General features: G+C 48.3%; 49 protein-coding genes (2 of these 49 running past the window's edge). 13 read left to right on the forward strand and 36 right to left on the reverse strand.

Annotated features, from left to right (window positions below):
* The 12 genes from AB4114_RS24660 to AB4114_RS24715 form a co-directional block, all read right to left on the reverse strand.
* A protein-coding gene (locus AB4114_RS24660; protein WP_441990827.1) for a DUF1835 domain-containing protein crosses the window boundary here: on the reverse strand, nt 1-86 show its start. Its footprint begins 925 nt before the window's first position; 86 of the gene's 1,011 nt are visible here — the first part of the coding sequence; the start codon lies at nt 84-86; the stop codon falls past the left edge of the window.
* 27 nt (nt 87-113) lie between these two features.
* On the reverse strand, nt 114-2,135 hold the full coding sequence (gene ligA / locus AB4114_RS24665; RefSeq protein WP_441990828.1) for an NAD-dependent DNA ligase LigA: 2,022 nt from the start codon (nt 2,133-2,135) through the stop codon (nt 114-116).
* A gap of 70 nt (nt 2,136-2,205) precedes the next feature.
* A complete protein-coding gene (gene pcrA, locus AB4114_RS24670) occupies nt 2,206-4,593 on the reverse strand; it encodes a DNA helicase PcrA (RefSeq protein ID WP_441990829.1) in 2,388 nt (795 codons plus the stop codon).
* The gene (locus AB4114_RS24675) at nt 4,583-5,284 is read right to left on the reverse strand and encodes a heptaprenylglyceryl phosphate synthase (protein ID WP_441990830.1); all 702 of its coding nucleotides are present in this window, start codon (nt 5,282-5,284) and stop codon (nt 4,583-4,585) included. The genes pcrA and AB4114_RS24675 overlap by 11 nt, the downstream gene beginning before the upstream one ends.
* 177 nt (nt 5,285-5,461) lie before the next feature.
* Nucleotides 5,462-5,929, reverse strand: coding sequence for a hypothetical protein (locus AB4114_RS24680; RefSeq protein ID WP_441990831.1), 468 nt, complete (start codon nt 5,927-5,929; stop codon nt 5,462-5,464).
* A 188-nt stretch (nt 5,930-6,117) separates the two neighbouring features.
* Nucleotides 6,118-7,044, reverse strand: coding sequence for a spore coat protein (locus tag AB4114_RS24685; RefSeq protein WP_441990832.1), 927 nt, complete (start codon nt 7,042-7,044; stop codon nt 6,118-6,120).
* Between the two features lie 28 nt (nt 7,045-7,072).
* Nucleotides 7,073-7,297 (reverse strand): hypothetical protein, encoded by a 225-nt coding sequence (locus AB4114_RS24690; protein ID WP_441990833.1) that lies wholly within the window; start codon nt 7,295-7,297, stop codon nt 7,073-7,075.
* 116 nt (nt 7,298-7,413) lie between these two features.
* Nucleotides 7,414-8,346, reverse strand: coding sequence for a DUF4340 domain-containing protein (locus AB4114_RS24695; protein WP_441990834.1), 933 nt, complete (start codon nt 8,344-8,346; stop codon nt 7,414-7,416).
* The gene (locus AB4114_RS24700; protein WP_441990835.1) at nt 8,343-9,731 is read right to left on the reverse strand and encodes a GldG family protein; all 1,389 of its coding nucleotides are present in this window, start codon (nt 9,729-9,731) and stop codon (nt 8,343-8,345) included. The genes AB4114_RS24695 and AB4114_RS24700 overlap by 4 nt, the downstream gene beginning before the upstream one ends.
* Nucleotides 9,732-9,736: 5 nt before the next feature.
* Nucleotides 9,737-10,453, reverse strand: coding sequence for an ABC transporter permease subunit (locus tag AB4114_RS24705; RefSeq protein ID WP_171633200.1), 717 nt, complete (start codon nt 10,451-10,453; stop codon nt 9,737-9,739).
* Complete coding sequence (locus AB4114_RS24710) at nt 10,446-11,540, reverse strand: ABC transporter ATP-binding protein (protein ID WP_441990836.1); 1,095 nt, start codon at nt 11,538-11,540, stop codon at nt 10,446-10,448. The genes AB4114_RS24705 and AB4114_RS24710 overlap by 8 nt, the downstream gene beginning before the upstream one ends.
* A gap of 341 nt (nt 11,541-11,881) precedes the next feature.
* Nucleotides 11,882-12,367 (reverse strand): hypothetical protein, encoded by a 486-nt coding sequence (locus AB4114_RS24715; protein ID WP_441990837.1) that lies wholly within the window; start codon nt 12,365-12,367, stop codon nt 11,882-11,884.
* Between AB4114_RS24715 and AB4114_RS24720 the strand changes: the two genes are divergently transcribed.
* Nucleotides 12,356-12,571 (forward strand): hypothetical protein, encoded by a 216-nt coding sequence (locus tag AB4114_RS24720; RefSeq protein ID WP_441990838.1) that lies wholly within the window; start codon nt 12,356-12,358, stop codon nt 12,569-12,571. The two genes, AB4114_RS24715 and AB4114_RS24720, sit on opposite strands and share 12 nt — an antisense overlap.
* A 433-nt stretch (nt 12,572-13,004) precedes the next feature.
* Here the strand turns inward: AB4114_RS24720 and AB4114_RS24725 are convergent, their stop codons facing one another.
* On the reverse strand, nt 13,005-15,557 hold the full coding sequence (locus AB4114_RS24725; protein ID WP_441990839.1) for a DUF3656 domain-containing U32 family peptidase: 2,553 nt from the start codon (nt 15,555-15,557) through the stop codon (nt 13,005-13,007).
* Nucleotides 15,558-15,784: 227 nt separating this feature from the next.
* Here AB4114_RS24725 and AB4114_RS24730 point away from each other — a divergent pair, with 227 nt between their 5' ends.
* The 6 genes from AB4114_RS24730 (at nt 15,785) to AB4114_RS24755 (ending at nt 23,826) form a co-directional block, all read left to right on the forward strand.
* Nucleotides 15,785-19,051, forward strand: coding sequence for an FG-GAP repeat domain-containing protein (locus AB4114_RS24730; RefSeq protein WP_441990840.1), 3,267 nt, complete (start codon nt 15,785-15,787; stop codon nt 19,049-19,051).
* Nucleotides 19,052-19,101: 50 nt separating this feature from the next.
* Nucleotides 19,102-19,353: an acyl carrier protein gene (locus AB4114_RS24735; RefSeq protein ID WP_065854648.1), complete on the forward strand. Its 252-nt coding sequence runs from the start codon at nt 19,102-19,104 to the stop codon at nt 19,351-19,353.
* Between the two features lie 7 nt (nt 19,354-19,360).
* The gene (locus AB4114_RS24740) at nt 19,361-20,560 is read left to right on the forward strand and encodes a hypothetical protein (protein ID WP_441990841.1); all 1,200 of its coding nucleotides are present in this window, start codon (nt 19,361-19,363) and stop codon (nt 20,558-20,560) included.
* 182 nt (nt 20,561-20,742) lie between these two features.
* Complete coding sequence (locus AB4114_RS24745) at nt 20,743-21,561, forward strand: hypothetical protein (protein ID WP_441990842.1); 819 nt, start codon at nt 20,743-20,745, stop codon at nt 21,559-21,561.
* Between the two features lie 90 nt (nt 21,562-21,651).
* Nucleotides 21,652-22,806 (forward strand): MBOAT family O-acyltransferase, encoded by a 1,155-nt coding sequence (locus tag AB4114_RS24750; protein WP_441990843.1) that lies wholly within the window; start codon nt 21,652-21,654, stop codon nt 22,804-22,806.
* A gap of 51 nt (nt 22,807-22,857) precedes the next feature.
* On the forward strand, nt 22,858-23,826 hold the full coding sequence (locus AB4114_RS24755) for a sugar phosphate isomerase/epimerase family protein (protein ID WP_441990844.1): 969 nt from the start codon (nt 22,858-22,860) through the stop codon (nt 23,824-23,826).
* A gap of 82 nt (nt 23,827-23,908) precedes the next feature.
* Here the strand turns inward: AB4114_RS24755 and AB4114_RS24760 are convergent, their stop codons facing one another.
* The 4 genes from AB4114_RS24760 to uvrB all read right to left on the reverse strand — a co-directional run bounded on the left by AB4114_RS24760 (nt 23,909) and on the right by uvrB (nt 29,735).
* Nucleotides 23,909-24,112: a hypothetical protein gene (locus AB4114_RS24760; protein WP_056611440.1), complete on the reverse strand. Its 204-nt coding sequence runs from the start codon at nt 24,110-24,112 to the stop codon at nt 23,909-23,911.
* 290 nt (nt 24,113-24,402) lie between these two features.
* On the reverse strand, nt 24,403-24,555 hold the full coding sequence (locus AB4114_RS24765) for a hypothetical protein (protein WP_441990845.1): 153 nt from the start codon (nt 24,553-24,555) through the stop codon (nt 24,403-24,405).
* 261 nt (nt 24,556-24,816) lie between these two features.
* Nucleotides 24,817-27,699: an excinuclease ABC subunit UvrA gene (uvrA, locus tag AB4114_RS24770; RefSeq protein WP_441990846.1), complete on the reverse strand. Its 2,883-nt coding sequence runs from the start codon at nt 27,697-27,699 to the stop codon at nt 24,817-24,819.
* Between the two features lie 38 nt (nt 27,700-27,737).
* Entirely contained in the window at nt 27,738-29,735 is a 1,998-nt protein-coding gene (gene uvrB / locus AB4114_RS24775) for an excinuclease ABC subunit UvrB (protein WP_441990847.1), read from the reverse strand.
* Nucleotides 29,736-30,005: 270 nt separating this feature from the next.
* Between uvrB and AB4114_RS24780 the strand changes: the two genes are divergently transcribed.
* Together AB4114_RS24780 and AB4114_RS24785 are read left to right on the forward strand one after the other, a co-directional pair.
* Nucleotides 30,006-30,797 (forward strand): flagellar motor protein, encoded by a 792-nt coding sequence (locus AB4114_RS24780; protein WP_441990848.1) that lies wholly within the window; start codon nt 30,006-30,008, stop codon nt 30,795-30,797.
* Nucleotides 30,781-31,602 carry a flagellar motor protein MotB gene (locus tag AB4114_RS24785; protein WP_441990849.1) on the forward strand — a complete coding sequence of 274 codons (822 nt, stop codon included), beginning with the start codon at nt 30,781-30,783 and terminating at the stop codon, nt 31,600-31,602. Before AB4114_RS24780 ends, AB4114_RS24785 begins: the two co-directional genes overlap by 17 nt.
* Before the next feature lie 442 nt (nt 31,603-32,044).
* On the opposite strand, the gene AB4114_RS24790 is transcribed toward AB4114_RS24785, so the two are convergent.
* From AB4114_RS24790 to ftsE, 5 genes are all read right to left on the reverse strand, one after another.
* A complete protein-coding gene (locus tag AB4114_RS24790; protein ID WP_441990850.1) occupies nt 32,045-33,328 on the reverse strand; it encodes a PDZ domain-containing protein in 1,284 nt (427 codons plus the stop codon).
* Nucleotides 33,329-33,448: 120 nt separating this feature from the next.
* Nucleotides 33,449-34,912 (reverse strand): S41 family peptidase, encoded by a 1,464-nt coding sequence (locus AB4114_RS24795; RefSeq protein ID WP_441990851.1) that lies wholly within the window; start codon nt 34,910-34,912, stop codon nt 33,449-33,451.
* A 205-nt stretch (nt 34,913-35,117) separates the two neighbouring features.
* On the reverse strand, nt 35,118-36,311 hold the full coding sequence (locus AB4114_RS24800; protein ID WP_441990852.1) for a murein hydrolase activator EnvC family protein: 1,194 nt from the start codon (nt 36,309-36,311) through the stop codon (nt 35,118-35,120).
* 180 nt (nt 36,312-36,491) lie between these two features.
* Entirely contained in the window at nt 36,492-37,409 is a 918-nt protein-coding gene (ftsX, locus tag AB4114_RS24805) for a permease-like cell division protein FtsX (protein WP_441990853.1), read from the reverse strand.
* Nucleotides 37,399-38,085 (reverse strand): cell division ATP-binding protein FtsE, encoded by a 687-nt coding sequence (gene ftsE, locus AB4114_RS24810; protein ID WP_056611468.1) that lies wholly within the window; start codon nt 38,083-38,085, stop codon nt 37,399-37,401. Before ftsE ends, ftsX begins: the two co-directional genes overlap by 11 nt.
* Nucleotides 38,086-38,302: 217 nt before the next feature.
* On the opposite strand from ftsE, the gene AB4114_RS24815 reads away from it, so the two are divergent.
* The 4 genes from AB4114_RS24815 (at nt 38,303) to AB4114_RS24830 (ending at nt 42,387) form a co-directional block, all read left to right on the forward strand.
* Nucleotides 38,303-39,736, forward strand: a complete 1,434-nt coding sequence (locus AB4114_RS24815) for a VanW family protein (protein WP_441990854.1) — start codon at nt 38,303-38,305, stop codon at nt 39,734-39,736.
* 113 nt (nt 39,737-39,849) lie between these two features.
* Nucleotides 39,850-40,635, forward strand: coding sequence for a DUF1700 domain-containing protein (locus tag AB4114_RS24820; RefSeq protein WP_441990855.1), 786 nt, complete (start codon nt 39,850-39,852; stop codon nt 40,633-40,635).
* A gap of 3 nt (nt 40,636-40,638) precedes the next feature.
* Nucleotides 40,639-41,529, forward strand: coding sequence for a DUF4097 family beta strand repeat-containing protein (locus AB4114_RS24825; protein ID WP_441990856.1), 891 nt, complete (start codon nt 40,639-40,641; stop codon nt 41,527-41,529).
* Between the two features lie 225 nt (nt 41,530-41,754).
* On the forward strand, nt 41,755-42,387 hold the full coding sequence (locus AB4114_RS24830; protein ID WP_441990857.1) for a DUF975 family protein: 633 nt from the start codon (nt 41,755-41,757) through the stop codon (nt 42,385-42,387).
* Nucleotides 42,388-42,486: 99 nt separating this feature from the next.
* Here AB4114_RS24830 and AB4114_RS24835 read toward each other — a convergent pair whose 3' ends face one another.
* The 14 genes from AB4114_RS24835 to secA all read right to left on the reverse strand — a co-directional run.
* Nucleotides 42,487-42,849 (reverse strand): response regulator, encoded by a 363-nt coding sequence (locus AB4114_RS24835; RefSeq protein WP_441990858.1) that lies wholly within the window; start codon nt 42,847-42,849, stop codon nt 42,487-42,489.
* A complete protein-coding gene (locus AB4114_RS24840) occupies nt 42,842-44,599 on the reverse strand; it encodes an ATP-binding response regulator (RefSeq protein WP_441990859.1) in 1,758 nt (585 codons plus the stop codon). The genes AB4114_RS24835 and AB4114_RS24840 overlap by 8 nt, the downstream gene beginning before the upstream one ends.
* A complete protein-coding gene (locus AB4114_RS24845) occupies nt 44,600-45,145 on the reverse strand; it encodes a heme NO-binding domain-containing protein (RefSeq protein WP_441990860.1) in 546 nt (181 codons plus the stop codon). It abuts the gene before it with no gap.
* 19 nt (nt 45,146-45,164) lie between these two features.
* On the reverse strand, nt 45,165-46,208 hold the full coding sequence (locus tag AB4114_RS24850; protein WP_441990861.1) for an HD-GYP domain-containing protein: 1,044 nt from the start codon (nt 46,206-46,208) through the stop codon (nt 45,165-45,167).
* 438 nt (nt 46,209-46,646) lie between these two features.
* A complete protein-coding gene (gene argH, locus AB4114_RS24855) occupies nt 46,647-48,062 on the reverse strand; it encodes an argininosuccinate lyase (RefSeq protein WP_441990862.1) in 1,416 nt (471 codons plus the stop codon).
* A 105-nt stretch (nt 48,063-48,167) separates the two neighbouring features.
* Complete coding sequence (locus AB4114_RS24860) at nt 48,168-49,406, reverse strand: argininosuccinate synthase (protein WP_441990863.1); 1,239 nt, start codon at nt 49,404-49,406, stop codon at nt 48,168-48,170.
* A 39-nt stretch (nt 49,407-49,445) separates the two neighbouring features.
* Nucleotides 49,446-50,405 carry an ornithine carbamoyltransferase gene (gene argF, locus AB4114_RS24865; RefSeq protein ID WP_441990864.1) on the reverse strand — a complete coding sequence of 320 codons (960 nt, stop codon included), beginning with the start codon at nt 50,403-50,405 and terminating at the stop codon, nt 49,446-49,448.
* 30 nt (nt 50,406-50,435) lie between these two features.
* Nucleotides 50,436-51,632: an acetylornithine transaminase gene (locus AB4114_RS24870; protein WP_441990865.1), complete on the reverse strand. Its 1,197-nt coding sequence runs from the start codon at nt 51,630-51,632 to the stop codon at nt 50,436-50,438.
* 55 nt (nt 51,633-51,687) lie between these two features.
* Complete coding sequence (gene argB, locus AB4114_RS24875; protein WP_441990907.1) at nt 51,688-52,458, reverse strand: acetylglutamate kinase; 771 nt, start codon at nt 52,456-52,458, stop codon at nt 51,688-51,690.
* 74 nt (nt 52,459-52,532) lie between these two features.
* Nucleotides 52,533-53,759, reverse strand: a complete 1,227-nt coding sequence (gene argJ / locus AB4114_RS24880; RefSeq protein ID WP_441990866.1) for a bifunctional glutamate N-acetyltransferase/amino-acid acetyltransferase ArgJ — start codon at nt 53,757-53,759, stop codon at nt 52,533-52,535.
* 31 nt (nt 53,760-53,790) lie between these two features.
* Nucleotides 53,791-54,840, reverse strand: coding sequence for an N-acetyl-gamma-glutamyl-phosphate reductase (argC, locus tag AB4114_RS24885; RefSeq protein WP_441990867.1), 1,050 nt, complete (start codon nt 54,838-54,840; stop codon nt 53,791-53,793).
* 443 nt (nt 54,841-55,283) lie between these two features.
* A complete protein-coding gene (locus tag AB4114_RS24890; protein ID WP_441990908.1) occupies nt 55,284-56,126 on the reverse strand; it encodes a YitT family protein in 843 nt (280 codons plus the stop codon).
* Between the two features lie 157 nt (nt 56,127-56,283).
* A protein-coding gene (prfB, locus tag AB4114_RS24895) for a peptide chain release factor 2 (protein ID WP_441990868.1) occupies nt 56,284-57,397 on the reverse strand; the annotation gives its coding sequence in 2 pieces (ribosomal slippage) (nt 56,284-57,324 and nt 57,326-57,397; 1,113 coding nt in all).
* Between the two features lie 54 nt (nt 57,398-57,451).
* Nucleotides 57,452-57,671, reverse strand: the 3' portion of a protein-coding gene (gene secA, locus AB4114_RS24900) for a preprotein translocase subunit SecA (protein ID WP_441990869.1). Its footprint extends 2,300 nt past the window's final position; the window shows 220 of its 2,520 coding nt (coding positions 2,301-2,520); the start codon falls outside the window, past its right edge; the stop codon is at nt 57,452-57,454.

A 57,671-nucleotide genomic window follows, 5' to 3' on the forward strand; every position in this document is an offset into this window, starting at 1 on the left:
ACCAAAATCTCTCCTTGGATACCGGATGCTCGAAGCTTATCGCCGAATGCGTCTCCGTTGACGATATGTAGGGTCGTTACAGGCATGGCGCTGTCACCTCTCTTCTATATAGATTAAGCTTCACCTAGCAGTTGCAAAAGCTCCTGTTCATCTTCAATGATTCGGATACCCAGCTCTTGCGCTTTCGTTAGCTTACTACCTGCGCTTTCGCCTGCGATTACGATGTCGGTCTTTTTGGAGACACTGCCGGTGATTTTAGCACCTCTGGCTTCGAGCTTCTTCGCACATTCGTCCCGTCCCATCGAGGAAAGTGTTCCTGTGAGGACGATTGTTTTGCCGAAGAACGGGTTATCTTCGCTGGCCACGATGACCGGGGCTTCCTCTGCAACAGGGCTCACACCTGCGGCTAGCATCCGCTCAATGCTGGATACCATCACAGGGTCACGGAAGAACGAGTGAATGCTCTCCGCTACGATACCGCCCACGTCTGGAAGCGTAATAAGCTCCTCTGTTGTTGCTTCCATGATGCGCGAAAGGCTGCGATAGTGATCGGCGAGCACTTTCGTAGTGGTTTTGCCCGAGTTCGGGATGCCCAGTGCATACAGGAAAGACGCGAGATCGCGGGACTTGCTCTTATCGAGGGCGCCGAGAAGGTTACGCGCCTTCTTCTCACCAAAGCGATCAAGCTTCACCAGATCGTCGAATTGCAAGGTGTACAGATCCGCAGGATCGCGGACATCCAGCTCTTGATGCAGCTGTGAAGCGGTCATCTCGCTGAAAAATTCAATGTCCATCGCATCCCGCGAAGCAAAATGCGCCATACGGCCCACGAGCTGCGGACTGCAGCCGAGACGGTTGAGGCAGAAGAGATGCGCACCGCGCATCTCCAGCTCACTGCCGCAGGACGGGCAATGCGTCGGAGATACGATCTCCTCGCCGTCATTCTCCTCGGTTACTTTACCGAGAATCTCTGGAATGACGTCATTCGAACGGCGAATGTAGACGAGGCTGCCGAKGGCGTGTTTGAGGTTTTTGCGCTCAATGTCCCCGACATTGTTGAGCGTACAGTTCTGCACCGTCACGCCTGCGAGATCGACGGCTTCTACGCGGGCTAGTGGTGTGATTTTACCCGTGCGGCCGACTTCCCAAGAAACACTTTGCAAGATTGTCGTCGCTTCTTCGGCTTCGAACTTATAAGCAATCGCCCAACGCGGGAATTTATCCGTATAGCCGAATACCTCTCGCGTGCGCATATCCGTCAGCTTCACGACGCTTCCATCTATGAGGAAGTCAAAGCTGGACCGCTCTTCAGCGATGCGTTCGAGCTCGCTACTTACCTCTTCGATGGTCGAGAAGTACCGTGTACGGTTACTGATTTTGAACAGGTTATCCCGCAAGAATTGAACCATCTCCGCATGATTTTCAAATTGAAGGTCACTCGAGTAGCCCACATTATAGAAGAAAGCGTTCAGTTTACGCTCTGCGGTTAGCTTAGGGTTCTGATTACGCAGGGCACCTGCTGCGGCATTCCGAGCGTTTTTGAGCGGCTCTGCGGCCGTCTGATTGTAAGCTTCTAGGACAGACAGGAACATGACGCCTTCGCCTTGCACTTCAATCGTCCCTTGATCATAAGGAATCTCGAGCGGGATTGATTTGATCGTTTTGACTTGGGCCAAAATGCCCTCGCCAACGGTACCATTCCCCCGTGTTGAGGCTTGTACTAACTGACCTTGTTCATAGGTAAGGTTTAACGTAAGCCCATCAAACTTCAGCTCGACCACATAAGTCGGGTCTGGCAGAGGCGTTTCAGGGTTCTTGCTATTGTAATCCGCAATCAGCTTAAGTACACGTGTATGCCAGGTTGCCAAATCGGTTGCGTTTTGAGCCTTATCCAGGCTCCAAAGACGTGCTAAATGACGATGTGGTTCAAAGCCTTTGAGCAGATCTCCACCTACCCGATGGGTAGGGGAAGCAGGCAGGGTAACCCCTGTTTCCTGCTCCAGCGTGGACAATTTATCGTAAAGAGCATCCCATTCTGCGTCAGAAATCGTAGGTTGATCCAAMGTATAGTAGTTATGGTTATGCTTGTTGATTTCTTGGATGAGGGTTTTCATTGCCGCGAGTTTATCGGTCATGGCGGACTTCCTCTCTCAATGGGAATATTGGCGGACAGGGCAAGGTTGGACGAGATAAGGCAGAGCGCTCCTACACTTTCGTGATCGGAGCGAACTTCGCGAGCAGGCGCTTCAAGCCAACAGGCGCCGGGAAAGCAATTTGCAGCTCGGTGTCATCACCCGAGCCCTTCACGGACACGACGGTGCCGACGCCCCACTTGCCATGCGACACGCGGTCGCTGGCCTTGTAGTCCGGCACCGCGCCGCCTGCGGCAGGCTGCGGAGCCCGGAACGCGGCCGGTCGGGGCGCGGCCGCGGGGCTTGGCGCAGCAGTCCCGCCAGCGGCAGTGCTAGTGCTAGGCCGTCCCCCGAAGGAGGACGGCGTGCCCCAGGCAGACGAGCCAGTGGTCGTGCCGCGGCTTGATGCAGCGGCGCTGCCGCTGCTGCCCCAAGACGAGGTGCCGCCGGAACGGCCGCCTCGGGAGAAGCCGCCGCTGGATCCGCCAGCGGAGACGGTTTCCAGGAGTTCCTTCGGAATCTCCTGAAGGAATCGCGACGGCGCATTCGCGGCGGTACGGCCGAAGAGCGTGCGCATGCGCGCGCACGTGAGGAACAGCTCTTGCTCGGCGCGCGTAATGCCCACATAGGCCAGACGGCGCTCCTCTTCAAGCTCTTCGTTGTCGGCGAACGCACGGCTGTGCGGGAAGACGCCTTCTTCCATCCCGATGATGAACACGACGGGGAACTCCAGTCCTTTGGCGCTGTGCATCGTCATGAGGACGACAGCGTCCTGCTCTTCTTCGGGCTTGTCTTTATCTAGTGTATCGATATCCGCGATCAACGCTAGGTCGGTAAGGAAGGAAATGAGCGATTTATCCTCATTGCGCTTCTCAAAGTCCATGGTCACGGACAGGAACTCTTCAATATTTTCGAGACGAGCCTTGGATTCGATGGTATTCTCGCGTTGCATTTCTAAACGGTACTGAGACATTTCAAGGATTTTCTCGGTAAGCTCGGTTACGGATAGGTACTCCACCATGCGATTGAGGTTATCAACCATTTCGCGGAAATCTGCGAGGGCATGCTTGGCCTTCGTGTTGATCTCTAGAGAATCAACTTCCTCCAACATGGCAAATAGAGAAATCCCTCTACGTCCAGCCATTTCCGCCACTTTATCCAACGTCGTACCGCCAACGCCCCTTTTCGGCACGTTTACGATTCGGTTCAGAGAGATATCATCGTTCGGATTGGAGATCAATCTTAAGTATGCCAAAATATCCTTAATCTCTTTCCGATCATAGAACTTGACCCCGCCGACGATGGTGTAGGCGATATCGGATTTAATTAGAATTTCCTCGATGACCCGGGACTGAGCGTTCGTACGGTACAAGATTGCGTGATGGCCGAAGTTCTTCCCGTTCGATTTATTCTTATTGATTTCATTCGTAACGAAGTAACCCTCTTCATACTCGGTATCAGCCTGATACAGCTTAATCGGTACGCCGCCCTCTTTATCCGTCCAGAGGTTTTTCGGCTTACGACCTGTATTGTTCGCAATAACTTTGTTCGCAGCCTGCAATATATTCGAGGTTGAACGATAGTTCTGCTCCAAGAGAATAGCCGTTGCATCCGGGTAATCCTGTTCAAAATTAAGGATATTGCTAATATCCGCTCCACGCCAACGGTAGATGGACTGGTCACTGTCCCCCACAACGCAAATGCGTTTATGTTTGGACGCGATCATTTGGCATAACATATACTGCGCTCTGTTCGTATCCTGATACTCATCGACATGAATATATTGAAATTTGTTTTGATAAAATTCCAGCACCTCTGGAACTTCTTTAAACAAATGGATCGTCGCCATAATCAAATCATCGAAATCTAAGGAGTTATTAGCTCTTAGCTTCTTCTGGTAAAGGGTATAAATTTTCGAGGTCAGCCCGTCGAAGTAGTCACCGATTTTGTCTTCAAATTGTTTAGGAGAGATAAGTTCATTTTTGGCTGTGGAGATGGCCGCTTGAAATGTTTTGGGCTCGTGTTTCTTCGTATCAATGTTGAGCTCTTTGCAGCAGGTTTTGATAACCGACAGTTGGTCACCTGAATCTAGTATCGTAAAGTTCGAGGAAAAGCCGATCCGATTGATGTCCTTGCGCAACATTCGCACACACATCGAGTGAAACGTGGAGACCCAAATATCACTTCCACTGCCACCCACCAGTTTACTAACACGATCTTGCATCTCACGTGCTGCTTTGTTCGTAAAGGTTAGGGCTAGAATGTTCCACGGTGCCGCTTTGCGTGTACCAATCAGGTATGCGATCCGATGCGTGAGCACGCGCGTCTTACCGCTTCCCGCTCCAGCCATAATTAATAGAGGGCCGTCTACGGCTTCTACAGCTTTGCGCTGTTGGGGGTTTAACTTTTTGACTGCTTCTAAAATATTGACAGTTTCATTCACGTTAGAGTTACCTTCCATTTCTATCAAAGTTCACATGCACGGTCTGGAGCGCCTGCTCCAAGTCACTATATATAATGTTGCCGACCACAATGGTATCTGCCGCTTCGGCTGCTAGTTGCGCTTTCTCTAGGGAGTCGATCCCGCCACCATACAATAAACGGGCATTCTCGAGCACCTGCCGCGTCCGACGGACGAGCTCCATATCTCCGAAGGTGCCGCTGTATTCCAAATACACAATCGACATATGAAAAAGCTTGTCCGCCATACGCGCATAAGCTGCTACGTCCTTCGCATCCAAGTCGGTACGCGCTGAGGTCAGCTGGGCTGCCGTCGCTTCTTTATTCAATATTATATAGCCTTCGGCTACGATCTCATCCCAATTCAATAATGCGCCGTATTCCTTCAGTGCCTCATGATGTTGCCCAACGATCCATTTCGGATCATCTGCATTCAGCACAACGGGTATTAGAAAAAGGTCAAACCCAGGCACAATTGCTTCCTGATTCGAAATCTCCAAGGCAACAGGAACCTCATATTGGCGGATTCGCGATAGAAGATCTACCGTGTTATCGAACGTTACTCCGGAAGAGCCACCTACGAGAATCGCATCTGTACCGGATAAACAGAGCCGATCCAGCGCCTCGTCTGAGATGTCCCTGTCTGGGTCGAGCTTAAATACATGTTTCCACTTGCGTATATCGACGATCAAATGTTTCCCTCCGATTAGGCGGCAGTTCTGCCATACTAACAACAGTCTATGCTACGCATTCTGGTGTGTCAAATGACAAAAGACGGGCTAATCGCCCGTCTTTTGGAGGAATATGCAACTGAACGTATCCGATCTGCGTCGAAGCTACATTTGCGCCGAAATACGCACAAATGTTCGTTATTTCACAACGATGTTGAGAATTTTCTCCACATTGATTTCTTTGTGATCATTTTGCTGAAGCTCAAGTTTAATTTCATGGGCACCTGTTGTTAAATTCGTGAGCGTCAATGGGCCTGTCTTCCCGATCATCGCCTTCTGCTTGCCATCCACATACAGGTGGAGATGTCCTTCTCCCAGTACGTTGGCTTTATTCATGTCTTCTTCCGATAATTTAAAATTGGACGTTTGGTACGTAATCGTGACATTCTTCCCGTCTACCTTGTAGCTGGCATCAATCGCAGGCTTTGCACTCGTCGTTGCCGCTTTCGTTCCTGTCTCCGTCTTCACTTGAACTGTTTTCGTTGTACCCGCATCCTTCGTCCCTGTTGCTACGGACGGGATGACCTCATCTTTGGAACCGCACGCTGTTGTTAATGCTCCAAGTACCATTAGAGTAGCCGCACCATATACCCATGTTTTTTTCATCAGCTTAAGCTCCCTTTTCCCTAAGTTTGGACATCCTATGTTCCTTATATATGTGAGCCAAGCCGTACTCATTCCTGAATTAGAAAAATAGTGGGACAAATTAGAGGAAGAAGCAAAAAGACACCCTGCCAATGGAGGCCAGGATGTCTGAATGTCTGGAAACGATCTAAACATGAGATTACACTTGTTTAGAAGTTATATTTATTACCTTCTTGTGACCTATTCATGTAGGAGTTTCCTTCGGAACCGGACGATGTTACGCCCTGCTGTGAACGGGAAACAATACGTGCTTGTGCACCTCTGCCTGTCCCCGTTATGCCTGTATGCTCATTTGCTTGGTTGGAAGAAGCTGCATAGCCCTGAGGCCCACGACCATAGTTCGATGCATCATGACTCTGATCTTGGTAGCTCCTTGTTGGAGTTTGGTTATAAGAAGAGGACTGTTGCTGAGACTGACTAGGTGTATATCCTTGGCCTCGACCTTGTTGATTATTGTATACCGCATTCGGATACTGGTTTGCATAATTCACTGGCTGGAACGAAGGTGCAGGTGCTGCCGTTGTCGTTGGTGCTTGGTGCAGTGCCGCAACTTGATTCTGCCCTTGATTTGGTTGTCCTTGTTGCTGACTGTATGGCTGTCTTTGTTGGTATGACTGTTCGAACTGGTGAGACTGCGTTGGGTACGATTGGTGTTGCTGCGATTGAGATTGAGTTTGCGGCTGTTGCTGCTGTTGCGACTGTGTCGTTGACTCCGAATTCCGTTCTTGCTGGGTAAAGCTTGCTGAAGCAGCTCTGCTAACATGCTGTTGGACGATAGCTTGTACTTGTAACGCCGTCTGACTCTGCTTCTGAATCTCTTGCTCAATCATCTGCTGCTCAGCCTGCCCAATTTGATAACCGCCAAGACTCTGAATTTCTTGAAAAACAAGCGCTTGGTCATCCAATGTTTTTTGCAATAAAGTTTCGAACGTCTGTCGAATGCTAGGATTAGCAGCTTCCAAGGCAGCCGTTGTGTATTCACGCGCACTGCGCTTCAGTTCAGACAGGACGAAGTTGGCAAAGTCTAAATCTTCTAGGTCGACTTGCTGCTGTTGTTGAGAATTTTGCTGATACATGCGTTTTGCACCTCCTTGTGGGTTCGAATTAGTGGGTCATGCCGGATTGCTGTTGCAGGGCATTCATTAGGATACTCATATTTTGCAAGCGTTCTTGAGATAGGTGAGACAGGGTTTGTTTCAAGGACTGACTTTGGCTGTTCACCGCGCCTTGTACACAAAGCTTTGCTAACAATTCTTCATTCTTGAATGTATCCGATAGATACGAAAGTTCTTTACCAGAAATAACTTGGTTCTCTTGTGTGTTGTACATGTGCATGTGACCTCCTTTCCTCTCTTTTATTTTTCCCAAAAAATGCCGTTTTATGTCGGATTAACAAAAAAACTGCTTCGCCACAGTTTAAATCCCTGTAGGAAGCAGTTTTCTCATTAGGAAGCAGGCTTAGCGGTCTTGCCCGCATAAGCATCTGCTAGACTTTGAATATCCTCGGCTGCCAAAGCGTATGCCCACTGCCCACCCTGTTTAGCTAGCCAAACTTGTTCTCCGCTCAATTTACCTTCATAAACGTCGGTAACGTCCTTCCCGTCCACCGTCATAGCTATCTCCAACTTAAGCTCTCCACCAGTTGTCGGCTTCTGTGCTGCCGCTTGCGGAAGTTCACTGCTATGCAAGAAGATTAACTGATCGAGGAGCGGACTTGCCTCCGTGCCCTTCATCTCTTTATCCCCAAGCTTCCAGCCTGCATCCGCAGCGACTTTATCTTTGTCTGTCTTAGAAAGCGTCCATGATTGGCCCTTCCACGTCAACTTGACACTTTGCACCTTGTCGTTCTCCTGATGAATCGGGCTTGTGTCGGCAAAGTCGACCGGCGTTTTGTTCAGCGATGTCAATGATTGATCACTGACTTGATACACGGCAGATGAGCCTTCCACCTGCACGTAAGAGAAGCCTTCGATCGGCAGTGCAGTCCCTACGAGCAAGCCTTTCTTGGAACCGTCCTTCAAGGTGACTTCATACGTGCCCACTGGTTTATCTAAGCCATATTCGGCTAGATTCGTTGCTTGATCCTCCACAAGCTTGGTCGATGTCACCAGACCTATCATATCTAACCAAGAATCAACTTGATTCGAATTGATCGGCGCAGCCGCTGGCTTTTGCATATCCCAACCAGTCGTCGTACGGCTTAGTTCAATCTGCGCCTCCTCCGTTTTCACCGAGACAGCCTTCACATCTTCTTGTTTCAGGGTTAGAAGGGACTTGGGTTCATCTTTCTTCTCTTGGAAGAAGTCTTTGCTTGAGGCGTACCAGAAACCACCGATGCAAATGACGACTAACAGAATGGTTGGAATAAACCGTTTCATCCTCTTCTCCTCCTCCACCAGATCAAGCCGCCAATGACTAGGAACAAGAGTGGTAAGAACACGATGGTAATGAGGAAAATCGTATTCGCTTGGCTAGGCGTAATCATCGCCTGTTGATACGCATCACCTTGACGCGGTCGGATTGTAATTTGATCCTTCTGTTCTTGCAGCCAGCCAATACTGTTCAGAGCAAAGTCCTTATTCCCTTGATTCTGAATATCTTCATCCAGCACGAATGTAGAACCACCAAGAATAACGGCCTTAGGCTTGTTATCTTTGTCCGAGATGGCGTAACCCAAATTAAGCGGTCCTTTGACATCCGTCGCATCCTGCTTCGTCTTGTTCTGTGCCAGCAGGTTAATGTCGGTTTCACCGTATGCTTTGTCCGTTGTCGTCAACAACAGGGATTTCGTGTAATCCGGTGCACTATCATCGGCATTCAAGCTAACAGCCAAGGAGAGCATGGTAATCAGATTATTGCTGGATAATTTGTTCGTAATATCGTGTGAACCGTACTCTGGAATGATCGTTAACGGGTCATACAACGACGTTTGTTTCGTTTCAATCGCAATCGCGTGCTGATCCTGAACACCGTAGGTTTTCATGATGGCATCGATATTTTTCCACTTCGTCGTCATATCCTTATTGAAGCCCAGCGCGATATAAATTTTACCTTTACCCTTCAAATAGGTCTGAATGAGCTCTGCTTCTTTGTCATTCAGATCGTTGGTCGGCCCAAGAAGCATGAGCATTTGCGCATCATCCGGGATTTTGCCTTCCACGTAAAGATTCAGATCTTTCACGTCATAGTTGGCAGCAGCCAGGCTGCTTTTAAAAATACTCATTGCAGACGCCGGATACTCTTGATGACCTGACAGTAAGTAAACCGTATGTTTCTCCGTCGATGTAAGGCTCTGAATCGCTTGCGTGAACTTCTCTTCACCTGAGAATGTGTAAGAACCATCCTGTTGTCCCACGAACAGTTCATAGAAGTTGATGTTTTGCTTTTTGGTGCCTATTTCAAAAATAATCGTTCCGCCTTGGTCCACCCCATACTGCTTTGCCATCGAAGGCTGCTTCAGCATATCGTACTCATCGTACGTAATTTTACTGCTTTGTTTTTTGTACTCAGCCACCATATCCGTGACTTGACGCGTTACAAAACCATTGCCATCTCCACTGTTCGTGAAAGCGATGACGTGAATATCTTGATTGAGATTTTTGAGTGCAGCGGTTGTTTGCTCTGAGAGCGTGAAATTTTTATTTTTCGTCAAATCGACCTGGAAGCCCTTAAGCGAGTGAAGGAAGATTGTCAGAATAATGAAAATGCCGATAACCGCGATTGATAGAACCGTCGCATTAGTTCCCCGTATCCACTTATTCATTCCGCTCACCTCCAACGCTTTCTTTCAAGGACTTGTATACAAAGAACCAGGAACACGGCTGTTAATGTGATGTAAAAGAGGATGTCTCCGCCATGGAAGACGCCTTTTTGCAGATTGTTCAAATGACTGGTCAGTGAGAATTGACCTACGTAATCCTTCAATTTACCCGTCATCGTGCTGCTAACCCAATCTAATAACCATAGCAAAAGCAGAATAACGAAGCCGGTGATCCCCGCAACCATCTGGTTATTCGACAGACTGGATGCGAACAATCCGATCGCCATCATCGCACAGCCAAGCAGGAACATGCTCAGGTACGACAACCATGTAACAGGCATATCTAATGTACCGAAGGAAGACATGATGAGCGGATATACGAGTGAGATCGCCACTAGGCCGACTTGCACGATTAGAGCGGATAAATATTTACCCAGCACGATTTCGCTAATACCCGCAGGTGATGTCAGAAGCAACTCGTCCGTACCCTGACGAAACTCATCTGCAACAAGACGCATCGTTAGAAGTGGGATGATGAACAGGTAGATGAACGTGGTATTGCCCACGATGGAGCGCGCGTCCACGATTGGCGGCTGTCCCGCTACGAAATTGATATAAAAGAAGAAGCTCGACAACAGCACGTAGAAGGCAAACGCCACATACGCAACTGGCGAGAAGAAATACATTTGCAGCTCTTTGGAGCAAATGGCCCAGATTCTACGCATCGGTGTCACCCTCCTCTTTGGATGTGTCGGCTGGCTCGTCCGTCGTCAGCTTGAGGAAGATATCCTCTAAGCTGAGGCTTTCCCGCTTCATCGCTAGAATCGGCAGTCCTGCGCTTGCGAGTCGGAAGAATACCGCTTCGCGGATGTCTTCTGCGCGATCTGCGGAGGTGACGAGGAGTTTAACGGACTCGACTGGTGCAGATGAAAGAGCAGCTGCGGGAACATCGGTTGCTTCGTCGGCAGCAGACTCCGAAGATTCCAAAGCTACCAAAGATTCTAGGGMAGACGCCGTTGGTACTACTGCCCCCGCTTCCGGTGCGTCGACTTCTTTCACTTCGCCGATGGAAGGCAGGCTGCGCAGCTCGTTCAAGATCCGCTCGCGAGGTCCCTTGACCTCGAGCGACACCTCGAACGTCTCGCCCATCGTGCGGCCGAGATGCTCGGGGCGCTCGTCGAGAACGACGCGGCCTTGGTTAATGATGAGAACGCGATTACAAATCGCGTTAATTTCAGGCAAAATGTGCGTGCTCAGCAGCACGGTGTGATTCTCGCCCAGCTCGTGGATGAGCTGGCGGATCTCGATGATCTGCTTCGGATCGAGGCCCGACGTGGGCTCGTCCAGAATCAGCAGATCCGGTTGGTGCAGGATCGCTTGCGCGAGTCCGAGGCGCTGCTTGTAGCCCTTGGAGAGGGAGCGAATGATTTGCTTCTCGCGACCTTGTAGTCCAAGTTTGTCGATGGCTTCGCCGACACGGAGTTTTTGCTCGCGCGCAGGCACATCGCGCAGGTTGGCGATGAAGCGCAGGTAAGACTGTACCGTCATCTCGGGGTACAGGGGTGGTGTTTCAGGCAAGTATCCGATCTTGCGGCGCGCCTTCTTCGGGTTATCGGCCATGGAGTGACCGTCTACCCATATTTGACCATGCGTCGGATTCAGGTAACCTGTAATCATGCGCATCGTCGTTGTTTTGCCAGCACCATTCGGCCCTAAGAAGCCGACGATTTCACCGCGCTGCATCGAGAAGTCGATGTTATGCACGCCGCGATCATTTCCGTACAGCTTGCTGACTTGTTTGACCTCTAGCATCCAAGATCCCCCATTTCTATGCGTTCGTATTATTCATCATCACTATACGGGTGGAAACATAAACCAACCTTAAGCGAATCTGAAAAATAGATTAAAATAATGTGTCTAAATTGTGAACTGGCAGAAGTGTTTTGTTTAGATGTGTTCCACTAGTGCACAATATGTCGGATATACGATTTAGATGGAAAATAGGTAGGTAATTCCGTGTGTTTCTCTGTTTTTCGTGAAATAACTGGAAAAGGTACAGCTATTCTTGGCTGTAAGACGAAAATGTGGAGGAATGATCAAAATTAGCTGGATAATTTCCAGTTATGCATTAAATTCGCTTAGAAATCGATAATTTAGATGGAGGTTTTCCATTTAAACGGTGCGGGGAAGCGTTGGCATGGGGCTTGATTGGGTGGTGAATGAGTTACGTTTGGCATGGACCTCGATTGATTGTTGGTTGAGTAACGTTTGGCATGGAGATCGATTGGGTGGTAGTTGAGTAGCGTTTGCTTGGGAGATCGATTGGGTGGTAGTTGAGTAGCCGATACAGCACCTGCTGGGGCAATTTGAGAGAGATAGAGTTGCTTCCACTGATTCAAGGTCGAATTCGTGGCTGTCGGGAAGAGGATCCGTGTGTTATTAACATCCCAAAACTCAAAATACAGCTGCGAGCTTCCTTGGGTATTGTAAGAATACACGGATGCTTCGTATTCCTTTCCAGGCGTCACCGCGATCTTCGTGCTGCGCAACCCCACCTTAAATCCGTTAACTGCACGCTGTAGACAGCGCTGTGCACGGTATACGTTGAGGATGTCACTGTCCCACTTATGACGGACCAACTTGCAGGCTTACCATCAGCAATCTGCTCAAAACCACCATTGGGAAGAATGGGTGAAGAATCTGCTCTTAGTTGTGTAGGAATGACAGTAAAAACAGAAAAAACCATTAAAAAAGATAGGAAAACAGCTAATATTGGCAGGCTTCGAAATCGATACATCAATCATCATTCCTGTCTTATTAAAATGGCAGTTAATCAAATTTAAAGCGTTATTATTCTTGCTTTCGATCATTATAAAGCCCGCTGCAGATCGGATACTATGCACTTATTTCAATAAAGTGTTCACTATTTCAATACAGCCTACATAAATCCTCATGTAACTTCCTTGAAACTGACACTTACGACGCCACACACATCATTAACTGGAAAACCTCCCGTTATTTTTCCGATTTCAGCTGGATTTTAAAGAATAACTGGAAAATAGGTAGGTAATTTCTAAGATTTTGCTGTGATTGAGGAAATGACTCGATATTACATGTACTTTTTCCAGATATTTATATAATGTTGAGGATTCTCACGGAATTAACTGTATGTTCTCCCGTTATATCTTTGTAAAGAGACCCTAAACTTTTAAAAAAACCGCCCCCCGACATCGTTGTCGGGAGACGGTCTAGAAATTGTGCTATATTCGTAGCTATTTATTTCACCAACGTACCCTTCGTTACACCCAATTGGTTCGTCGCCTTCAGGGAACGCCATACTTGTGTGCCACTAATTTGACCATCAATCGCTTTGCGGTACAGGTCAAGAATTTCGGTTACTTTCTCTGGTGTCTCTTCCAAGAACTCCACACGGAACGAGCGAATGCCTAGATCCATGAAATGGTTCAAATACTCTGCACCAGACTGATCTATCGCGTTGTACACGGTATTCCGGCAGCCTTCATCTACGCGCACGGGATGAGACATGCCCACACGATCCTGCAAAGAAACGCGCTTCTCCTCGCATGGACGACCACAGTTCGTGAAGTCAGTTCCTTCACTTAGGAACGTACAGTACACACAGTGTTCGGTGTGGAACATCGGCATGTGCTGATGAATAACAACTTCGAGCTTGGATGTTTCCGCGCGGCGAAGCAAGTCAACCATCTGCTGAATATTCAAGTCATACGAAGGTGTTACCTTTGAAAGCCCAGCAGCCAAGAACAAATCCGCTGCCTTATGGTTAGCAACATTCAAGGAGAAGTCACCGATCAACTGCGGTTGTGGTGCATCGGGATTCTCAAAGCGATGCTTCAAGAAATAGTAGGCTGCGCCAGTATTACGAATCAGAACCGCATCTGGCTTAAGCTTGAGTATATTGTTAAAATAGCCCGTTTCCCCTGGCATATGAATCCGCGGTGTCACGAGGGCAATTCGGCGCCCCGCGGCATGAACGGCTTCGACAGCGGCAGGAAACTGCTTAATAAATTCAAAATCAGCATAAATCAAGTTGACGTCCGTAGTCGCCAGCACAGCCTTCACCTGATCCAAGCTACGGCAAAGTGCGGTCAACTGGGCGCTACTACGATCCGCTTGGGATAGAGCAGGTGCATTCACAGCGGTAACAGCCGCATGATGCTCGGTCACAGCAACCGGCACGTCGTCATAAACGCCGACTTCACGCTTGATGTACGCGCGCGGCTTCTGCCGCTCGTCTTCCATCAACTCGACAGCCATGCGGCGCATGCTGTTCAGCTCACGCATCGGCACGATCAATGCGCCGTCCAGCTGGACATCCAGCTCGGCAAGCTCATAAATCGTGCCGCCAAGACGACCGAACTGCTCGGTGAAGAGCTGTTCGTCCATGGGTCTTTTTTCCGCTTGAACCAGCGGAAGCTCGGACTGTACGAAGACGGTGTGACCGCCTTTCACATCCGTCCACCAGCTCTTCAGCGTCTCGCCAAGGACGCCAGTTACTTTCACACTTACCGGGAATGTACGGTAAGGCTTATCCGTCTCGAACGTCTGACGCAGACGTTTGTCCAGCGCAGGATCGTTCGTCTTCCAGATGCGGTCGCCAACGTGCAAACGGCCTAGCTCTACATCGTTGCGTCCCATAACGATTTCGATTAATCCACCCTCGGCTTCGCCTTCGAGTTTCTCTCCCTTGCGGCGCAAATCGTAGATGCGCCCGCCTTCCTCCTTCTTCGTCGGGTCTCCCGCGTCGAAGACTAGCCCATCACCACGCTTCAGCGGCGCTTCCAGCTCACAGATCACCGCATCGCGCAGAATCTGCTTGATGCGACCCACGAAAACCCCACGGCTCTTCGGAAACGTGCCGTCAACCAACTGCTTGTTGTTGGTTCCTTGCAGGAACCCAACTGTAAAACCGCGTGAGAAGCTCTGCTGCAGCTCACGCACTTCCTCTTTGGACGGACGAGCGTCCAGCCCATCGAAATAACGATCAATGGCTTTGCGATATTTGCTCACAACATTGGCTACATATTCAGGGGTCTTGAGACGCCCTTCAATTTTGAAAGAACGAACGCCCGCTTCGATCAGCTCCGGCACGATTTCAATCGCCGCCAAATCTTTCGGCGACAGCAAATACGTCACGTCACCCATCGGCTTTTGCTCGCCATCGACCATCAAGTCATACGGTAAACGGCACGCCTGCGCACACTCACCACGGTTAGCCGAACGTCCTCCCCACATTTCGGAGGTTAAGCATTGTCCCGAATAGGACACACAAAGGGCACCATGCACGAACACTTCCATCGGAAGCTTCGCTTGATCACCGATTTGTTTAATTTGTTTCAGGTTATTCTCACGACCGAGAACGACACGTTCGATATCGAAAGGTTTTGTAAACTCAACCGCTTCTGGCGATGTAATCGTCATCTGCGTTGAACCGTGAATCGGGAAATCGGGTGAGATTTCACGAATCATTTTAACCAAGCCCAAATCCTGAACAATTACCGCGTCCACGCCCGCATCGACACACGCATCAATTAATTGTTTGGCATCGTTCAACTCTTCCTCGAATACGAGAATGTTAAACGTTAGGAAGCCCTGTACACCATATAGATGAAGGAACGACATAATATCCGGCAGCTCGGCCATCGTAAAGTTATGCGCTCTCGCTCTCGCATTGAATTTCTCCACACCAAAAAACACGGCATCTGCCCCATTGGCAACAGCCGCTCGCAAACAATCCCAATCCCCCGCAGGGGCCAATAATTCTACATCTTCTCTGCGTATCGTACGCATGGCAGCAAATCCTTTCAATATCAATCCTCGGTAATCCTCAAACTCTTCTCTTTAGTGTAACAGAAACGATAGGTAGGAATCTAGGGCAGGGGATAACTACCCCTTAAGCCAATATCCGACAATACAATGCGCTTCCATGCCTTTAGAAGTTAACAAACGTACCCATGAATGCTATAATGGCAAGGATAGTGGCCTTTATCAACCTTTCTAGCAATCGAGGGATCCTTTTGAATTTGTCGAAAATTCGTGTAACCCAACTACTTCTCGGGTTAAGCCTTGGCCTCTTAGTCATCGTGCTAACCCTTCTATTTTTGCCAAAAGTCGAGGAAACTAAGCTTCTATACGCAACGAGCGGGGATTCTTATGATACAGCCGCTTATAGTAATTTCGAGCAAACCTTGCAAGCAGGTGTTCAAATTGATAGAAAAAGCGTGCTTTCCCTCTCAGCCCGCCAGCTACGCTCCTATGACGCTCTATATCTGGATCCCGCGCTAGCGCAGGCTTCCACATGGTCCAAACAAGCGGATAAGCTCATGAGCTTCGTGAAGCACGGTGGACATTTACTGTTAGAAAATGAGTTCGCGAATCAGTTCCCGGTAGACTTTCTGGGAGCTAAGTCGATTATTGATTTGAACAAAGTGCCTATCGGCAACTTAGTTTTAAGCCCTCAGACAGTAGATTCGCTGACGCTTGGCTATCCACAGGTGTCTGTTAATTTACAGGGCATTCAGCAATCGTTTCAATTGTTTACACAAAGCTATCTCAAACATAATGCCATGGATGATATGCCTGGATTTCATCTTGGATACGGCTTCGAGCCATCTACGGGACAATCCGTTATCAACATGTATAAAGCATTCGAATCCAAGCAGCCTGTCTCCCTTGTCTTACACAATCGTGTGGGCAAAGGCGCCGTGCTCATCAGCAGTAATTTCCTGCCGAACCGGTACTTCCCTACGGGCTTTGATATGAAGAGCGGATTCGATCCGAAATTAGGCTTTGCCCAACTGGCAGAGAAGTACCAAGCAGCAAGCAAGGCAACACCGGGAACGACTTACTTCAATAAAAGAGCGATGCCCATCGAGCCCTATTTTAATTTTGCTTGGGCGGCGGCGAACATGCAGTATCGCAGTGAACTGCTCGCCTATGTCGCTAAGGAAACGCTCGGGTACAGTATTAAGAAGAGTCTTGGGCCGTATGGCAGGCCAGCGATGGCGTTTCAGAACCATTTTGAGGCGATGCCGGCCATTGGGCAAAAAGACGGCATTGCCTGGGCGGAGAAGCTGAAGGAGTATAACGAGGTTCCCTCGTTTACCCTCGTGCGCAGCGCCTTCTACTGGGGTGAATGGCGCGAGAGCGTGACGGTGCAGCTCAACACAGGAACGAACGCGAAGCCGTCGTTCGTCGGTGAGCTGCCCGGCTCCGGCTACGCGAGCGGACTGCACGTGATGGCTGCCGGCATTCCGTTGCGGCAAGCCACGTACGGGCCGTATCGTGACCTCGCAAGCACGATTGAACTGCCGTACCGCGCGTACCCGGCTGCCGCGGATCTGAACGGCGACGGCCGCATGGACCTCGTCGTCGGCAGCGCAGATGGATTCGTGTACGTCTACACGAATCTGGGCAAGGATGAGGCGGCTTACGTCAGCGAGCCGCCGCCGAAGGGCATGGCGCTGCCCGACACGTTCGGCGCGCCGGCGAAGTTACTGCTGGAGAGCGGCGCACCGCTCCAGCTCAGCCCTTACAGTGCCGTTCACGCCGCCGACGTGAACGGGGATGGCCGCACGGACCTCGTCGTCGCAGGCGAGTCCGGCGGGGTGTGGCAGCTGCCGCAACTCGCAGGCGGCAGGTTCGGCAAGCCCACGGCTGTGCTCGCGGGCGGGAAAGCGCTGCAGCTGCCCGGAGGGCCTGCAGCGCCAGCCGTCGCCGACGTGAACGGCGACGGCAAGCTCGACCTCGTCCTAGGCGCAGCCGATGGACGAGTGTGGCTGTATCAGGGCCGCAGCGCAGCGGCCCTGGATCTTGAACCGGAAGGCAGCGTGATCATCACGCTGCCGAACCGCTCCACGCACGCCGCGCCAGCGGTGCGTGACATGAATCAAGACGGCCGACCGGATCTCGTGGTCGGCAGCAGCGATGGGGACCTCCAAGTGTTCACGCAAGAAGTTGGTGGCGCTTGGGCAGACATAGGTCCCCTCGCAGGGACAACCTTGAACCAAGTCGGTAACCACGCGTTAGTTGCTGGACATTATTCCGTGCCACTATGGCTGGACCTCAATCACGACGGCAATGATGATCTCATTGTGGGTGGTATCGAATTCGGCTCTCCAGTGTCGATCGATGATCCGCACTTTCCATATAAGGCGGAATTAAACGAGTTCATTGCGTATGCGAAAGATCAGCATTTACAACTAAATCCGCATACATTTGTACATAATTTTAAGAGTGCTGAAGATGAGACCACAGAGTTCAACCTGCATCAACAGGCTTTTGATAAGCTCGGTATTCCATGGTTACATCCTGGAACGAACCAGCACACCTGGCGCATTAACAATGAAGATCACGATCAGACCCTGCTTACCGAGAAAGGAAAAGGCATGTGGTACAACTTCGGATTCTTACCGTCCGAGTCTCCTGTGCTCGCTCGTCCAGAATCGATCTGGTCGTTTCCCTTCCTTCTTCAAGATGAGCAAGGAAAGACTGATGCGACGATGCTCATTCATGCACCTACACCCGTCCTTAGGCCAGCTGGTGACAATGCGAACACGGATATTTTCGAATCCATGGTCAAGTTGGATATGCCGATAGATTATTTCGAGCATATTGAATACCATTTTCCTGAACCTCAGAAAATCGCTAACTTAACGGAATTCGCTGATTACTTTGACAAGCTTCGCACGAAGCATGATTATAATTTTATGTCCGAAACACAGATGGCCAAATCGTTCTTAACCGCTATGCAAAGCGATGTGAAGATCAGCCAATCCTGGGCCTCCTATCTGTGGGATCGATTGAAAGATCGTCTCAGCGGAGGTAGTCCTCACTTCCACGCTACGCTGTCACCAGAAACATCAGGCGTTTCTGGTTTAACGGAAGAGTACGCGAATACCTTAGGCGTCACCATTGAAAAAGGCGATAAGCTAGCCCTATACTCCCTGCAAAGCAATTCCAACATCTATACGACGATGGAGAACAAGTTATATCTCGGATTAGCAAAGAAGGCTGAGATACGCGTGGGCCCAACGTCACAACAGTTCCATGTTGTCCGTTCGAATGTTCCTTTTACCCTTACAGAGGAAGGAACCACCTATCAGCTGAAGCTTGAATCAGCGGGTCTGCAGCAAGTGAAATTGTTTAGTCCAGTTGAGCTCAAATTAGAGTCTTCACCTGATGTTACCGTCCAGCATGACGCTGCTTCCCAAACGTACACACTGACCCGATATGGGGATGTAACAACACTTACTCTTGCCGGACCTGTCGCCAATGCGCAGTAACCCTATCAACATTCTTCATCTACCTATTTTTGAATCAGGAGGCTTTCCCCATGTCTACTTTATTAGAAGAGCTTGAGCAGCATATTCGCGAGCGTTACGAAATTGCCGAGGACGATGACGATTTCGATGTTGATGTTCATTTGTTCGATTATGGTTTTATTGATTCCGTTGGGGCGACTGCCCTCATCGCGCATATTGAGAAAACGTACAACCTGCAAGTGACGAATCAAGATCTTATGCTCTATCCAATGAACACGGTGAATGAAATTGCCGAATTTATTTCCAAGAAGACAGCGAGGTAAGCGACTCATGAATACTGTTAAAATTCCACTTACGGGCCTAGCTGAAAGCCAACACGGTCAAGTCAAATATGCCTCTGCTTTCGCCGATGAGCATATTCAAGAAATCCTTTTGATCGATGGACACATCATCATTACGCACAACTCGCCAAACGGCGATGAAGGCATTACCGCACGAGTTAAGCGCTTGATTGAGCGTTTCTCCCACGGGGATTTCGGATTTAAAGAAAATATTTTATTCGAAAATAAAGTCAACACGCCTTATGAAGGCGATATTATTGCTGAGCTCGCTGAGCGTAAAGCGATTAAAGTACTAGAGCCTGGCCTCTTCATCTTCCGTGAGCCTTTCTCCAGCTTGATGCGTTTCCTTGACTACTCGTTCGTCAGCAAAATTGCTAGACGTTTCGAAGGTGTCCAAGAGGAACAATATCCTGCGGTTATCAACAGTCATACGTTGAACAAAACGAATCACTTTACTTCGTTCCCTGAGCACATTCATTTCGTGACGCATCTTCGTGAGGATCTCGATGTGATCGAAGCATTCTCCCAGACGATTCGCGAAGCAGGCGGTTGGGACCAAGAGAAGCCTTTGGCGCTGGATAACAACATGGTGAAACCTAACTTCATGATGAACCCTTCTACGTGTTACCACTGCTACGAGGGTCTTGAGAATGAAACCCTGGAAGGCGACGGCATTGTTGTCACTGCAATTGCGAAATGTCACCGCTTCGAGTCCAAGAACCACTCCGATTTCGGTCGTTTGCTCGACTTCTCGATGCGTGAAATCATTTTCGTCGGTAAGCCTGAGTTTGTGAAAGAGAATCGCTTGAAATCCATCGAGTATTTGAAAGAATTGGCGGTAGAATGGCAGGTAGACAGCCTTCTTGAGATCGCGAACGATCCGTTCTTCACGAACGATTTCCAAGTGAAAGCCTCCTTCCAACGCAACCAGGAGATGAAGTACGAGCTTCGTCTGAACATTCCGCATGTGAAGAAGTCGATCGCTTGCTCCTCCGTCAATTTCCATAGCAACACGTTCGGCAACGCTTTTAATATCAAAATGGGCAAACGCAACGCCGTCACAGGCTGTGTAGGCTTCGGTATCGAACGCTGGGCGTTCGCGTTCCTCGCACAGTATGGGCTCGATGAGCAGCAGTGGCCTGCCACGTTCCGTGAGCAGTACCACGCTTGGCAAGAGAAGGCTTTGTAATCTAATTCCCCCAGGGTTCTCGTTTATCCGAACGAGGCCTTGGGTTTTCATTTTCACCACTACGAAGATAATGAGTGATTCTATTGAAAGCAACCGCTGCTTTTCTCAAAAAAAATAGCTTTGCACTCGGCCTTTTGCTCGCCATCGTCGTCTCCGACCTGCTGATCTCCTGGTGGAACCCGATGGCGTCTTCACGCCGTTTTTACAAAAACGATTTCACCAAAACGCTCTTCCACCATAGCTGGTCCCATACGGGTCCGGTTTTCTTCGGTAATTCGGCCGTTACGGGTGCTTATATCGAAGAGAAGTCGGATAGCCATTTGGTCGAGATGGGGCTTTCCTACGGGAAGCTCACGGATCTGAAGGGCATACTGAAGAACAACCTCTACCAGGTGAAGGACGAGCTTGTCATCGGAATTGACGTGCATACGATGCTCGACCCTCTCGAAACGGATCCGACCTATCAGTGGTTCAAGCCTTGGTACCAGCCTTATGTGTATACGTACCGCGATTACTTCCGTGATTCGGGTACCGAGTTTGCTCGCAATTTAAGCAAAGGCAGTCTTGCCTTCGAGCCGCGCTGGATTGATAAAGAGCTGTACCCAGGACGTAAGGACGACGCAGCGTTGAAGCTCAAGTKGGACGACTACGACAAACGGTTCGGCGCCATGACACTTAAGGATTTCCAAGACAATCTGGATGCCTTGCAGTGGGTCCTCCAGTATGCGGACGAGCATAAGCTCGCGCTGCGTGTGATCTGGATGCCGTGGAACAAAGGCTACGCCGATCCTCCCTATGTCGCTTCACTGAAGGATGCCGTTAACGCCCAGCTGAAGGCTGCGAACGTTCCCACGCTCGATTTGATGCACACGTACGATCCGCGTTATTTCCATGACCTTGTTCACTTGAACCGGGAAGAGGGCGCGCCGTTATTTACGAAGGAGGTTGACACATGGTTAAATTCCTTAGGAAAACCGTCGAAATCCTCATCTACCTCGTGATGCTTTACTTGGTTTTCATTTATTTTACCGGCAAGGGATTGTTCATCTACGAGAAGTTCTAAGATCTAGCAAGCGAGGAGTTCTTTAGCTATGTTTTATATGCAAATGAACGCGATGGTCGCGATGAGTGGCATGATTGCCGTTCTGATGCTCACCCGCAAGTGGGCGGATAATAAGCGCATTTTGATGATCATATTCAGTCTGTGCTTCCTCCTGTTGTTTAGTAAGAAGCTGGTGATTTTCTATGCGGCTTTTACGATTATTAATTATTTCGGGTTTGTTTATCTGTGTCGGACGACGATCTGGCGGAAAGCGACCTTTATTTTCGGAATCGCCGCGAATATCGTGGGTGTCTTTCTCGGTGTTCGTTTTTTCGTTATGGGTGTTTTCAGCTCTCCATTGTTCGACGCCATCATTTATTTAGGACTCATTTACAACGTTCTTAAAGTCATTGATTCGTACTATTTCGCTTATTTCTTTGGAAAAGAAGGCGAAGTGCCGGCCATTGATTACGCCAACTATCTGTTGTTCATTCCGACTTTTACCTCCGGACCTATTCTGAAATTCCGCGATTTCATGGCTGATAGCAAGAAGCCTTACACGGTAGATGCCAAGCTGTTTGAAGACAGCATTAAGCGTATTATTTTAGGTTTGTTTAAGAAAATCGTGGTCGTCACCTGGATGACTGGGGTATTCGATAGCGTGTTGAAGCATGAGCTTCATACTTGGGAATCTTTGTTCCTGCTGATTTGGTTCTATGCGCTCATTTACTTCGATTTCTCCGGCTATTCCGATATGGCGATTGGCTTTGGCCGATTAATGGGGTATACGATGCCAGAGAACTTCAAAAAGCCACTCTTCTCGCCTTCCATGACCCAGTTTTGGCGGAATTGGCATGCGACGCTGGGCGATTTTTTCCGGGATCACATCTTCATGTTCTTCTCGCGTAAAACACCCTCTACGGCGCTCACAGCTAGCCTATCCATCCTGATCATGGTGCTAATGGGCTTATGGCATGGCTTTACATGGTTGTACTTCCTCTACGGGCTGTACCATGGCATCATTATTGCAATTGAGAATATTTTCAAACTTACAACCGTGAATAAGAAAAAGGTGTCTAAAGCATACTTCTACTTCCGCTGTTTGGTGACGCAGACGCTCGTGACGTTCTCCGTGATCATCTATAGTTCGAATTACGATACAGTGCTTCGGATCTATAAAGGCTTGCTTCATTTTACTGGATGATAGTGGTATAATTTGATGGGATTGTTTTATCAATTATGGAGGTGTAATCGAATGAAGTTAGGCGTTTTTATGGTTCTTTTCGGTGGAAAACCTTTCGAGGAAGCTTTGGATTATATTGCTGCGAAAGGCTTGGACGCTGTTGAGATTGGTACAGGGGGCTACCCAGGTACTGCACACTGCAACCCAGCTGAATTACTTGCTGATGCAGGGAAACTGAAAGCTTTCAAACAAGCGGTTGAGTCCCGCGGCTTGACGATTAGCGCACTTAGCGCTCACGGTAACCCTCTTCACCCGCAAAAACACATCGCGAAAGAGTTTCACGATGCTATTATACAAACGATTGAATTGGCTGAGCGCCTTGAAGTACCTGTTGTTAACACGTTCTCTGGTTGCCCTGGTGACCATGAGGATGCCAAATACCCGAACTGGCCGGTAGCGCCATGGCCGAACGATTTCCAAGAGATCTTGGACTGGCAGTGGACGAACAAAGTCATTCCTTACTGGACAGAAACAGGTAAATTCGCAGCAGATCGTAATATCAAAATCGGATTAGAGCTGCATGGCGGATTCTCCGTACATACGCCAGCTACGCTTCTTCGCCTTCGCGAAGCTGCAGGTGAGGCAATTGGTGCTAACTTGGATCCAAGTCACATGTGGTGGCAAGGGATTGATCCAGTTCAAGCGGTACAAATCCTTGGACGCGCTAACGCGATTCACCATTTCCATGCGAAAGATACGTCCCATGACTATAACAACACGAACCGTTTTGGTGTGACGGACATGCAGTCCTACACAAACATGCTGGATCGTGCTTGGCAGTTCCGTTCCGTTGGTTTCGGTCACGATATGAAAGTATGGGCAGACATTATCAGTGCATTGCGTCTGGTTGGCTATGACTATGTCGTTAGTATCGAACACGAAGACGGCTTGATGTCCGTTGACGAGGGATTCTCCAAAGCCGTATCGAACCTGCAACAAGTACTCATCAAGGAACCCCTTGGTGAAATGTGGTGGGTGTAGTTTAATAGATTGTACACAAAAAGCCCACAGGCTAGAGATCTTCCGATCTAGAGTCCTGCGGGCTTTTGTTTACTTGTATGTACTACCAGCCTTTGATCATGATGACATCCATGAAAAGAAATACGAGTAGAGATACAGTTCCAAATCCAAGTGCGAACAGATTTCTTCTTGGGTTGATCAATTGACGGATAACGGCAATTGCAATCACCACTGTGAAGATCAAAACATAGATATCAAAGCTTGTATACGTACTAGTTGATGCTTCAGCTGCTTCTGCTAATAACATGGTGAAACCTCCTTATAGTAACTCGGTGCAAGGCACACGTCCTGCTATTTTAATACTATGTTAGCTCGATTGGACACGAGATGCAAGTAGTTGCATCGATGTGTAACAAGTTTGTCACCTTTTGTTTGGGATTAGGCCTATTTGGCTAGCCCATGCAGGCAGATTTCTTTATTATCCCTTGTACGTATAAAATGTCCATCTGTGCAACTATTTATTACTCTCCGTAAGAACAACAAAAGCCCATACGTAGAAACCGTACGGGTCTTGTTCATTGGAACTTTAGACTATGCTTACACGGCTAGCGCATCTCGGTGATCTTCATCTTCCGGAATTTCGGTCAATTCGGCGTAAGATAGCTCTTTCTCTTGCCATGCTAGAAATCGGAATGGATCAATCCCTAATGCAGATACAATTTCCTGTAGCTCTAACGTCGGTTTCATCATTTGCCTCCATTACATGGAATAGATTAGAACTGCTATATCTCTCAATCATCAAGTCAATGGTTAAGGGAGAGGGAGATGTTCACTGTTACTTACTATTATTATAGGCCTACTTCTATGACTATTGATAGAGGGTTAAATTGTCGAAGCCTGTATCATTCAATTAAGTCTTCGCAAACTTTTAGGTATTTTCGTCACTTGCGCAAATAAAAAGCTCGGAATTGGCAAATGAAACACCCAATTCCAAGCTTAAATGTTCGCCTTCTAGCTAACGGATCCTTCTAGGACCTCCATCCGCTTCGCATAGTCTTCTGAACGCACGCGATCCCGTTCAAGGATCGGCTTCAAATATTGGCCGGTATACGACCCGGCCACCTTCACGACATCCTCTGGCGTACCCGCCGCCACGATCAAGCCCCCGCGGTTACCACCTTCGGGTCCTAGATCGATGAGGTGGTCCGCCGTCTTGATGACATCGAGGTTATGCTCGATGACCAGTACCGTTTCACCGCTCTCCACGAGGCGGTGAAGGACCTTCAGGAGACGATCGATATCATGGATGTGAAGCCCCGTCGTGGGCTCATCCAGAATATAGATCGTCTTGCCAGTGCTGCGGCGATACAGCTCCGCCGCGAGCTTCACACGCTGGGCTTCGCCGCCTGACAGCGTGGTTGCTGGCTGGCCGAGGGTCATATAGCCCAGGCCGACATCAAGAAGGGTATTCAGCTTACGATGAATACGCGGCAAGTTCTTAAAGAACTCGCAACCGTCCTCAATCGTCATCTCTAACACTTCAGAAATGCTCTTGCCTTTGTACTTCACTTCCATCGTCTCGCGATTGTAGCGTTTGCCTTTACAAATTTCGCAAGGCACGTAAACGTCCGGCAAGAAATGCATCTCGATCTTGATGATGCCATCCCCACGACAAGCTTCACAACGGCCGCCCTTCACGTTAAAGCTAAAGCGTCCCTTCTTATATCCACGCACCTTCGCTTCGCTCGTATTCGCATAAACATCACGGATATCATCGAATACACCTGTGTACGTTGCAGGGTTGGAGCGCGGTGTGCGCCCAATTGGCGACTGATCAATATCGATAACTTTATCAATATGCTCTAATCCGACAATTTCTTTATGTTCACCAGGTCGGACTTTCGCCCCATTCAAATCACGGGATAATGTCTTAAACAAAATTTCGTTGATTAACGTACTCTTGCCTGACCCGGATACACCAGTCACGCAAGTAAATACCCCTAAAGGAACCTTAGCCGACACGTTTCGCAAGTTATTTTCTTTGGCGCCTTTCACTTCGATCCATTTGCCATTCGGCTTACGTCGAACCGCAGGAATCGGAATGAACCGCTTGCCGCTCAAATACTGACCTGTTAAGGAGTTCTCATCCTGCATCAGCTCGGTTGGTGTACCTTGGGCAATAACCTGTCCACCATGAATACCAGCCCCTGGACCAATATCAATGATATAATCGGCCGCCATCATCGTGTCTTCATCATGCTCGACAACGATCAATGTGTTGCCCAGATCGCGCATATGCTCAAGCGTTTGAATCAATCGCGTGTTATCCCGTTGATGCAAACCGATACTAGGCTCATCCAGGATGTACAAGACGCCCATGAGGCTCGAACCGATTTGCGTAGCCAAGCGAATCCGTTGCGCCTCTCCACCTGATAATGTGCCTGCGGCGCGATGCATCGTCAAATAATCAAGACCCACGTTCACCAGGAAGCCTAGACGAGCTCTAATTTCTTTCAAGATCAAATTCGAAATCGTCAGCTCGCGCTCATTCAGTTGCAGACCCTTAAACCATTCTTCCGCTTCTCCAATAGAAAGGGAAGTTGCGTGCGAGATATTCTTACCGTTAATCGTTACGGCAAGTGTTTCAGGCTTCAAACGGTGCCCTTTACATTTCGGACAAGGCTTCGTACTCATGTAGGTCTGAATATGCTCGCGGATGCCTTCAGAGAAGGTATCTTTGAACCTGCGTTCCAAGTTGCGAATGATGCCTTCGAATGGAACCAGCGCTTCTTTGGATGCACCCATATCATTCTCATATCGGAAACGGATTTTCTCGCCACCCGTCCCATACAAGATCACTTTCATTTGATCGCTGCTTATCTCAGAAACAGGAACATTGCGTGGGATCTTGTAATGCTCACACACAGCGGCAAGAAACTGCGGATAGTAGTTAGAGGTACTGCCCGCCCAAGCTTCAAATGCCCCCTCTTCAATCGTCAACTTCATATCAGGAACAAGCAGATCCGGATCGACGATCATCTGACTGCCTAAGCCATCACAATCTGGACAAGCACCGAAAGGACTATTAAAAGAAAACATTCTCGGCGCAAGCTCCTCGACACTGAATCCACACTCTGGACAGGCCAAGTTCTGGCTGAATAACAGCTCTTCTTTCTCCATAACATCGACAATGACACGACCATTCGCCAACTTAAGCGCAGTTTCCAAGGAATCTGCTAGACGTGTCTGTACATCATCTTTGACCACGATACGGTCAACGACCACATCAATGGTGTGTTTTTTATTTTTGTCGAGCTCAATTTTCTCAGAAAGGTCTACCGTTTCCCCGTTTACGCGAACCCGTACAAATCCTTGCTTCTGAACATCCACGAATAGCTTCGTATGCTCGCCTTTACGTCCAGAAATAAGGGGTGCTAGAATTTGAATCTTCGTGCGCTCTGGGTACTCCATAATCCGGTCAACCATTTGTTCCACGGTTTGCGAAGTAATCTCGATACCATGGGTAGGACAGTGCGGCCGCCCAATACGAGCAAACAACAGCCTTAAATAGTCGTAAATCTCCGTTACGGTTCCAACCGTGGAACGTGGATTACGGCTTGTCGTCTTTTGGTCAATGGATATAGCTGGTGACAACCCTTCAATTGAATCGACATCTGGTTTATCCATATTCCCAAGAAATTGACGCGCATAGGCAGACAATGACTCTACATAACGCCGCTGCCCTTCTGCATAAATCGTATCAAAGGCCAGCGATGATTTCCCCGATCCACTTAAGCCCGTGAGTACGACGAACTTGTCACGTGGAATGGTGACATCAATATTTTTAAGATTGTGAGCTCTAGCTCCTTTAATAACGATCTGATCTCTAGACACAGATACCCTTCCTCTCCTATGTGAAACTGAAACCCTACTTAGGCGTCAGCTTTCATTTCCATAATCGCGTCACGCAGCTGTGCTGCACGTTCGAACTGTAGGTTCTTCGCCGCCTCTTTCATTTCCACTTCTAGGCGCTCAATGAGGGATGCTCGATCTTTCTTCGACATCTTAGCACCCTTCACATCAGCCAGATAGTCGGATTTCTGTTCGGCAACCTTGGTTGCTTCGATCACATCGCGGATTTTCTTGGCAATCGTCTGTGGTGTGATGCCCAATCGCTCATTGTTTGCTTCCTGTAGGGCGCGGCGTCGATTCGTCTCCGAGATCGCTTTCTCCATGGAATCGGTGATCTTATCCCCGTACATGATGACTCGACCATCTGAGTTCCGAGCTGCACGACCGATCGTTTGAATCAACGAACGCTCCGAACGCAGGAAACCTTCCTTATCTGCATCTAGAATAGCGACCAGTGAAACCTCTGGCAAATCGAGACCCTCTCTGAGGAGGTTGATCCCGATTAGCACATGGAAAGTCCCCAAGCGCAAGTCCCGCAAAATCTGCATACGTTCAAACGTCTTAATATCCGAGTGCAAATAACGCACTTTAATACCAATTTCTTTAAAATAATCCGTTAAATCCTCCGACATCTTCTTCGTTAAGGTGGTCACAAGTACGCGCTCGTCTTTACGAACTCGGTCTTGGATCTCGGCGATCAGATCATCAATTTGACCTTTGGTTGGTCGAACCTCAATAATCGGATCCAACAATCCTGTTGGACGAATAATTTGTTGAATCATCGTAGGGCAATGTTCTAGCTCATAAGGGCCTGGCGTTGCTGATATATATAAAATCTGACTGACTTTCTCTTCGAATTCCTCGAAACGCAGCGGACGGTTATCCAATGCGGAAGGCAGCCTGAAGCCGTGATCAACTAATACATCTTTCCGTGCTTTATCCCCATTAAACATCGCGCGAATTTGCGGCAACGTTACGTGGGATTCATCTACCATGAATAGCATGTCGTCTGGGAAATAATCCATTAACGTATACGGGGTTGCCCCTCGCTCACGGAATGTTAGTGGCCCCGAGTAATTCTCGATGCCTGAGCAGAAGCCCATCTCTTCCATCATTTCCATGTCATAGCGCGTACGCTGCTCCAATCGCTGTGCTTCCAGCAGCTTGCCTTGCTCCCTCAACTCAGCTAAACGATCCTCGAGCTCTTGACCAATGTTCACGAGCGCGCGCTTCATCGTATCCTCGCCTGTCACAAAGTGAGATGCCGGGAAAATCGCGATATGATCGCGTTGACCAATGATTTCACCAGTAAGAACATTGATCTCCGTAATCCGCTCAATCTCATCGCCAAACAGCTCAACACGAACTGCATGCTCACTGTGCGAAGCTGGGAAAATCTCCACAACATCTCCACGCACACGGAACGTGCCGCGAACAAAGTTCATATCATTACGTTGATACTGGATATCCACTAGACGATGCAGGATTTCAGTCCGCGATTTCTCCATCCCTACTCGTAACGATAACAGTAAATTACCGTACTCTATTGGTGACCCCAAGCCGTAAATACACGACACGCTGGCAACAACAATGACGTCACGGCGTTCGAACAAGGAACTTGTCGCCGAGTGACGAAGTTTATCGATTTCTTCATTGATGCTGGAATCTTTCTCGATGTAAGTGTCGGAGGAGGCAATGTAGGCTTCGGGCTGGTAGTAGTCATAGTAACTAACGAAGTAGGAAACAGCATTATGAGGAAAAAACTCTTTGAATTCACTGCACAGTTGTGCGGCTAAGGTTTTATTGTGGGCAATAATCAAGGTTGGTCGGTTTAGTTTCGCTATTACTTGTGCAGCTGTGAACGTTTTACCTGTTCCCGTTGCACCGAGCAGCGTCTGATGCTTGTTGCCGGCTTGTATGCTCTGGACGATCTCCTCAATCGCTTGAGGCTGGTCCCCTTGCGGCAGAAAATCGGATACAAGCTCAAATTTCTTAGAGCTCATGACAAGTTCACTCATCCATTATCACCCTCATTGTCGAAATAAATCGAACTTTTATCCTATAAACTTTCCCATTCGACATTCCGATATAGAAGTCTATGGAACTTTTTCGTACATATATGAAGGATTGCTATATCTATCCAACATAAGAATGTTTGTTCTCGTTTTTTCATTATACTATTTTTGAATCATGGATGCAAACAGCTTTATCTATTTTAGCCTTATGTAAGGCGGTTTTCCTGAGTTTTGGACCCTATTCTTTTTATGATAATTAGGAGTGGTACAGTCATGGATTTGACAACAGTATTAGGATTACTATTAGGACTTGCAGGTTTAATCGGCGGGTACATGTGGGATGGCGGTCATATCAATTCATTGATCATCCCAAGTGCGATGCTCATCGTTTTCGGCGGAACCTTCGGTGCTGTCGCCGTTAGTTTCCCTGGCTCTATTTTAGCCAAAATTCCTAAAGCACTCGGCATTGCCTTTATGCAAGTCAAACGAGATCCTGCAGCAACCATTAACGAAATTGTCGATATGGCCTCTGTCGCTCGTCGCGAAGGCGTACTTGCCTTAGAACAGCGCGCCCAGGAGCACGAAAACCCGTTCCTGAAGGACGGATTGCTCATGGTCGTAGACGGAACCGATCCCGAACTTACCAGACAAATTCTTGAGCTGGAAATGGACGCCATCGAACATCAGGTTAATAATATGTCGAAGGTATTCGAAGCTGGAGGCGGATATGCACCAACGATGGGGATTATCGGTACGGTTATGGGACTTATCCACGTTCTCGGTAATCTAGAAGATCCCTCTTCCCTTGGCCCAGCGATTGCCGTCGCATTCACAGCTACTCTCTATGGTGTTATGAGCGCCAACTTAGTTTATTTGCCCATCGCTAACAAAATCAAAGTCCGCGGTAAAGAAATGGTTAATGAAATGGAACTCATGTTAGAAGGCATCCTTGCCCTGCAAGCTGGGGAAAACCCGCAATTGATTAAGAAAAAACTGAACTCCTTCCTCCATGATAAATCGAAAAAAGCCGTAGAGGAGGATGACGTTAATGGCGAGGCGCAGTAAGAAGCAAGAAGAGCATGTTAATCATGAAAGATGGCTCATTACTTACGCCGACTTAATTACGCTGTTGCTCGTATTTTTCATTATTATGTATGCGATGAGTAAAGTGGATGTTCAAAAGTATGCCGTTTTGGCGCAAGCCTTAAACCTACAATTCCAAAAAGCTGACTCTATCTTAGATAAAAACCATGGTATCAGCGGCTCGATGACCCCTAAGCAAGGGGACGCAGACAGCAAAGATAAGGATTTAACACATCAGAATCAGGATGATCAGAAAGAAGAGCATGACAAGACAAAGACGGAAGACAGCGAGAAAGAAAAGCGCGAGAAAGAGCTTCAAGATCTTCTGAAACAAGTACAAGCCTATATTAAGGATCAAAATTTAGAGGCGCAAGTGTCCGCAAGTGATACGGAACGCGGTGTGGCGATCACGCTCAATGACTTATTCTTATTCGATTTGGGAAAAGCTGATCTGAAGGCGCCATCCTTCCCGATTCTGCAAAAACTGGCTTCGCTCTTTCCAACTTTGAAGAGTAAAGTTAGCATCGAAGGACATACGGACGATTTGCCCCTTGCACCAGGCTCTCCCTATAAGGATAACTGGGGACTATCGTTTGCCCGTTCCCTTTCTGTTCTGCGCTATTTCAGCGATACGGCTAATTTGGATGATCACAAATTCATCGCCACCGCCTATGCGGATACGATGCCCCAGGTGGCCAATTCCAGCGATGCAAATCGCAGCAAAAATCGCCGCGTGGAGATCATTGTCTTGCGAAACGATATTGCACCAACGACACCAGTTAAATAATTCGTCCGGACGCATAGAAGCCCTATTTCCACGTTTGTGGAGGTAGGGCTTTGTTGTTGTGGTGGGTTGGGGTTGTTTGTTTTTCATGCATTGTTTTGTTCGTGCTTTGTTTCCCGCATTGGCATGTTCACGTCACTGTAGCTGTGCCGCTGATAGTAACTGTAAAAACTCCAGTTATTTCGGCCATTTGTCCCTCCAAATTCAAAATAACTGGAAAACACGTAGTTAATTCTCCCCAATCCGCTCCATCTGAGCTAAAAGGGGAAATTTAACTGTAGTAAATCCATCTATAGTCCGAACTGCGCCAAAACAAGCCGATTTAACTGGATAAAATCCAGCTATTCACCTAACAACCGCTGATGCGTAAGCGTAGTAGGACGAATATGAATACAAAAAAGAGCCATCCTCACCCGTAGATTTCACTACGCGGAGGACAACTCTTCTACAATGACTTCGTCGTGTCATTYGGCAATAAACCCGTTAATTTGCTTCGCAGATAACTAAACAAGTGCATCGGACGCTGCTCCAAGAAGTACAGCACATCTTGATCCGGTGCCAGTAGTATGCCCAGTTGATGATGATCACCGGCAAAAATCCCCCGCTTCAGGAAGCGAACCTCCCCTTGGTCATTCAGGACTTCCAGTCGGCAGAAAGCGGAGTTGAGGCTCATGGCCGCATGCAGATCCGTCTTTGTCTTAATTTTGTATCCATTGACTTTGTGGATGATCTCCCCGACGCTAATTCCTAAGTCCTGAGCCGGACTGTTCGGAACAACGGATAGCACCATAAGCCCGCGCTCTGAGTGGATGTAGAAGGGCGTCTGCTTCGCTTCTACCCACTGGTTGTAGAGAAGCAGCCCTTCATGCAGGGCTATGCTAAGGATCGCGACAAGCAGCACCAATGGCGTCCAGTAGTGGGCAGCAATGGCTGTGCCTAGCAGAACGAGCCCGTACACATAGAGCAGCTTAGCGCTGAAGCGTGCCTGTCTCTTCGGCAGCTTCGAAATCGTCAACTCCGTGAAGCCAATCATGGCCGGGAATGCGAGCATCGTCCAGCCTGCGCCTATGTTAGGGCCGAACAACGTTGGCCACGGCAAGCCCAGTTCACTACCTCCAGCCATCGGCACTAGGAGAAACAGCGGGACTGGCCAAAAGCCCTGCAGCTGCTGTGCGCCAATCATTTGCCCGCGCTTCCCTTCCAGGAACAAAGGAGTCGCCATTCGTGCACCTTGGAAACCAACGAGCACTCCCTCCAAGAGATGAAGTACGCCTACTATGACCAGCAGCGATGGGATATCTGCGCTTGCAATGGTCTCGAGAAACGTGTAAGACTCACGTACACTCTCTGCATTAGGAAACCAAGAGAAGAACACTTGGGCAATTCCTAGAACCCCTACTGCATAAGCTAAGCATAGGAATCGAATGCGGAATATCATCAGTACGACGGTGATGATCCAGAGCACGATCACCACATTCAGTTGGATGTTTACTCCGACGAAAAGGAGCAGAACGGAGGCTCCTAGCCCGCCTAACCAGCCCCATAGCACCACGCGCCACGTTTCATTCAACAAGGAATGAAGCCGCGTGTGAAACAGCTTGCGTTCTAATTGGATTTGCTTCCTGTAATGTAACACGATAAAAACAATACCTATATAGTAGAAAGGATTCGTAAACAACTGCCCCACAGCCAGCAGCATTCTGTCCAATAGTTGAAACCACACATCCATACGAATCTAGGCTCCTTGAAAAAGAAATAGGAAGGCTGCCTAAGCAACCTTCCTACTCTATTTCGACTGTGAAAGCTTATTTCCTGCCCGCCCCGCACAATTTCCATTAACTAACGGTTATTATTTCCCAAGCTGCTTCTGAATTTGAAAGACAGCTGCTTTCAATTGCGAGTCATTCTTCGGATCACGAATTTGCGCTAAAATCGCTTTTTCGATTTTGGCCGCTGTATCCGTATCAACTTCGCCGGTCACCGGCAAATCATTGGTCCGTTGGAACGCTTTAACCGCGAGAGCCGTTTTGTCGTTGAAATAGCCATCTGTTCGCTCAGGATTGAAACCAATACCAGCAAGCATCAACTGCAAATTCTTCACATCATCGCTGTTGTTGTCTAGTTTCAACACCTCTTTCTTCGAAAGCGGTGCTGCTTTGAAATAAGCTGGTTGCTCGATCGGGATATCCGGCGTAATGCCTTTTTTGTGAATCCAGTTGCCATTTGGTGTTAGCCATTTGTAGACTGTCATCTTAATGTTGCTGCCATCGCCCATTTCCTTCTCGAACGTCACTTGAACCGTTCCTTTACCGTAGGACGTTTCACCAACAATCTTACTGCCTACTGCTTCTTGGAATGCGCCTGCAAGGATCTCCGATGCGCTGGCGCTTCCTTTATTAATCAACACGGTAACTGGATAATTCTTACCTTTACCTGTAGAAGGTGTTGGCTCACGTTTGCCGTCCCGATTCTCCACTTGGAGAATGGAAGCCCCACTCTTCACGAATGGATTCACGATATCGACAACGACATTCAGTAGGCCGCCTGGATCATTACGAACATCGATGACAAGTCCCTTCATCCCTTTAGCCTCTAAGTTTTTCAACTCTTCAGCAAAACGAACGGCTGTGTTCGAGGAGAACTGACGAATCTCAATCTTGCCAATCTGATCCTGCATCATTTCACCGTAGACCGTTTCAACGTCAATATTGTCTCGAACCACGATGACTTGAACCGGATCTCCTGTTCCTTGACGGAGTAAATCCAGCTTAGCTTGCGTGCCCTTCGGTCCGCGGATTTTCATGACGGCTTGATTCAAGGTAAGCCCGTCCAATTTGTCGCCATTCACAGAAAGGACAACATCTTTGGATTGAATGCCCGCTTTCTCGGCAGGTGAACCTTTAATCGGTGAAACAATGACGAATTTACCATCCTCTAGCGATACCTCAGCCCCGATGCCTTGGAAAGAGGACGTAATGCTCTCATCAAATTGTTTGGCTTCCTTCTGATCCATATAAACGGAAAAAGGATCCTCTAATGATTCCAACATCCCATTAATAGCTCCGTTAACTAATTGATCATGATCAGGCTGTTTCAAATATTTGCTTTCAATTAGCTGAAACGTTGTTGCGATCTTGCTTAAATCCTTATTCGAAAGACCAGACGAAGCAGATACAGAGGTAGCTGAACCTCCTGTTGATTGCTCCTTCTGTCCCCAAGTAAAGGAGGGATCTACAATCGTTAATGTGACAATACTGCTTGCAAACATAGCTAATAGAACAAATACAATGACCGTGCGACCTTTGAATTGCAAAACCGATTCACCGCCTTTTTCCTAAAACCGAATTTGAGTTGGCCTGTTATAGTATATGACAAGCCCCTCCATATTTATGAAAAAACCTCCATCGAAGTCATTCAAGGATGAGCGACCGCGTTAAGCGGAAGGTTTTATCGCCAATAAGAATGCCTGTTTTCGGGAACCGAAAACTTATGCTTTCTTATGTGGTTACCAGTTTGTCCTATCGAAGGTACGGTTTAGGATCGGTAGGCACTTCATTTTTCCTAACTTCAAAATGCAAGTGATTACCCGTCGACTGTCCTGTGGAGCCCACGCCAGCAATTTTCTGGCCGCGCTTCACGACATCGCCTACTTTCACATAAATCCCATCGTTCATAATATGGCCATATAACGTCCACAGACCATTCCCGTGATCCACGATGACACAATTTCCGTAACCGTTCATCCACGAAGCATAAATAACAGAGCCATTCTCCGCAGCAAGAATTGGTGTGCCTTTTGCTGTACCCAAGTCAATCCCTTTATGATTCTCTGCTCGCCCTGTAACGGGATTAATACGCGCTATGAAATCAGAGGTCATTGGCGCTTGTACAGCCAAAGGATATCCAAGCTTACCGCCCGAATAAGTAAACGGTGATTTCGCATTCTCTGCTGCCCGCTTCTTCGCTTGCAAATCCGCTTCTTGCTTCGCCAGCTGCGTGATCATTCGGTCGCTTTCTTCCGAAATATCCTCGAGCTCTCTCTCCTGCTTGGAAAGGGAAGCGATCTTCACTTCTTTCGCTTTTTCCTTCGCTTGCAGATCGTCACGCAAGGCATCTGCTTCCGCATAAAGCCCCTTCACGTTCTCAAGCTGCTTCTCGGTATCTGCCTTCTTCAGCATAACCGTTTCTTTGTCTTTCATATTCGACTCTAGTATTTCTTTATCTTGATTAACGATAGATTTCAAGGCTTCGACCCGATTCAGAAAATCAGAGAAGCTCGTTGCGCTCAACACTACATCCATATAGGAAACGAAACCGTTCATATACATCAGGCGAACGCGGGATTTCAACATATTATCACGGCTCTCTACACGAGCCTCAGCTTCGTCCAATTGCTTAGCGCTCGCTTCCAGGGCGTTCGACACTTGATCAATTTGTTCATTGAGCTGCGTCAGCTTTTTGCTTGCCTCATTCACCTGGCTGACAAGGGCATTCATATCCTTCGTTGTCTGATCCTTCTCGGATTGAACTTTCGTAATTTGACTTTGGGCGCTATTGGCCTTCTGCTGCGCTTCCGCCTTCTGCTTTTTTAGCTGCGTCAACTGCTGGTCGATCTTGTCCGTTGCCGAAGCGGCATAGCTAGCTGCATGAGGTATAGTCAGCGATATCGCCATACCTAATGTTAATACGACAGGTAGAATCTTCTTCTTCAAGCACGTAGCCTCCCCATTTTCAAGCGATTAATGCCCCATGTATGGTTTGAATCTCTTACGTTCTGAGTCTAGGAATCTATACTTCTAGAAATCTATGAAACTTTGAAAATGAAAAAACGAGGAATAGATGAAAAAGGAGACAAGAGGAACACTCTGCCCCAGTTTTCATTTAAAGTTTCCTTAAACGCGTAGGAACTTGCGAACGGAAATGAGGGAACCCCATACCCCAATTACGATTCCTAAGCCGATCAACAAAACAGTCAGCGTTGGTGCAATATCTTCAAATGGTGTTAATTTAATCATCAATAAATTCAAATTCAAGGAGCTCAAATTCAGCAATTTCCAGTAACCAGCAAGAATAATGGCAGTGGGGACAGCCGAACCAATAAGTCCGAGTAACGCACCTTCAATGAAAAACGGCCAACGAATAAAAGAATTCGTCGCACCCACGAGCTTCATAATCGAAATCTCTCGTTTTCTTGCCAAAATCGTAACTTTGATCGTATTTGCAATCAGGAATACCGCTGTAAAGGAAAGCAAAACAACGATACCAATACCAATCCAACGTGCAATCTTTGTCACTTTAAACAAAGCTTCCACGGTTCCTTTACCGTAGTTCACCTTGTAAATAGGCTTAGGATCTTTGCCAACGTTAAGCGCTGAGATCTGGTCAGCTACAACCGCGACATTCCGAGGATCATCCACTTCGATCGTAAACGCGTCGTTCAGCGGATTGTTGTCCCCCTCGAAGCCATCTAAGAGTGCCTTCCCGCTATCGCCAAGCTTTTCGCGTAAGTAGACAAGTCCCTCTTCCTTCGAAACGAATTTAATCGTTTTCACTTCAGGGATCGCCTTGATTTGCGTTTCGAGCGCTGTGATTTGATCCTGAGCGGTGTTTACCTCCAGGTACACGTTGATCTCGACCTGTTGCTCAATTTGCGTAGCTACATCGTTCACATTTAAGGTGATAAGTACGAAAATACCAAGAATAAATAGGGAAATTGCGATGGAGCTAATCGACGCGAACGTCATCCAACCATTTCTTACGACATTTTTCGTACCTTCTCGCAGGTGTCGAGAAGCTGTACTAATCTTCATAGCCATATTCCCCCCGGATTTGATCGCGAGCAATAAGGCCATTCTCGATTGCAATCACGCGCTTACGCATCGTATTCACGATTTCTTTGTTATGCGTAGCCATGACAATGGTGGTACCGCGGAAATTAATTTCCTCCATCAACTTCATAATGCCCCATGACGTTTCGGGGTCCAAATTTCCTGTCGGTTCATCGGCGATAATGACGGAAGGGCTGTTTATTATTGCCCGGGCAATAGCAACACGCTGCTGTTCGCCCCCAGATAACTGCGATGGGAGGGAGTTTGCTTTGTCCTTTAGCTTAACGAGCTCAAGAACTTCCATGGTGCGTTTCTTGATTTGCTTCTTAGGAGCCTCAATAACTTCCATGGCGAAAGCTATATTTTCAAAAATCGATAATTTCGGAAGTAAGCGATAATCTTGGAAAATCACGCCGATATTTCGACGTACATAAGGAATTTTACGTTGTTTTAGTTTTTCTAAATTAAAACCATTTACGAAAATTTGACCTTTCGTTGGTCTTTCTTCTCTATACATCAACTTCATGAAAGTAGATTTACCTGCGCCTGAAGGTCCAACCACATAGACAAACTCATTGCGGTCCACTTTTACATTAATACCTCTTAATGCATGAGTCCCGTTGGCGTATGTTTTCCATACGTCCTGCATTTCGATCACAATATCACATCCTAATTATATAGATAGCCTATATCCATTCGACACAAAAGGTGAAAATCCTTCTAAAACCTCTTTGAAATTCATGGGGAATACCGTCATTATACCATGCATTGTACATTTTTTAGCCGAATCAGGATTATGTACTAAATTGGCATCGAGATTGATACATATATAGAGACAGGCCGTAACACATTCGTATGTAAAGGAGTGGCTCTTCATGACACGCTCATTCAGAAACCCCATCCTCTATTTCTCGGTCGCTCTTGGTTTATTCGTCACGTGCGGCACCGCACTCTACATATATGGATCTCAATCTACGTTCCCTAAGAATGTCACGATTGCTGGCTGGCGTGTGGGCGGAATGTCCTATGCGACATTTCAGTCTGAATCCGAGCAGCGCTTGAAGCGACTAGCCGCATTCCCGGTCCTTTTGCATACATCCAATCCAGAAGTTCCTGCCAAAGAATTGTCACTTGGACAACTAGGCATTCGTTATGACAAGAGCCTCCTCACACAATCCTTCCAACAATTAACTAGCGGATCTCCCTTCGAACGTGCGAAAGCCCGCTGGACCTTGCGAAATGCGAATATCCCTTTGAATGTCTCGCTGGATCCCACTCAACTTACGGCCACTGTAAAGGACAATTGGAAAGAGCTATACACGAAACAGCCTATTGCTGCCAAACGCATCCTCAAATCGCAAGATCAGGTTGATTACGAACCGGAGCGAAATGTGCTGCGCATCGATACTGCGCACTTACAGGAGCAGCTACAAAATATCGCCCCTAGCTTGGGTACACTAACGCACACCGCACCACTCGGGCTCTCGTTACCCATTTATGAGCTGAGCCCCGCTATCACAATGGCATCCTTGAAGCAGCAAGGTATCGATGGCAAAATTTCCGAATTCACGACCTCGTTCCCCCAATCAGGCGAAGGGCGGGTTCACAATATACGAGCAACCGCTACATCCATTCAGGATTACTTGATGGCACCGGGCGACACCTTTGATTACAGTAAAATTATTGCACAGACGGAAGCCAAATTCGGTTACAAAGAAGCCCCTGTTATTCTCAATGGGAGTCTCGTCCCAGGAATCGGCGGAGGCATATGCCAAGTATCCACAACGCTCTATAATGCCGTTTTACGCAGCGGTCTTGAAATCGTAGAACGACGTAATCACTCTCTCCCGGTCAGTTACGTCCCTCTCGGACAAGATGCCACATTCGCAAACGGCTATATTAATTTCAAATTTCGTAACAATACCAATAGCTATATCTGGATTCGTACCATAACGACGGATTCAGCGGTGACCGTGAAACTTTTCGGGCATCAAACACCAACGATCACCTATGATATTGCATCCAAGATCGTAGAAACGATTCCGCCTCCAGTCAAATATGTGAACAACCCAAGCTTGAGTCCAGGGTTAGAACGCCCCATCAGCGCGGGAAAGGTCGGTTACAAGGTTGAGACCTATCGAACCAAACGAGAAAACGGCACAATCGTGAGCAAAGAATTAATCTCGAAGGATCAGTATTCACCTGTGCCTACCGTCATCGCGGCCAACCGTAAAGGTCTCCAAACGGAGGACCCGGCTCCAAAGCAACCTATGGTGGAAGATGGCGTAAGTACGCTCGCTGTACAATGATAACCAATAAATGTGATGAAATCATGAAGGTCATGTGACTGTAGTTACTACGTCATTATGACTTTTTTCTTTTATGATAAGACTATGGAAAAAGTATTGAAGGAGGCATAACGATGAGCAAAGTGGATTATTTCAAAGAATTAAACTATCGCCTGCGCGGACTTCCTGAGAAGGAGCGCCAAAATATATTGAAAGTATATGAAGAATTATTTCAAAAAGCCGTTGAAAACGGCAAGCATGAAGATGAGGTGTCACAGTCTCTCGGTTATCCGCGGGTACCGAACTGGGATGCGCAGAAGGAGACACCACCCGTTAAAGAGGAAGTTACCAAACGTCCCATAGATGAGTTTGATGTTGAAGCGATACAAGCTGAGGAACTTCCTTATTCGAATGAGGAGCTTGGAGAGACCGCTATCCCGTATGTAAAGCAGTCCGATCCAGCTGTCGGACCGAAAATTCCCGTACAAGCCCCTGATGCTTGGGTGCCGCCTGCCTACACACAGCCGCCTCAGCTGAATTACCCACCTGTTTATAATACACCTTACCCACCTCCCTATCCGACAGCAAAGCCTGAAAGTGGGATTAAGGCGATCATTATTTCGATTATGCTTGGTTTCTTTAATCTCGTATTCGTTGTAGGTCCGTGGGTCGGGATTTGTTCAGCTTTGATTGGGTTTTTCGCTGCCGGATTCGCTCTTCTGATCGCCCCTGTTATTGGCGTGCTTACCAGCTTAGCGGGAACATCGGGGAGTGACTTCCAGTTCATTTCCTTTTCACTACTTGCCTGCTTTGGCCTAGGCATCATCATCACGACGCTTAGCACTTGGCTGCTTAAGCAGTTTTTCAAGCTTAGCTGGAAGTACATCCAATTCAACGCCAAATTGATTAAGGGGGTTTAAGCCATGCAACGTAAAGTGAAATTTTTCTTAGTGACCGGCTTTATCTGCTTGGCAATAGGCTTGATTGGAGCAGCCGTATCTTTCCAATCCTTGGATTTCGATGCAGGTGTCTCAAACATAGATGTCGAGAAGAAAATAGCCGCAGCCAATATCGATACATTAATTATTGAAAATGATATCTCAGGCATTACTTTCGTTCCTAGCAATTCAGATGAAATCAGTGTTCGTTTAGTCGGCGCTGCTCGATCCGAGAATGATCAGAACTGCACAATCGAAGCCGTGACAGAGGGTTCAAATACGTGGCGAGTCGACGTCTGTACGAATAGAAAGCAACACATTGATTTCGGCTTTGATATCACCGAATTCAAAAGCTTATTTAGCGGTCAAAGCCTTCGCTTGCGAACAGAAGTCAGTTTGCCCGACAAACTTTACAAAGCCATCACTGTCAGGACAGATACAGGCAGCATCAACTTCAAGGAAGTGAAAGCTGAGAAGCTAACCGCTAGTGCAGATACGGGAACTATTACGGTTGACCGTTATGAAGGAAAAACATTGAATCTGCAAACAGACACAGGCAGTATTCATCTCAATGATGGGCAGGGCAATGTGAAACTCAAAACCGATACCGGTTCCATTACTGCGAAGCTTCGTGAGCTTGGTGATGCAGTTACCGCTGAATCAGACACAGGCTCAGTACGCATACAGCTAGATTCCACACCTACAGATGCGAGCTTTGATCTACGCACAGATACAGGCAGCGCTACGCTGGATGTACCAGGTGTGAGCGTTCAACAGCGAACCAGCCGCAATGAAGCCAAAGGCTCTATCGGCAATGGCAGTAAAAAAGTTACGGTACGGACAGATACAGGTTATGTAGAGGTTAAGGGTAGATAACTGTTTCAGATACACATCGTGTTTCCAGAGGCTTCTCTTAGGTCCATTCGACCTTTTGAGACAGCCTCTTTTCGTTAACAAAGGAAATTGCTTACATTTATATTATTTTGTCGAAGAAGAAGGAATTACGTCACACGCCCACGAATATACAAAAATATACAGTTTTCCTCTATATTTATCCAAATGTTAATAAAACTGTATATACAAAGAGAGAAGAGGGTCAACATGAAAAATAGTAGAGAAATTCGAGAAGAAGCAAGAAAAGCATTAAAAGGGAATTGGCTTGCAGCAGTTGGGTTATATCTGATTACAATCCTGATCACGATCCCCTTATCAATTGCTAGCAATCTAGTTGAAACGAACGAGCATTATGTATTATCTATTGTAATCACGTTGGCTTCCATCCTTCTTTCCGTTATCATTTCTACAACCGTATCAACTTACTTCCTTCACATAGCTAGACAACAGAAGATTGGGTACTCTGACTCATTTGCATATGCAATTAAAAAATTCTGGCCATTTTTCAAATTAACTTTTTTAATGGGACTCAAAATATTGGCTTGGACACTGCTGTTTATCATTCCAGGCATCATTGCTTCCTTGCGATATTCACAAGCGATATACATTAAGTTAGACGATCCAGAAATATCTTCGTCGAAAGCCATTCGAGTTAGTTCGGAGATGATGAAAGGGTGCAAGTGGAAATACTTTTGTTTAGCACTTAGTTTTATAGGATGGGTATTATTAGTTCCATTCACATTATTTATTGGAGGATTATGGGTTGGCGTTTACTATAATACCGCAAGATCCGTATTCTACGATATCCTGAACGCGGACAGATTAGTGAAACTAACCTAATAAGTCATACAATAAACCTAAGCAATAAAGCTCCTCTCAAGCATCCGATGGATGATGGGAAGAGCTTTTTTATGATAAATGGACTTCTCAAGCTGTGACCTATTTCAAAAAGGTCTGAATCTTCTCCAATAGCCGATTCCAATCAACCGGCTTCGTATCGAAGTCATCGCAGCCAGCCTCGAAAGCCATCTCCCGATCCGATGCCATGGCATGGGCGGTCAGCGCGATAATGGGAATTCCCTGCGTCTCCGGCGATGCTTTGAGCAGTCGTGTCGCTTGCCAGCCATCCATGACAGGAAGACTCATATCCATAAGAATAAGAGCTGGCGCTTCGGCCCGTGCTGCATCGACGCCTTGCTGTCCGTCTGTCGCCATAATGACTTCAAAGCCTTTGCGGATTAAACGGCGGGACAGCATGTCACGATTCATTTCGTTATCTTCCACCAATAAAATTTTAAACATGGTCGTCCGCTTCCTCTTTACGTCGAATACAGGCCTGATCCCCGTTGCTATGCTCATTCATTGCACTTGCCATAAGGCTGCGGATTTCCTGCAGTAGCGTTTCGCGCTTAAAACTTCCTTTTTGGACAATGTTTTTCACATACCCGTTCAGCCGCATCCGGTCTTCGGAATTAATATCCTTCGCCGTAACAACGACAATTGGAATCCATTGCCAACCCTCACGTTTGCGCAGCTCCGTAACAAACTCGAAACCATCCATGCCCGGCATCATTAAATCGAGCAAAATTAATTGCGGAAGCGCTTGAGACATCACGTTCAAAGCCGCGCGACCATCCTTCGCCTTCGAGACTTTGAAGCCCTCCCTTTCCAGCATTTGCGTCATCATGTGGCTTGTTGTCACGTCATCCTCGATGACAAGTACCGCGTTGGTTTGACGCTCAGGGATATGCTTATCCAACACAGCGATTAATTTATCGATATACACCGGCTTGGTCAGAAACTCTGCCGCGCCAAGCGCATAGCCCGTATTCTTGTCATCGGTCATCGACATCATGATAACGGGGATACCGGATAATTCCGGGTCGTTCTTAAGCGTCGTCAGCACGGCCCAACCATCCATTCCCGGCATAAGTACGTCTAGGGATATCAAGGTAGGACGCAGCTCTCTAGCGAGTCGAATGCCTTCTTCACCATTTTGGGCCAAAGCAACCGTACAGCCTTCTTTACCGAGAAACCTCTGCATCTGTTGCAGCACAGCTGGATCATCGTCAATGACTAACACCGTGCGATTGTTTTGAACGTCGAGCGGACTGCTCTCCATCAATTCATCAGGGCTTCCACCCACCTGACTTTCCTGCAAAGGCAACCAAGCGGTAAACGTTGTACCTTGACCGTGCACACTATCAACGGTGATATGGCCGCCCATCATTTGGCACAGCTTCTGAGAGATAGCAAGTCCAAGCCCCGTACCTCCATATTTCCTGGTTGTCGAGGAATCAGCCTGTTTAAACGCTTGGAATAGATGCGTCATCTGCTCCGCAGTCATCCCGATCCCGGTATCCTGAATACTGAAGCTAATGCCCGTTTGCCGATTGACCATCTCGTAACCAGCCGTCAGCCAGATGGTGCCATCCTTCGTAAACTTGCCTGCATTGCTCAACAAATTGAAGAGAACCTGCATCAGCTTCGTGACATCCGTTCGTATTTCTCCTTCAGGGAAAACAACCTCCAAACGGTTTCCGCCAGCCTCTATAAGCGGATTGACTGTCGTCAGCACATTGCGAATCAAAGTCGGGATATCACAGACTTCTAGATACATATCCATCTTACCTGATTCGATCTTGGAGAGATCTAGAATATCATTAATGAGTGTCAGCAGATGCTTGCCGGCGTTATGAATTTTGCCCAAGTCATCTGCAAATGCGGGTTCATTCATATCTTCGGCATCTTCTTTGAGCATCTCACTATAGCCAATGATCGCATTCAGCGGTGTACGCAGCTCATGGCTCATATTGGCAAGGAACTGACTTTTGATCTGATTGGCTTCGATCGCCTCGTCACGTGCTTTGGAAAGTTCCGCCGTACGCTCCTTCACCAGTACCTCCAGTTGATCGTTTAACTGCATCAGCTCTTGATTCACATAATAAATTTCGCGAGTCTTCTCCTCGGCGATCTGTTCGGCTGCCTTCCGCGCTTTCTTCTCCCGTTCAAGCTGCCTTCGAAGAACATCAATTTCGGATATGTCCTGCATTTAGTTCACTTCCGCTTTCGACAAAATAAACCGTGCCGCGGTCCCTTCCTCCAAGTTCTCGCGAACCACGTTAATCGCCTCACCATAATGCTGAATGCATCCGTTAATTAGCCCTTCAGCCAAATCTGCAAACGGTCGCGAGGAGCGATAAATCATAATCAGAGTCCCTTCTACGGACGTGTCATATTCAAACGCAGGCAGCTCGGCGCCTGGATAGAGCTTACGAACTTCAACGTGAATATAGCTGTCCACCTTTTGCAAAAAACTAAATACCGTACTGTTTTCTTCAAGAAATTGCGGGTGCAGCTCAGTAAGCTGGGTAAACAAATATTCGCCGAAGGTGATAATCAAATCGGTAACGGGGATGCTTGTCCGCTGGCTTAACTGCACGATAAGTTGAATCATTTCATTATGATGATAAGTGCCCACAGAGGTATAGCTGCCGCCCGAAGGTAAATCCGAGCCTTCAATAATTTGATCGACGATGCTTAAAGAGAATTTATTTTCAACCATTTCCAGAAAAGAAGTAAAAACCATACCTTTCATCGTAACACGCTCCCATTTTCTATATAGAATAACTCTCTTTACGTACGATGTGCATGAAGGCATCCACCACTTGGGGATCAAAATGATAGCCACGCTGCTTCTGAATTTCCGTCAAAGCTTCCTCGGTGGACCAAGCCCGTTTATAGGGGCGTTCGTGCGTCAAGGCATCATAAAAGTCGGCAAGTGCCACAATGCGCCCTGCAAGTGGAATCTCTTCTCCCCTTAATCCGTTCGGATACCCGGTACCGTCCCATTTCTCATGATGCGTTAAGGCAATCGTATGGGCTAATTGCAAATCCGGGAATTGACTCCCCTCGAGAATACTGGCACCAATCGTCGTATGCGTCTTCATCTGCTCGAATTCTTCTGGACTGAATCTTCCTGGTTTCAATAAAATATCATCCGGTATGCCTAACTTCCCGAGATCATGCAAAGGTGTAGCCCGTTCAATCAGCGATGCTTCGTGATCCGATAAACCTAGCGAGGAAGCAATCTCCTTCGCCATTTGACCCACACGCTGCGTATGCTGCCCCGTCTGATCATCACGGAATTCCGAAGTTCTTCCTAGTAATTGCAGGATTTCCAGCTTCGCTTGCTCTAGTTTAACGGTCCGTTCTTGTACGCGCAGCTCTAATAACTGATTCTGGTCTTGCAACTGCAAATGATAAAATCGTGTTTTCAACAAGTTATTGATCCGTAAGACAACTTCTGTTTTATCTAAAGGCTTCGTAAGGAAATCATGAGCGCCCAGGTGCAGCGCTTCCTTCTTGGCCTCCTGCGTCACATCTGCAGTCAGCACTAAGATCGGCAGAAAATGACCTTCCTCCACCCGTTCCCGTAGCAGCTTCAAAGCTGCGAATCCATCCACATCAGGCATATGTAAATCCAATAATATAATATCAGGTTTAATCTCTTCATATAGGACTTCTAGCTGTCTGGGATCCGTTGTACAGTGTAAATTGGAAAAACCTGCACGGCTTAGTATGCGCTCTAACAGGCTGATATTGTAGGCCTGATCATCGATAATCAGAAAACGAGCGCCTTGCATCCAAATTTTATCCATCTATGCACCTCATTCCATCCTTGCTTGCTGATCTAATTCTCATGCATATTTTACCATATATATCATGCTATGTGACTTTGTAATGTCGAAATTTAGAATAAAATTTAACATGGTTTCCATTTACACGAATTGTAAAAATTTGTCGAAATAGAGGGAATACAATAATTGTAAAGAATATATACAAAATAATACAGAAAGTAGGTAAATTAACCAGTCTGATCGTCCTCATCCTCTTTGCTAGACATATCGCTAAACCTCTCGTTCGAGTTGAACGCATCTCAGCCTCCGTTAAAAACTTAAATGACATGTCAGCCCAGCTGCAGGATGTTATTCAACAATTTAAGGTATAGGGCGGTAATGTGAAAAATAGAAAGTAAAAAGCTCTTCCCATCATGGATGACGGAAAGAGCTATTTGACGTGCCTATGTGAAAATAACCTTATTTGCTTTTCTCTAAAAAGTCGTGCAACCATGCCTGCGATTCCGCCAGCACTTGCTCTGCGCGACCAATCGCCTCGCTCACTTGATTGCTTGCCGTTCCGCCGTACACGTTGCGCGCGTTCACAACTTGCTCCGGTTGAAGAACCGCATAAATATCGGACTCGAATAGCTCGGAGAAGGTTTTGAACTCCTCGATGCTCATATCTAGCAAATATTTTTTGTTTTGGATGCAGTAGAGCACCGTTTTGCCGATCACTTCGTGCGCTTGACGGAAAGGAAGACCCTTGTTCACTAGGTAATCTGCGATATCCGTTGCATTCGAGAAGTCTTGGTTCACGGCTTGGCGCATGCGCTCCGTGTTCACCTTCATCGTCGACACCATCGGTGCAAACAATTGCAGCGCGCCTTGCAAGGTACGAACCGTATCAAACATGCCTTCTTTGTCTTCCTGCATGTCCTTGTTGTACGCCAGCGGCAGCGACTTGAGTACGGTCATCAGACCGAACAAGTTGCCATAGACGCGGCCTGTTTTGCCACGGACAAGCTCCGCAACGTCCGGGTTCTTCTTCTGCGGCATGATCGAGCTGCCGGTGCAGAATGCATCGTCGAGTTCGATGAATGCGAACTCGGTCGAAGACCAGAGCACCATTTCCTCGCTGAAGCGAGAAAGGTGCATCATGATCATGGACGCGTTAGAGAGGAACTCCAGGATGAAATCGCGGTCGCTGACCGCGTCCAGGGAGTTCTCGTACACGCGTCCGAACCCGAGCTGCTCCGCCACGAAATGGCGGTCGATCGGGAAGGTCGTGCCCGCGAGCGCGCCAGCGCCGAGCGGCAGCATGTCTACGCGCTTGTAGCTGTCCTGCAAGCGCTCGAGGTCACGCTGGAACATGCTGACGTAGGCCATCAGATGGTGCGCGAACAAGATCGGCTGCGCACGCTGCAGATGCGTGTAACCCGGGATAATCGTATCGAGATTAGCCTTCGCTTTCTCAAGCAAAGCCTCCTGCAGCTTGATCAGCAAGCCAACGAACTCAACCACGCGCTTGCGCAGGTAGAGATGCATGTCCGTCGCCACTTGATCGTTACGGCTGCGACCCGTGTGCAGCTTGCCGCCGACAGGACCGATCAGGTCAATCAAGGTTTTCTCGATATTCATATGAATATCTTCGTTCTGAATCGTGTATTCCAGCTCGCCGCGGCGAATCATGCCCTGCACTTGCAGTAAGCCGTCTTTGATTTTCTCCACATCGTCAGCAGGAAGAATCCCGCATTTGCCAAGCATCGTCACGTGCGCCAAGCTGCCTTCAATATCTTCCTCGGCAAGTTCTTTGTCGAAAGTAATGGATGCTGTATATTCTTCGACCAATTGGTCGGTTTGTTTCGTGAAACGTCCACCCCAAAGCTTAGACACCTTGCATGACCCCTCTCGTATGAAACTTGTCCCTATGAGACAAGTTTATGGACAGCCCAAAGGCTTTCCACGAAGGGAAAGCCCACGGCTGAGGCTATTGAAATTTTACTTCTTCGCGTTTTGTTCCACGCCGGAACCTACTTTCAAGCGCAGTGCATTCAAGCGGATAAATCCTGTTGCATCGCCTTGATCGTAAGCCTTCGTTGGATCAGCTTCCATTGTCGCGATATCCGGATTGTATAGGGATACTGGACTTTTCACGCCAGCGCCTATCACGTTGCCTTTGTACAGTTTCAAACGAACCGTACCAGATACGTTCTTTTGGCTCTCGGACACAAGCGCTTGAATCGCCAAACGCTCAGGAGCGAACCAGAAGCCATTGTAGACAAGGGATGCATATTTCGAGATTAAGGAATCACGAAGGTGCATAACATCGCGATCCATCGTGAGAGATTCCATTTTACGGTGAGCGGTGAAAAGAATGGTACCGCCCGGCGTCTCATATACGCCACGGCTCTTCATGCCGACGAAACGGTTCTCAACCATGTCCACACGGCCAATCCCGTGTTTGCCGCCGATTCCGTTCAACGTTTCCATCACTTGAAGTGGCGTAAGCTTCGCTCCGTTGATCGCTACGCAATCACCAGCAGCAAACTCAAGCTCGATGTACTCCGCTTGATCTGGTGCATCTTCTGGTGCAACGCTGAGCACGTACATGCCTTTGTTGTCGTCAGCTGCTGCATCGAACCAAGGATCTTCCAACATGCCGCTCTCGAAGGAGATGTGCAGCAAGTTACGATCTGTTGAGTACGGTTTCGCTGCGGATGCTGTTACCGGAATGTTGTGCTTCTCCGCGTAAGCGATCATCTCTGCGCGACCTGGGAACTGCTCGCGGAATTCTTCCAAACGCCAAGGCGCGATCACGGACAGCTCAGGCGCTAGCGCTGCTGCTGTAAGCTCGAAACGTACTTGGTCGTTCCCTTTACCGGTTGCTCCGTGAGCAATCGCTGTTGCGCCTTCAGCGCGAGCGATCTCAACCATACGCTTCGCGATCAAAGGACGCGCAATGCTCGTGCCAAGCAGGTATTGCCCCTCGTAAAGAGCAGCCGCCTGGAACATCGGGTTGATGAAATCTTTCGCGAACTCAGCGCGAAGGTCGTCGATGTAGATTTTGGATGCGCCGGTTGCAAGTGCTTTTTCTTCCAAACCGTCAAGCTCATCTTTTTGCCCAATATCCGCTGTGAAAGCAATGATTTCTGCGTCGTAAGTTTCTTTTAACCATTTGAGGATAACTGATGTATCCAACCCGCCTGAATAAGCGAGTACGATTTTTTCCTTAGCCATGTCTACTCTTCGCTCCGTTTCTACACTCTCATTTGAAATTTATATCATTGTCGCGGCCATGATGGCCTTTTGCGCATGAAGACGATTCTCTGCTTGGTCGAAAATAATGGAATGCGCGCCGTCGATGACGCCTTCGCTCACTTCTTCCCCGCGGTGTGCAGGCAAGCAGTGCATGAACAGGTAATCCTGCTTCGCATATTTCACCAAAGCTTCATTGACTTGATAGTTTTTGAACGCGATTTCGCGCTCTTTTTGCTCATCTTCTTGGCCCATGCTCGCCCATACATCCGTATAGATGATGTCGGCATTTTCAATCGCTTCACGCGGATCGCGCGTAACAAGCAGACTTCCACCTGTTTCAGCGGCATTTTCCTTGGATTGACGAATCACTTCTTTCCCAGCCTCATAGCCCTCTGGCGAAGCAATCGCGAAATCCATCCCAAGCTTACTAGCTCCCATCATCAAGGAGTGGACCATGTTGTTGCCATCGCCGATATAGGCGACTTTAATGCCTTTCAAGCGGCCTTTTTTCTCCAAAACGGTCTGATAATCGGCCATAACTTGGCAAGGGTGTGCATGATCCGTTAAGCCGTTAATGACAGGCACTGTCGCGCCGCGTGCCAAATCGATCACCTTGCGGTGCTCGTAAGTACGAATCATAATTCCGTCTAAGTAACGGGACAGGGTTTGAGCGGTATCCCATACCGTCTCTCCGCGGCCTAGCTGCAAATCATTTTTGCTCAGGAAAAGCGCTTGGCCTCCCAATTGGTACATCCCCACTTCAAAGGAAACACGCGTACGCGTGGAGGATTTCTCAAAAATCATGCCCAGCGTTTTACCCGCTAGTACCGCATGAGGCTCTCTTGCCTTCTGCTTGCGCTTCAGCTCAATGGCATAGTGAATCAAATATTCGATTTCTTCCGCTGTATAATCAACCAATGCAAGAAAATCCTTGCCCTTCAACTGGGCAGCCATTTCTTCCTTGACCATGCTATTCATGTGATCCAACCTCTCTACTGTAAACTTCGGTTAGACGCCGCTAATGGTCGATGCCTTCTGGGAGAGGACACCGCACACGACTTCTAACGCTTGATCCAAATCTTCTTGCGGTATCGTTAACGCCGGCACCAAACGAATCACGTTAGGTCCTGCTGGAATGACCAACACGCCTTGTTTGTGGATTTCGCTGATGATTTCGGCACTTGGCTGTGCACATTCAATACCAATGAGAAGGCCAATGCCACGGATGCTTTTGACCAACGGATTACCCGCCAGCTTGCTCTCTAACGTCTTCACCGTATACGCGCCTAACTCTGCTGCACGCTCCGGCAACTGATTGTCGATAATCGTACTTAATGTTGCATGAGCCGCTGCTGTTGCAATCGGAGTCCCACCGAACGTGGAACCGTGACTGCCTGCGCTAAACGCTTCTGCCAAGTGCCCTTTAGCTAGCATCGCACCAATCGGGAATCCACCGCCAAGACCTTTGGCCAATGTGAAAATATCCGGCTCTACACCATAATGTTCATAGGCAAAAAGCTTACCCGTACGACCTACACCTGTCTGAATTTCATCCGCGATCAGAAGTAGATTATGTTCCTTACAAAGCTCAGCAAGCTGCTTCACAAATGTCGGATCCGCCGGCAACACGCCGCCTTCACCTTGTACGAACTCAAGCATAACCGCACACGTACGGTCGTTCACAAGGTTGCGAACAGACTCGATATCGTTATAATCGGCATACACAAAGCCTTCTGGAAGCGGAAGGAAGCCTTCCTTTACTTTGTCCTGACCTGTCGCTGTTAATGTAGCTATCGTACGCCCATGGAAGGACATGTTGAACGTGATGATCTCGTACTTACCGTTGTTCAGCACTTTTTGGGAGTAGCGACGCGCGATTTTGATCGCTGCCTCGTTCGCTTCCGCTCCTGTGGAACAGAAAAACACAGCATCCGCACAACTGTTGTCCGTCAATAAACCAGCCAATTTTTCCTGATTCGGAATATGAAATAAATTACCCACATGCCAAAGCTGATCCAGCTGCTCGATCAATTTCTCCTTCACGCCCTGCGGTGCATGCCCAAGAGCGGCAACGGCAATCCCGCTCATCATGTCGATGTATTCCTTCCCTGTGTCATCCCACAGTCGGCTGCCTTCACCTTTCACTAGCGTAATCGGATATCTGGCGTAGGTTGGAAATAACGAGCTTTTCCCTTGTTCTGTCATGTACATTCCCTCCTAAAAGTTTTCGTTAGAAAACTAGCTTCGTAAGCTTTTCAAATTACCGTACAATGCGCGTGCCGATGCCTTCGCCCTTCAAAACTTTGCTAAGTACGTTCGGTTCCGAACCGTTCACGATAACCACTTCTTGCACTTGCCCTTGTATACAAGCAATTGCTGCACGAACCTTCGGGATCATGCCGCCATAGATGTCGCCACTTGTGATCATCTCTTCAATCTGCGCTACGCTGACAACAGGAAGCACTTGCTTCTCGCCATCCACGACTTTCATAATGCCGGGAACATCGGTCACAACAACCATCTGCTCCACGCCAAGGTGAGAAGCGACAGCACCAGCCGCCGTATCGGCGTTGATGTTATACCGCTGTCCGCCATCTGCGCCCAGCCCTACCGGTGCAATAACCGGAATGTAGCCCATGCCGACGATGCCTTGAATCAGCTCAGCATTCACCCTAGTTACATCGCCTACAAGACCAACTTCATGGCTGTTAGCAACGGGCTTTGCTTCGATCAAATGTCCATCCACACCGGACAACCCAAGCGCCTTCGCGCCCGTTAACTGAATACGGCGTACGATTTCTTTGTTAATCTGGCCTGAAAGCACCATTTCCACTACGTCCAGCACGGCTTCAGAAGTTACCCGCAGACCGTTCACGAAACCTGACTCGATGCCCAACTTGCCTAACGTATCCGAAATCGCAGGACCGCCGCCATGCACGATGACTGTAACGATTCCTTCTTCCTGAAGCTGACGCATGTCTTCAAAAAAACTACTAGGCAACGCCGCAAGCGTGCTGCCTCCGCATTTCATCACAAAGCAATTGTTCTTCACTGCTCTTCCCCCTAAAAGTTTTGCGTAGCAAAACTAGCTTCGTAAGCATTTGCTTACGTCCGATAAGCCGCATTAATGCGGACATAATCATAGGTCAAGTCGCAGCCCCAGCCCGTTGCTTTGCCTTCGCCCATATGTAAATTCACATGAATTTGAATCGTATCTGTTTTCAAATAAACCAGCGCCGCTTCCTCGTCGAACTTCACGGGACGCGACTGTTCCAACACTGCGATATCGCCTAAGCGAATATCGACCGTGTTCACGTTCACCGGCTGACCCGAGTAACCTACAGCCGCAATGATCCGGCCCCAGTTCGCATCAGCGCCATATACGGCGGATTTCACGAGGCTCGATCCGATGATCGACTTCACGATCTTACGAGCCGCATCGTCACTCTCAGCGCCGATCACTGTCGTTTCGATCAGCTTCGTCGCGCCCTCGCCATCACGTGCAATCGCTTTGGCGAGGTATTCGCCAACGTATTGGAACCCTGCCGCGAAAGCTTCCCAATCCGGGTGCCCCGGATGCAGGGAGTCGCCGCCGGCAAGCCCGCTTGCCATCACCACGACCATGTCGTTGGTGCTTGTATCTCCGTCAACAGTGATCATGTTGAACGTGTTATCTGTAATCCTGCTTAGCAACAGCTGCAGGTATTCGTTCTCAATCGCGACGTCGGTTGTCATGAAACCGAGCATCGTCGCCATGTTCGGGTGAATCATCCCCGAACCCTTAGCTGCGCCGGCAATGTGAACCTCTTTGCCGCCAACCACAACACGGACGCACGTCATCTTCTGCACGAGATCCGTCGTTAGGATCGACTGGCAGAAGTCTTCGCCGCCGTCTAACTTCAGCTTCGCTGGCAGCTGCTCGATGCCGCTCAGCACTTTGCCCATCGGCAGAAGCTCGCCGATAACGCCCGTGCTCGTCACGCCGACGTGGTGCTCCGCCACGCCAAGTGCCTTCGCACTTGCCGCGCGCATCGCGCGAGCGTCGTCTTCGCCTTGCTGGCCAGTGCACGCGTTGGCGTTGCCGCTGTTCACGATCATCGCCTGCAGCTTGCCGCTGTGGGCGATGCTTTCTTGCGTCACGCGCAGCGGTGCCGCTTGGAACGCGTTCAGCGTATAAACGCCTGCCGCTGAAGCTGGTACATCACAGAGGATCGCGCCAAGATCATAGCGCTCCGTCTTCTTCAATCCGCAGTGCAGGCCGCCTGCACGAAAGCCCTTCGGTGTTGTTACAGTGCCCTCTGGCACGACAGTGAAGCTAACTTGGTCCGACATGGTCGTCTACTCACCTATCCTCATCTTCTAGTTATGGATATACCGGTGCGAACAACAACCCTGTCGTTTCGTCCCAGCCTTGCATAATATTTAAATTCTGAATCGCTTGACCTGCGGCGCCCTTAACCACATTGTCGATAACCGACACGATCGTTACACGCCTTGTACGCTCATCCACAGCGAAGCCGATATCGCAGTAATTGGAGCCCATAACTTCCTTCGTTGAAGGATACTTCCCAAGCGGGCGAATCCTTACGAATTTGCGGCCTTCATAGTACTGACGGTACTTTTCGATGAACTCTTCAGCTGTATGTTCACCTGTCAGTGTGGCATACATCGTCGCCATAATCCCCCGTGTCATTGGCACAAGGTGCGTCGTGAACGTCGTCACAACCGGTTTCCCTGCAATGCGGCTCAGCGCTTGCTCAATTTCCGGGATGTGTTGGTGCTTATTTATTTTGTAAGCCGATAAGTTCTCATTTACTTCGGAATAGTGTGCGCCCAGGCTCAAACCGCGACCCGCACCGGATACACCGGATTTCGCATCAATAATAATCGTGGACGGATCAATCCATCCTGCTTCAACCGCAGGAATAAGTCCTAGCAGCGTCGCTGTTGGGTAACACCCAGGGTTAGCGATCAGATCGCTGCCCTTCACTTCGTCCCCGAACACTTCGGATAGACCGTAGATCGAACGTGCCAACGCTTCTTCAGAAGCCGCCGGCTTTTTGTACCATTTTTCATAATCGCTAGCGGACTTCAGTCTCAAATCCCCCGAAATATCAATCACCTTCAGGCCTGCTTCGACCAGTTTAGGCGAGAGCCCCGCGCTCACACCTGCCGGAGTAGCTAGAAACACAACGTCTGCTTTACCAGCGATCAACTCAACATCAAGGACATCGAGGATATCCACGACCACTTCCTGCAAATGTGGAAAATGCTCCGCCAACGGCGCTCCTGCATTCGAAGTTGAAATCACGGATGTAATATGTACAAGTGGATGCGCCTGCAAAAGACGAATCAATTCCGCACCACCATATCCTGTTGCTCCAATAATAGCCGCTCTAATGCTCTGACTCATTCCCATGACCTCCCGATGTTCCGAAAATATATGTATTATTATACATTCGTATACATAATAATTCAATGAATTTTTTTGCGCTCTGGCTTTGGCCAAAAATGCTGTTCAGCAAGGTATTTCAAGGCTTTTATCCGGTAAAACGAATTGAATTTAGTTAACTGAATAGTCTGACTATATCGAGTTATATGCACATTATGCATCAATTTTCGCAAGTCGTGCATAAAACTAATCGCAATCACCGCCATCGCTTCTTCCGTTACCCATTGGCTCAGCCTTACTCATTATCCCAAAGACTATAGTCAGAAGGCAAATTATGTTAGTTACTCTAGAGTTATGCACATTTGTACACAGGCATTGTGTATAAGTTAGGCGTTTACGCACAATTTGCCAACAAGTTATCCACAAAAAAGACCATCAGGCATATTTCTCCTGACGGCCCTCCACTATGCGTGGCGCTTAAACCCTTCTCCCAACACTTCATTCGTTTCACTCAAAATCACAAAAGCCTGTGGATCCACGGATTGCACCAGTGTTTTTAACCGACTGACTTCATTCTGTTTCACGACCACCATCATGACCGTCCGCGATTCACCCGTAAATCCACCCGATCCGCTAAGTTCGGTTAACCCGCGATCCAAATCGTACAAAATCGCCTTCCGTATGGCATCCGTATGATCCGAGATTATAAAGGCTACTTTGGCATAGTTAAAGCCGAGCTGCACGATATCAATCGTTTTGGTCGTAACGAATAATCCGATCATCCCATACAGCGCATTCTCTGGGGTGAACACCAAGGCAGAGCTGATAATAACGAGTCCATCGAATATGGCAACCGAAAAGCCGAGGCTTAAGCCGGAGTACTTATGTAATAATTGGGCTGCCAACCCCAGTCCACCTGTGGAGCCACGCCCTTTAAATACGATGCCCAGACCCAACCCCACGCCGATGCCTCCATATACAGCAGCTAGCAATGGATTATGTGTAGGTACGCCTAAGTGACTGGTGATGAGTACGCAGAATGGGAAAATAACCGATCCAACGATGGCTTTAATGCCAAATTTCTTTCCGAGCAGCCACAGGGCTAACAATAAAATCGGGATATTAAGCGCCCACTGTGTGTACGCCGGGTTTATTTGGGTGACTTTCTGCAAAATGGTCGAAATCCCCGAGACTCCGCCTGTCGCGATTTGGTTCGGGTTCAGAAAGCTGTTAAAACTCGCTGCCATGATCAATGAACCGACAATCAGTAATATATATTCAAAAACGGTATGCGTGGGACTTCCCATTGTAATTCGTGGTTCTCTTCTGGACACCCGTGGTCCTCCTTTGTTCGTTTACATGAAAAATCCTACACCCATTAGGTGTAGGATCAACGTTTATGACGTGAACCATGCACAGCCCGGCAAATCAGCTTGCTTTCGCATGGCTTGTTTATGGCAGGCCTTACTCTGGCTTCCGTATTTGATGACGCAGATACGCGTCAATGAAGGTATCGAGATCCCCGTCCATGACGGCTCCAACGTTGCCCGTCTCAGCGGAGGTTCTGTGGTCCTTCACCATGCTGTACGGATGAAAAACGTAGGAGCGAATCTGACTTCCCCACGCAATATCCGACTGCTCGCCGCGAATCTCGGCTAGGTGCTTCAATTGCTCTTCGATCTTCCGCTCATAGAGCTTGGAGCGAAGCATCTTCATCGCTTTCTCGCGGTTCTTGATCTGCGAGCGCTCTTGCTGACAACTCACCACAACGCCAGTCGGAATGTGTGTAATCCGCACAGCCGAGTCCGTGGTGTTGATGTGTTGACCGCCGGCGCCGCTTGCGCGGTACGTATCAATCTTGAGATCCTCGGAGCGGATCTCGCCCACCTCGGTGTCGTCTTCGATCTCTGGCATCACGTCACACGATGCGAACGAGGTGTGACGACGGCCAGAGGCGTCGAACGGCGAGATCCGGACGAGCCGGTGCACGCCCTTCTCTGCCTTCAAGTAGCCGTAGGCGTTGAAGCCTGTGATCTGCAGCGTGACACTCTTCACGCCGGCTTCGTCGCCGGGCAAATAGTCGAGTACCTCGACTTTGTAGCCCCGCTTCTCCGCCCAGCGACGGTACATCCGCAGCAGCATCTCTGCCCAGTCCTGCGACTCGGTGCCGCCGGCGCCTGGATGCAGCTCTAGAATCGCATTCAGCCGGTCATACGGCTGATTGAGCAGCAAACCAAGCTCGAAGGACTCGAGCTTCTTGACGAGCGCCGCGATGCCGGTTTCGATGTCTTTGACAAGACCCGCATCGCTCTCTTCTTCCTCGAGCTCAACCATCACCTGAATATCCTCGAACGCGTTCGTGAAGCCTTGGAACTCCTCCACGACACTCTTGATCACGTTGAGCTCAGCGATCGTCTTCTGGGCACGTTCATTATCGTCCCAGAAGTCTGGCGCGCCCATTTTTTCCTCAAAATCCCCGATAGCTTCTAGCTTATGATCTAAGTCAAAGAGACCCCCGTAATTCGGTTAGTCGCTTCGCTGTTTCTCTTAAGTCTTGTTTTACTTCTGGTTCTAGCATGTCGTACACCTCGTTTATTCTGCTTGCATGTACCTAGACAAGTGGTTTAGTTGCTTACATGCCTTGCCCGTGGCACTGCTTGAACTTCTTGCCGCTGCCGCATGGGCATGGGTCGTTGCGTCCAATACGCTGCTCTTCACCGCGTACTAGTGGTTTCTTGCCGCCGGCTTCATTCTTCGTATCAACAGCCTGACCTTCTGCTACTGCTTGGCGCTCCAGGTTGCTCTGTACGTGTGCTTTCATGATGTACATGGCGACTTCTTCACGAATGTTG

The organism is Paenibacillus sp. 2RAB27 (assembly GCF_052115445.1).
In the GTDB taxonomy this organism is placed as follows: Bacteria; Bacillota; Bacilli; order Paenibacillales; family NBRC-103111; genus Paenibacillus_E.

Coding starts and splice junctions, on each gene's coding strand:
- AB4114_RS24890 (WP_441990908.1), bottom strand. CDS start 56,126: ATGGGAAGTCCCACGCATACCGTTTTTGAATATATATTACTGATTGTC.
- AB4114_RS24785 (WP_441990849.1), top strand. CDS start 30,781: ATGGCGAGGCGCAGTAAGAAGCAAGAAGAGCATGTTAATCATGAAAGA.
- uvrB (WP_441990847.1), bottom strand. CDS start 29,735: ATGAGTGAACTTGTCATGAGCTCTAAGAAATTTGAGCTTGTATCCGAT.
- AB4114_RS24815 (WP_441990854.1), top strand. CDS start 38,303: ATGACACGCTCATTCAGAAACCCCATCCTCTATTTCTCGGTCGCTCTT.
- AB4114_RS24750 (WP_441990843.1), top strand. CDS start 21,652: ATGTTTTATATGCAAATGAACGCGATGGTCGCGATGAGTGGCATGATT.
- AB4114_RS24825 (WP_441990856.1), top strand. CDS start 40,639: ATGCAACGTAAAGTGAAATTTTTCTTAGTGACCGGCTTTATCTGCTTG.
- AB4114_RS24725 (WP_441990839.1), bottom strand. CDS start 15,557: ATGCGTACGATACGCAGAGAAGATGTAGAATTATTGGCCCCTGCGGGG.
- AB4114_RS24870 (WP_441990865.1), bottom strand. CDS start 51,632: ATGACAGAACAAGGGAAAAGCTCGTTATTTCCAACCTACGCCAGATAT.
- AB4114_RS24735 (WP_065854648.1), top strand. CDS start 19,102: ATGTCTACTTTATTAGAAGAGCTTGAGCAGCATATTCGCGAGCGTTAC.
- AB4114_RS24840 (WP_441990859.1), bottom strand. CDS start 44,599: ATGCAGGACATATCCGAAATTGATGTTCTTCGAAGGCAGCTTGAACGG.
- AB4114_RS24680 (WP_441990831.1), bottom strand. CDS start 5,929: ATGAAAAAAACATGGGTATATGGTGCGGCTACTCTAATGGTACTTGGA.
- AB4114_RS24850 (WP_441990861.1), bottom strand. CDS start 46,208: ATGGATAAAATTTGGATGCAAGGCGCTCGTTTTCTGATTATCGATGAT.
- AB4114_RS24690 (WP_441990833.1), bottom strand. CDS start 7,297: ATGTACAACACACAAGAGAACCAAGTTATTTCTGGTAAAGAACTTTCG.
- AB4114_RS24845 (WP_441990860.1), bottom strand. CDS start 45,145: ATGAAAGGTATGGTTTTTACTTCTTTTCTGGAAATGGTTGAAAATAAA.
- ftsX (WP_441990853.1), bottom strand. CDS start 37,409: ATGAAGATTAGTACAGCTTCTCGACACCTGCGAGAAGGTACGAAAAAT.
- argC (WP_441990867.1), bottom strand. CDS start 54,840: ATGAGTCAGAGCATTAGAGCGGCTATTATTGGAGCAACAGGATATGGT.
- AB4114_RS24760 (WP_056611440.1), bottom strand. CDS start 24,112: ATGTTATTAGCAGAAGCAGCTGAAGCATCAACTAGTACGTATACAAGC.
- AB4114_RS24700 (WP_441990835.1), bottom strand. CDS start 9,731: ATGAATAAGTGGATACGGGGAACTAATGCGACGGTTCTATCAATCGCG.
- AB4114_RS24765 (WP_441990845.1), bottom strand. CDS start 24,555: ATGATGAAACCGACGTTAGAGCTACAGGAAATTGTATCTGCATTAGGG.
- AB4114_RS24755 (WP_441990844.1), top strand. CDS start 22,858: ATGAAGTTAGGCGTTTTTATGGTTCTTTTCGGTGGAAAACCTTTCGAG.
- AB4114_RS24780 (WP_441990848.1), top strand. CDS start 30,006: ATGGATTTGACAACAGTATTAGGATTACTATTAGGACTTGCAGGTTTA.
- AB4114_RS24835 (WP_441990858.1), bottom strand. CDS start 42,849: ATGTTTAAAATTTTATTGGTGGAAGATAACGAAATGAATCGTGACATG.
- AB4114_RS24695 (WP_441990834.1), bottom strand. CDS start 8,346: ATGAAACGGTTTATTCCAACCATTCTGTTAGTCGTCATTTGCATCGGT.
- pcrA (WP_441990829.1), bottom strand. CDS start 4,593: ATGGAAGGTAACTCTAACGTGAATGAAACTGTCAATATTTTAGAAGCA.
- argF (WP_441990864.1), bottom strand. CDS start 50,405: ATGAATAGCATGGTCAAGGAAGAAATGGCTGCCCAGTTGAAGGGCAAG.
- AB4114_RS24705 (WP_171633200.1), bottom strand. CDS start 10,453: ATGCGTAGAATCTGGGCCATTTGCTCCAAAGAGCTGCAAATGTATTTC.
- argJ (WP_441990866.1), bottom strand. CDS start 53,759: ATGTCGGACCAAGTTAGCTTCACTGTCGTGCCAGAGGGCACTGTAACA.
- AB4114_RS24685 (WP_441990832.1), bottom strand. CDS start 7,044: ATGTATCAGCAAAATTCTCAACAACAGCAGCAAGTCGACCTAGAAGAT.
- AB4114_RS24830 (WP_441990857.1), top strand. CDS start 41,755: ATGAAAAATAGTAGAGAAATTCGAGAAGAAGCAAGAAAAGCATTAAAA.
- AB4114_RS24820 (WP_441990855.1), top strand. CDS start 39,850: ATGAGCAAAGTGGATTATTTCAAAGAATTAAACTATCGCCTGCGCGGA.
- AB4114_RS24740 (WP_441990841.1), top strand. CDS start 19,361: ATGAATACTGTTAAAATTCCACTTACGGGCCTAGCTGAAAGCCAACAC.
- AB4114_RS24860 (WP_441990863.1), bottom strand. CDS start 49,406: ATGGCTAAGGAAAAAATCGTACTCGCTTATTCAGGCGGGTTGGATACA.
- argB (WP_441990907.1), bottom strand. CDS start 52,458: ATGAAATGCGGAGGCAGCACGCTTGCGGCGTTGCCTAGTAGTTTTTTT.
- AB4114_RS24720 (WP_441990838.1), top strand. CDS start 12,356: ATGACGGACCAACTTGCAGGCTTACCATCAGCAATCTGCTCAAAACCA.